Source organism: Paenibacillus endoradicis, assembly GCF_024721975.1.
The window spans coordinates 57,672-115,342 of sequence record NZ_JANQBB010000001.1; the positions used below are offsets into that span (position 1 = coordinate 57,672).

At 37.8% G+C, this 57,671-nt stretch carries 47 protein-coding genes, 1 pseudogene and 1 other annotated feature (2 of these 49 cut by a window edge); of the genes and pseudogenes, 41 read left to right on the forward strand and 7 right to left on the reverse strand.

Annotation, left to right across the window (positions count from 1 at the left end; all coding sequences use genetic code 11):
• The 4 genes in view from NV377_RS00250 to yajC are tightly spaced (at most 38 nt apart) and all read left to right on the forward strand, a layout consistent with a single transcriptional unit that may run on beyond the window.
• Positions 1-1,623 carry the 3' portion of a SpoIID/LytB domain-containing protein gene (locus NV377_RS00250; RefSeq protein WP_258199178.1) on the forward strand. 483 nt of this gene lie to the left of the window's left edge, so only the last 1,623 of its 2,106 coding nucleotides appear in the window; the start codon falls outside the window, past its left edge; its stop codon occupies positions 1,621-1,623.
• Between the two features lie 3 nt (positions 1,624-1,626).
• The gene (queA, locus tag NV377_RS00255; RefSeq protein ID WP_258199179.1) at positions 1,627-2,673 is read left to right on the forward strand and encodes a tRNA preQ1(34) S-adenosylmethionine ribosyltransferase-isomerase QueA; all 1,047 of its coding nucleotides are present in this window, start codon (positions 1,627-1,629) and stop codon (positions 2,671-2,673) included.
• Between the two features lie 38 nt (positions 2,674-2,711).
• Positions 2,712-3,848 (forward strand): tRNA guanosine(34) transglycosylase Tgt, encoded by a 1,137-nt coding sequence (gene tgt / locus NV377_RS00260; RefSeq protein ID WP_258199180.1) that lies wholly within the window; start codon positions 2,712-2,714, stop codon positions 3,846-3,848.
• A 14-nt stretch (positions 3,849-3,862) separates the two neighbouring features.
• Complete coding sequence (yajC, locus tag NV377_RS00265) at positions 3,863-4,177, forward strand: preprotein translocase subunit YajC (protein WP_258199181.1); 315 nt, start codon at positions 3,863-3,865, stop codon at positions 4,175-4,177.
• Between the two features lie 52 nt (positions 4,178-4,229).
• On the opposite strand, the gene NV377_RS00270 is transcribed toward yajC, so the two are convergent.
• Positions 4,230-4,610 carry a TIGR04086 family membrane protein gene (locus NV377_RS00270; protein ID WP_258199182.1) on the reverse strand — a complete coding sequence of 127 codons (381 nt, stop codon included), beginning with the start codon at positions 4,608-4,610 and terminating at the stop codon, positions 4,230-4,232.
• A gap of 258 nt (positions 4,611-4,868) precedes the next feature.
• On the opposite strand from NV377_RS00270, the gene NV377_RS00275 reads away from it, so the two are divergent.
• On the forward strand, positions 4,869-5,654 hold the full coding sequence (locus NV377_RS00275) for a YetF domain-containing protein (RefSeq protein WP_258200322.1): 786 nt from the start codon (positions 4,869-4,871) through the stop codon (positions 5,652-5,654).
• 4 nt (positions 5,655-5,658) lie between these two features.
• On the opposite strand, the gene spoVB is transcribed toward NV377_RS00275, so the two are convergent.
• Complete coding sequence (gene spoVB / locus NV377_RS00280; protein WP_258199183.1) at positions 5,659-7,260, reverse strand: stage V sporulation protein B; 1,602 nt, start codon at positions 7,258-7,260, stop codon at positions 5,659-5,661.
• Positions 7,261-7,487: 227 nt separating this feature from the next.
• Between spoVB and NV377_RS00285 the strand changes: the two genes are divergently transcribed.
• From NV377_RS00285 to NV377_RS00355, 15 genes are all read left to right on the forward strand, one after another.
• Positions 7,488-7,730, forward strand: a complete 243-nt coding sequence (locus NV377_RS00285) for a post-transcriptional regulator (protein ID WP_258199184.1) — start codon at positions 7,488-7,490, stop codon at positions 7,728-7,730.
• A gap of 82 nt (positions 7,731-7,812) precedes the next feature.
• Positions 7,813-9,048 carry a protein translocase subunit SecD gene (secD, locus tag NV377_RS00290; protein ID WP_258199185.1) on the forward strand — a complete coding sequence of 412 codons (1,236 nt, stop codon included), beginning with the start codon at positions 7,813-7,815 and terminating at the stop codon, positions 9,046-9,048.
• Positions 9,038-9,973, forward strand: coding sequence for a protein translocase subunit SecF (gene secF / locus NV377_RS00295; RefSeq protein WP_258199186.1), 936 nt, complete (start codon positions 9,038-9,040; stop codon positions 9,971-9,973). Before secD ends, secF begins: the two co-directional genes overlap by 11 nt.
• A gap of 228 nt (positions 9,974-10,201) precedes the next feature.
• A complete protein-coding gene (locus NV377_RS00300; protein WP_258199187.1) occupies positions 10,202-10,594 on the forward strand; it encodes a cation transporter dimerization domain-containing protein in 393 nt (130 codons plus the stop codon).
• Between the two features lie 215 nt (positions 10,595-10,809).
• Entirely contained in the window at positions 10,810-12,813 is a 2,004-nt protein-coding gene (gene recJ / locus NV377_RS00305; protein WP_258199188.1) for a single-stranded-DNA-specific exonuclease RecJ, read from the forward strand.
• A 39-nt stretch (positions 12,814-12,852) separates the two neighbouring features.
• Entirely contained in the window at positions 12,853-13,380 is a 528-nt protein-coding gene (locus tag NV377_RS00310) for an adenine phosphoribosyltransferase (RefSeq protein WP_258199189.1), read from the forward strand.
• 189 nt (positions 13,381-13,569) lie between these two features.
• On the forward strand, positions 13,570-15,756 hold the full coding sequence (locus NV377_RS00315; protein WP_308860041.1) for a RelA/SpoT family protein: 2,187 nt from the start codon (positions 13,570-13,572) through the stop codon (positions 15,754-15,756).
• 238 nt (positions 15,757-15,994) lie between these two features.
• On the forward strand, positions 15,995-16,441 hold the full coding sequence (gene dtd / locus NV377_RS00320) for a D-aminoacyl-tRNA deacylase (protein WP_258199191.1): 447 nt from the start codon (positions 15,995-15,997) through the stop codon (positions 16,439-16,441).
• A gap of 603 nt (positions 16,442-17,044) precedes the next feature.
• Positions 17,045-17,322 (forward strand) — a binding site (T-box leader).
• Positions 17,323-17,785: 463 nt separating this feature from the next.
• The gene (gene hisS, locus NV377_RS00325; RefSeq protein ID WP_258199192.1) at positions 17,786-19,048 is read left to right on the forward strand and encodes a histidine--tRNA ligase; all 1,263 of its coding nucleotides are present in this window, start codon (positions 17,786-17,788) and stop codon (positions 19,046-19,048) included.
• 438 nt (positions 19,049-19,486) lie between these two features.
• Positions 19,487-21,292, forward strand: coding sequence for an aspartate--tRNA ligase (aspS, locus tag NV377_RS00330; RefSeq protein WP_258200323.1), 1,806 nt, complete (start codon positions 19,487-19,489; stop codon positions 21,290-21,292).
• A gap of 29 nt (positions 21,293-21,321) precedes the next feature.
• Positions 21,322-22,059 (forward strand): tRNA threonylcarbamoyladenosine dehydratase, encoded by a 738-nt coding sequence (locus tag NV377_RS00335; RefSeq protein WP_258199193.1) that lies wholly within the window; start codon positions 21,322-21,324, stop codon positions 22,057-22,059.
• A 279-nt stretch (positions 22,060-22,338) separates the two neighbouring features.
• Entirely contained in the window at positions 22,339-23,121 is a 783-nt protein-coding gene (locus NV377_RS00340) for a class I SAM-dependent methyltransferase (RefSeq protein WP_258199194.1), read from the forward strand.
• Between the two features lie 35 nt (positions 23,122-23,156).
• Positions 23,157-24,470: a replication-associated recombination protein A gene (locus NV377_RS00345; protein ID WP_258199195.1), complete on the forward strand. Its 1,314-nt coding sequence runs from the start codon at positions 23,157-23,159 to the stop codon at positions 24,468-24,470.
• A 54-nt stretch (positions 24,471-24,524) separates the two neighbouring features.
• Entirely contained in the window at positions 24,525-25,193 is a 669-nt protein-coding gene (locus NV377_RS00350) for a VTT domain-containing protein (protein ID WP_258199196.1), read from the forward strand.
• Positions 25,174-25,809, forward strand: coding sequence for a phosphatase PAP2 family protein (locus NV377_RS00355; RefSeq protein ID WP_258199197.1), 636 nt, complete (start codon positions 25,174-25,176; stop codon positions 25,807-25,809). The genes NV377_RS00350 and NV377_RS00355 overlap by 20 nt, the downstream gene beginning before the upstream one ends.
• Before the next feature lie 76 nt (positions 25,810-25,885).
• Here the strand turns inward: NV377_RS00355 and NV377_RS00360 are convergent, their stop codons facing one another.
• A complete protein-coding gene (locus tag NV377_RS00360; protein ID WP_258199198.1) occupies positions 25,886-26,911 on the reverse strand; it encodes a CopD family protein in 1,026 nt (341 codons plus the stop codon).
• A gap of 64 nt (positions 26,912-26,975) precedes the next feature.
• Entirely contained in the window at positions 26,976-27,536 is a 561-nt protein-coding gene (locus NV377_RS00365; protein WP_258199199.1) for a copper resistance CopC family protein, read from the reverse strand.
• Positions 27,537-28,005: 469 nt separating this feature from the next.
• On the opposite strand from NV377_RS00365, the gene NV377_RS00370 reads away from it, so the two are divergent.
• Positions 28,006-29,157 (forward strand): hemolysin family protein, encoded by a 1,152-nt coding sequence (locus NV377_RS00370; protein ID WP_258199200.1) that lies wholly within the window; start codon positions 28,006-28,008, stop codon positions 29,155-29,157.
• A gap of 116 nt (positions 29,158-29,273) precedes the next feature.
• Here the strand turns inward: NV377_RS00370 and mnmA are convergent, their stop codons facing one another.
• Complete coding sequence (gene mnmA / locus NV377_RS00375) at positions 29,274-30,377, reverse strand: tRNA 2-thiouridine(34) synthase MnmA (RefSeq protein WP_258199201.1); 1,104 nt, start codon at positions 30,375-30,377, stop codon at positions 29,274-29,276.
• A gap of 157 nt (positions 30,378-30,534) precedes the next feature.
• On the opposite strand from mnmA, the gene cymR reads away from it, so the two are divergent.
• The 17 genes and pseudogenes from cymR (at position 30,535) to NV377_RS00460 (ending at position 51,109) form a co-directional block, all read left to right on the forward strand.
• On the forward strand, positions 30,535-30,963 hold the full coding sequence (gene cymR, locus NV377_RS00380) for a cysteine metabolism transcriptional regulator CymR (RefSeq protein WP_258199202.1): 429 nt from the start codon (positions 30,535-30,537) through the stop codon (positions 30,961-30,963).
• A 20-nt stretch (positions 30,964-30,983) separates the two neighbouring features.
• Positions 30,984-32,135: a cysteine desulfurase family protein gene (locus tag NV377_RS00385; RefSeq protein WP_258199203.1), complete on the forward strand. Its 1,152-nt coding sequence runs from the start codon at positions 30,984-30,986 to the stop codon at positions 32,133-32,135.
• Positions 32,136-32,287: 152 nt separating this feature from the next.
• Positions 32,288-32,824, forward strand: coding sequence for a PRC-barrel domain-containing protein (locus tag NV377_RS00390; RefSeq protein WP_258199204.1), 537 nt, complete (start codon positions 32,288-32,290; stop codon positions 32,822-32,824).
• A gap of 12 nt (positions 32,825-32,836) precedes the next feature.
• Positions 32,837-33,040, forward strand: a complete 204-nt coding sequence (locus tag NV377_RS00395; protein ID WP_258199205.1) for a YrzR-like zinc ribbon domain — start codon at positions 32,837-32,839, stop codon at positions 33,038-33,040.
• Between the two features lie 735 nt (positions 33,041-33,775).
• A pseudogene (locus NV377_RS00400) lies at positions 33,776-34,468 on the forward strand (2-oxo acid dehydrogenase subunit E2); the annotation flags it as partial.
• 559 nt (positions 34,469-35,027) lie between these two features.
• Complete coding sequence (locus NV377_RS00405; RefSeq protein WP_258199206.1) at positions 35,028-36,098, forward strand: AI-2E family transporter; 1,071 nt, start codon at positions 35,028-35,030, stop codon at positions 36,096-36,098.
• Between the two features lie 696 nt (positions 36,099-36,794).
• Positions 36,795-39,428, forward strand: coding sequence for an alanine--tRNA ligase (alaS, locus tag NV377_RS00410; RefSeq protein ID WP_258199207.1), 2,634 nt, complete (start codon positions 36,795-36,797; stop codon positions 39,426-39,428).
• 47 nt (positions 39,429-39,475) lie between these two features.
• Complete coding sequence (locus NV377_RS00415) at positions 39,476-39,736, forward strand: IreB family regulatory phosphoprotein (RefSeq protein WP_258199208.1); 261 nt, start codon at positions 39,476-39,478, stop codon at positions 39,734-39,736.
• Positions 39,737-39,754: 18 nt separating this feature from the next.
• Positions 39,755-40,162 (forward strand): Holliday junction resolvase RuvX, encoded by a 408-nt coding sequence (gene ruvX / locus NV377_RS00420; RefSeq protein WP_258199209.1) that lies wholly within the window; start codon positions 39,755-39,757, stop codon positions 40,160-40,162.
• A 16-nt stretch (positions 40,163-40,178) separates the two neighbouring features.
• Complete coding sequence (locus NV377_RS00425) at positions 40,179-40,469, forward strand: DUF1292 domain-containing protein (RefSeq protein WP_258199210.1); 291 nt, start codon at positions 40,179-40,181, stop codon at positions 40,467-40,469.
• A 5-nt stretch (positions 40,470-40,474) separates the two neighbouring features.
• The gene (locus NV377_RS00430; RefSeq protein ID WP_258199211.1) at positions 40,475-40,789 is read left to right on the forward strand and encodes a DUF1292 domain-containing protein; all 315 of its coding nucleotides are present in this window, start codon (positions 40,475-40,477) and stop codon (positions 40,787-40,789) included.
• A 177-nt stretch (positions 40,790-40,966) separates the two neighbouring features.
• The gene (mltG, locus tag NV377_RS00435) at positions 40,967-42,094 is read left to right on the forward strand and encodes an endolytic transglycosylase MltG (RefSeq protein ID WP_258199212.1); all 1,128 of its coding nucleotides are present in this window, start codon (positions 40,967-40,969) and stop codon (positions 42,092-42,094) included.
• A gap of 31 nt (positions 42,095-42,125) precedes the next feature.
• Positions 42,126-43,058 (forward strand): peptidase U32 family protein, encoded by a 933-nt coding sequence (locus tag NV377_RS00440; RefSeq protein WP_258199213.1) that lies wholly within the window; start codon positions 42,126-42,128, stop codon positions 43,056-43,058.
• A gap of 109 nt (positions 43,059-43,167) precedes the next feature.
• Positions 43,168-44,424 (forward strand): peptidase U32 family protein, encoded by a 1,257-nt coding sequence (locus tag NV377_RS00445; protein ID WP_258199214.1) that lies wholly within the window; start codon positions 43,168-43,170, stop codon positions 44,422-44,424.
• Positions 44,425-44,605: 181 nt separating this feature from the next.
• A complete protein-coding gene (locus NV377_RS00450) occupies positions 44,606-46,708 on the forward strand; it encodes a methyl-accepting chemotaxis protein (RefSeq protein WP_258199215.1) in 2,103 nt (700 codons plus the stop codon).
• A gap of 248 nt (positions 46,709-46,956) precedes the next feature.
• Positions 46,957-49,167, forward strand: coding sequence for a methyl-accepting chemotaxis protein (locus NV377_RS00455; RefSeq protein WP_258199216.1), 2,211 nt, complete (start codon positions 46,957-46,959; stop codon positions 49,165-49,167).
• A gap of 136 nt (positions 49,168-49,303) precedes the next feature.
• Positions 49,304-51,109 carry a peptidoglycan D,D-transpeptidase FtsI family protein gene (locus tag NV377_RS00460; protein ID WP_258199217.1) on the forward strand — a complete coding sequence of 602 codons (1,806 nt, stop codon included), beginning with the start codon at positions 49,304-49,306 and terminating at the stop codon, positions 51,107-51,109.
• Between the two features lie 104 nt (positions 51,110-51,213).
• On the opposite strand, the gene ytvI is transcribed toward NV377_RS00460, so the two are convergent.
• Positions 51,214-52,338, reverse strand: coding sequence for a sporulation integral membrane protein YtvI (ytvI, locus tag NV377_RS00465; RefSeq protein WP_258199218.1), 1,125 nt, complete (start codon positions 52,336-52,338; stop codon positions 51,214-51,216).
• Positions 52,339-52,517: 179 nt separating this feature from the next.
• Here ytvI and NV377_RS00470 point away from each other — a divergent pair, with 179 nt between their 5' ends.
• Entirely contained in the window at positions 52,518-53,885 is a 1,368-nt protein-coding gene (locus NV377_RS00470) for a polysaccharide deacetylase family protein (protein ID WP_258199219.1), read from the forward strand.
• Positions 53,886-54,039: 154 nt separating this feature from the next.
• Here the strand turns inward: NV377_RS00470 and ilvD are convergent, their stop codons facing one another.
• Positions 54,040-55,725, reverse strand: coding sequence for a dihydroxy-acid dehydratase (ilvD, locus tag NV377_RS00475; RefSeq protein ID WP_258199220.1), 1,686 nt, complete (start codon positions 55,723-55,725; stop codon positions 54,040-54,042).
• A gap of 249 nt (positions 55,726-55,974) precedes the next feature.
• On the opposite strand from ilvD, the gene NV377_RS00480 reads away from it, so the two are divergent.
• Both NV377_RS00480 and NV377_RS00485 read left to right on the forward strand, forming a co-directional pair.
• Positions 55,975-56,439, forward strand: a complete 465-nt coding sequence (locus NV377_RS00480; protein ID WP_258199221.1) for a MarR family winged helix-turn-helix transcriptional regulator — start codon at positions 55,975-55,977, stop codon at positions 56,437-56,439.
• A 204-nt stretch (positions 56,440-56,643) separates the two neighbouring features.
• Positions 56,644-57,671, forward strand: the 5' portion of a protein-coding gene (locus tag NV377_RS00485; protein WP_258199222.1) for a BMP family lipoprotein. It continues 10 nt past the right edge of the window; 1,028 of the gene's 1,038 nt are visible here — the first part of the coding sequence; the start codon lies at positions 56,644-56,646; its stop codon lies off the right edge, out of view.

Consider the following 57,671-nt stretch of genomic DNA (forward strand, 5'->3'; position numbering starts at 1 on the left):
CTTTTGAAGTCGCCAGCTACTGTATATGGTCCGTTTGCACTTGAAAGTGGTAGCTATGCTACGAAAGCAGATGCACAGGTTGCTGCGACGAAATTTGGCGCGCAAGGTTTGAATACTACGATTGGTATGAAATTAAATAGTACTGGTAAACTAGAATATTCCGTAGTTGTTGGAATGGTTGGTACAACTGCTGAGCTTGGGTTAGTGAAGACTGCCGCTAGTAAAGTGAGTAGCACGTTGAAAGATTTGAAAGGTAGCGAAAATATGCTACTTATGAGAATTGATCATTCTGCAACAGATCGTGCAACTTCATCTAATGAATTATATCTATACAATCCACATTTGATTGTATCGTTAAAGGCAGATAAGGAAGGTTTAGTTAAAATAACTGAGCGTAGCGAACGATCTTATCGAGGTACGATGGAGTTAGGATCGCTAAATAATTCCATGTATGTTGTGAATGAATTACCATTTGAGCAATATTTATATTCAGTAGTTGCGATTGAAATGTATCCATCATGGCCACTAGAAGCTCTGAAATCTCAAGCAGTTGCTGCACGTACATATGCCCTTTATTCAGGTTCGGGATTTGTCGTGGCGAATGTTGTTGACACTACAACGAGTCAAGCATATTATGGTGCTAACTCTGAATCTGCCAACACAACTAAAGCAGTTGATGAGACTAAAGGCGAGGTTATTACTTATAACGGAAAATTAATCGAAACGTTATACTCTGCGAATGCAGGCGGAATAACGGCCGATGCGAAGGAAATTTGGAATAATGAAGTTGCTTATTTGAAAAGTGTGTCTAGTCCCGATGCAATTTCAGAAAAGGGATTGTATTATTGGTATCGCGTCGTTCTCCCTAATGGAAAAGTAGGATATATTCGCGAAGATTTGGCTAAAGATACTGGTAAGACAAACGAAGCAGGAAAACCAATTCTATTGTCTAATACAGATGCAACCAATATTCGTCGTAACCCACTTATTCAATCAAATGTTCCGGCAGTTGATCTAATTAATAGCGGAGTGCAATTAATTGCACTAGAGAAGGTCATTCAATCCAATTCTATGAATTGGCGGAGAGGACCTTATAGCAGCGATGAAATAGCAAAAACTATTAACGCTAAATTACCCAATACGATATCTGGCAATATTACTTCATTTACAGTTAGTAAAGTAGGAGTATCGGGTCGGGCATTGGAAGTGTCGGCGAATGGTAAAGTATTACCTATACCTAAACCATTTGATTTCCGTGCAATTCTTGGGGTAGATGGTTCTTTGCAAAGCACATTATTCAGCATTGAGGAAACGGGTAAAATTGTTATTCTCGGTGCCAATAAATTAGATCGCACGAAAACAGATGGTGCGAAAGCATTGCAAGTTGTCGGTGCGAATGGCAACACGGCAACGGTTAGCGGAGAATATATGTATGTACTTGATGGTAGTGGTAATGTTCGAGCTGCGACTACTGATGCAGGCTATCAATACAACGGTACAGGTAATGGGCATGGTGTTGGGATGTCTCAATACGGTGCTTATGCTCTTGCTGAACAAGGGTATGACTATCAATATATTTTGAAATACTATTATACAGGAACAACTGTTACTAAGGATGAATAGACAATGAATGTAGACTTATTTGATTTTCATTTACCAGAAGAGCTTATTGCACAGACCCCGTTATTAGAACGCACGTCATCTCGTCTTCTAATGCTCAGCAAAGAAAGTGGTCAAGTGGAGCATGGTGTTTTTACGGACTTGGCTGACAAATTAGAAGCAGGAGATGTTCTTGTACTTAATGACACAAGAGTATTACCCGCAAGATTACTTGGCAAAAAGCAAGAGACAGGTGCAAAAGTTGAGTTATTATTACTTACTCAACTTGAGAATGATCGTTGGGAAGTACTTGCTAAGCCTGCCAAACGTATTAAGGTAGGCACAGTACTTTGTTTTGGTGAGAATGAACACGGAGAGCCTATATTAACAGCTACAGTTGAAGCAGAAGCTGATATGGGTGGTCGAACTGTAAAATTCAACTATAATGGGATTTTCAACGAGTTGCTCGATCAACTAGGCGAAATGCCTTTGCCTCCTTACATTAAAGAAAAATTAGATGAGAAGGAACGCTACCAGACTGTATATTCTAAGCATGATGGTTCTGCAGCAGCTCCAACAGCAGGCCTGCATTTCACAACACAATTTCTCGAACAACTTCAAACGAAAGGTGTACAATTAGCCTATATTACGTTACATGTAGGACTTGGAACGTTTAGACCTATGTCTAGTGATACGATTGAAGAACATGAGATGCATGCGGAATATTATGAATTAAGTGAAGAAACTGCACAAATTCTGCAACGCGCGAGGGATGAGAACCGTAGAATAGTAGCAGTGGGTACGACTTCAGCACGGACGCTTGAAACATTAGGACAACGTTTCAAGGAGGACAAGCTACAAGCTTGTAACGGCTGGACATCTATTTTTATTTTCCCAGGCTATGAATTTCAACTCGTAAGTGCATTATTAACGAATTTCCATTTACCGAAATCAACTTTGGTTATGCTAGTCAGTGCGCTAGCTAGTCGAGATCATATTATGCATGCTTATAATGTAGCTGTGCAGGAACAATATCGATTCTTCAGCTTCGGAGATGCAATGTTTATATATTAAGAGGTAATATTATTGAGAGAATAGGACGCGTGAACAACTTGGCGATTAGATATGAATTTATTAAGCAGTGCAAACAATCAGGAGCAAGATTAGGTCGTGTGCATACGCCACATGGTATTATCGAAACTCCTACATTTATGCCTGTAGGTACACAAGCAACAGTGAAAACAATGAGTCCAGAAGAATTGAAAGCAATGGATGCTCAGATTATATTGAGCAACACATACCATCTGTTTTTAAGACCTGGACATGACATCGTGAAAAAAGCAGGTGGACTTCATAAGTTTATGAATTGGGATCGTCCAATTCTTACAGATAGCGGTGGCTTCCAAGTATTTAGTCTAAGTGAGCGCCGTAAAATCTCAGAAGAAGGTGTAGAGTTCCGTTCACATCTAAGCGGTGAGAAACTATTCCTTAGTCCGGAAAAAGCTATGGAAATTCAAAATGCACTAGGTCCAGATATTATGATGGCATTTGATGAATGTCCCCCATATCCAGCTACTTATGAATATGTGAAGCAATCAACAGAACGTACATCAAGATGGGCAGAACGTTGTTTAGCAGCACACGAGCGCAAGCATGATCAAGCATTGTTTGCGATAGTACAAGGCGGGATGCATGAAGATCTGCGTGTACAAAGCGCTAAGGATTTGACTTCCATGGATTTCCCGGGTTATGCTATAGGTGGACTAAGTGTAGGCGAATCTAAGGATTTAATGTATGAGGTTCTAGACTATACCGTTCCTCATTTACCGTTCGACAAACCTCGCTATCTTATGGGCGTTGGTTCACCTGATGCTCTTATCGAGGGATCAATTCGAGGTATTGATATGTTTGATTGTGTCTTACCAACTCGTATTGCACGTAACGGTACATTAATGACTAGTCAAGGACGTCTTGTTGTTCGTAATGCCAAGTTTGCTGAAGATTTTGGACCTATCGATCCGAATTGTGACTGCTATACTTGTAAAAACTATTCTAGAGCATATATTAGACATTTGTTGAAAGCAGATGAAACATTTGGAATTCGATTAACAACGAATCATAATCTGCATTTCCTTGTTAACTTAATGAAAAATGTTAGAGAAGCAATAATGAATGATTCTCTACTTGACTTTAGAGATAAATTCTTTGAGCAATATGGTCTTAACAATGAAAATACTAGAGGATTTTGAAAGGGGTGAAAACTATGTCAATTTCTTTAGCAGCTGCAGCAGGAGCTGGAGGTGGTAATATTTGGACAATAATCGGTCCATTTATTCTAATGTTTGTGGTATTCTATTTCTTATTAATTCGTCCACAACAGAAGAAACAAAAAACTCGTAACTTGATGCTTAATCAAGTTAAAAAAGGTGATAAAATCGTAACGATTGGTGGCCTTCATGGTACGATCGCTGAAATCACTGACGATGTTGTAGTATTACGCGTTAATGATACGACTAAACTTACGTTTGATCGCAGTGCAATTAGCACAGTATCACAATCTGCACCTTCTGCAGACTAGGTACATAATGAATAAGGGTGATCGTATCGTTACTGATACGATCACCCTTATTTTATTTGCGTAAATTAACGCCAACCATTCCGCCAAAAGCTCCTGTACCAATAACAGTAAGTAAAAGCAGGAAACTATGTAAACTTAACGCAATATCGGAAGCTAAGAAACTTACAATGATAATAATAATTCCATATAGAATACCGAGAGCACTACCGTAATACCATCCTCTTGATTCCGCACGTTTACCTGAACTTAACCCTCCAATCAAGGCAGCTGCACCATGAATGACATAAGCCATTGTTCCTAAGCTACTTTCTTTCATCTCTGTAAAATGTAAGAAGAGGGAAGCTATCAAAGCTCCAGCGGCTAGCCATAATAAAGCGTATGTTATGCCTGCTAGCAGTGGCATTGCGAATAGTTTTTTTGTTCCAGTATTCATAAAATACCTCCTTTAAATTTTCATTTCTTCTTGAGATATGTCTTATGAAAATGTAAAAACATATCAAGCGTGTTGGCTTCATAACTTGGCTCATTTAACCATATGGGAAAACAAACAATTTTAGTACAAGTTCTATGTCTTTATATTTGATAGGAGCTATTCCCATTATCTATACGAAACATAGGTGCATGATCTAATGGCTAAGCGACCACAATAGTACATACATTGAACCTTGATTGATTGGAGGAGCTATTGATGATGGAATGGTATTCGTTAGCATTACGTACAGTCGGTATGTATATAATCATTTTTATTGTGTTACGCGTTATGGGAAAACGTGAAATTGGTAAACTCTCCGTATTGGACCTTGTTATATCAGTTATGATTGCCGAGATTGCCGTCATTGAGATTGAACAAGTTGACGATAATTTGATGCATGGAATTTTACCGATTATCATTCTGCTTATTATTCAAATTATATCTGCTTTCCTTTCCATGAAAAGTCGTAAAGTAAGGTTGCTTCTTGATGGAAAGCCTACAGTAGTTGTTGCTAATGGTGAAATATATCGTGATGAGCTCAAAAAACAACGGTACAATTTAGATGATCTAATGCTTCAGCTAAGAGAAAATGGCGTTACTTCGATATCAGAAATTGACTTTGCTATACTTGAAACAAGTGGGAAGTTATCCGTCATCCCGAAAAGTAATGATGATGTAAAAGTAGGAGGTTCTCTAGCTTCAGAAAATTTTGATAAAAATGAAAGCTCAGTCGGAGAAACTAATGAATTAGAACCTAATCAAGTAATGAATAATAAATCTTCAGAAAGAATCATTCCACCTGGTTTTCGGTATGAGATGTTACCAATTCCATTAATTATGGATGGAAAAGTGCAAGATGAAAATTTAGCGAAAATCAATAAGACTCGATTTTGGCTCAAAAATATTATTCAAGAAAAAGAAATTAATCATTTCAAAGATGTTTTACTATGCACTATTGATCATAAAGATCGAATATATATCGATGGTGGTAACCGGAAAAAGTAATGTACTATTGATCTGATCCGAACCATTTTCCGATATAAGGAATTCTAATGAGGTCAGCTTTATCGATAATTTTTGTTAAGAACATTAGGAAGATGTAGACAATCATCGCCGCCATACAAGCGGTGGGTAAGCTAATACCAAGAGGTTGATTGGCAAGTAGTGACATCACATATTGGGCAAATCCACCTGTAATGATAATAGATGCACCTACTTTAACGAAGTCCATCATATGCATTTTGAATCCAACATAACGCTTCACGCTATAGCTATGTAATAAGGTGACTAATACAGTATTAATAGCAATGGCGATCAATACTCCTTTAATTCCTAGTTGAGGATTCGAACCTAATATTATAATGAGTGCGATCTTAATGATGGCTCCAATAAACGTGTTCATTAACGCTACTCCAGGTTTTTCTAAAGCTTGTAATGTTGCTTGTAATGGAGCTTGTAAATAAATGAAAATGCCTATCGGTGCAATGAGTTGCAATAACGGTGCATATTCTCCATGAGCATATAGTAGTTCACAAATTGGAGCTGCAAATATAAACATAATAATTGTAAATGGTGCTCCTGCGACGAGTGAGATACGCATCGATTGATGTAAACGTTTATGAATGAGATGGTATTGTTTCTGAGCAACAGCTTCTGAAAGTGATGGAACAAGCGATACGGCTAATGAATAAGTTAATGCTGTTGGTAGTAAAATAAGAGGCATAATCATTCCTTGTAGCGCACCATATTGTGCTGTAGCGATACCGGTAATAATACCAGCAGCGGCAAGGCTTCGAGCTGTAAATATAGATTCTAATAAGTAGCTTAATGAGCCGACCAATTTGCTGCCGGTAACCGGTATAGACAGTGTAAGCAGCTTTGCAAGTATTGATTTGGATGCAATTTCTTTACTTACAACAGCATTATTAAATTCGTTCTCGGATGTAAGAGGTAGTTCAGCAGCGATAGTTATCGGCTTTTTCTTATCACGAACATGACTCAGCAGCATAACCGCTAGTCCACCAATTTCCCCCATAACAACGCCTAGCATTGCTCCAGCTGCACCCCATGCTAATCCATATGGTAGTAACCAATAAGCTAACACTAATGAAAATACAATTCTAATTAATGTTTCAACCGTTTGTGATACAGCGCTTGGAATCATATTCTGTTTTCCTTGGAAATAACCACGATATACAGCCGAAATCCCTACGATAAGCAGTAAAGGTGACATCATTAAAAACGATTGATACACCCTTGGATCTGGAATAACATACTTAATAAAGACTGGTGCAAATAGAAGCATAATGCTAGTTAGAAACAAAGCGATAGATACACTTAGAAACATTGCCGTTCTGAAGATTTGCTTTACTCTTCGTTCATCACCTACCGATTGGGCTTCGGCGATCCATTTAGCGATGGCTAGCGGGATGCCGCCAGTTATAAATGTTAGCAACACAATGAGAAAAGGATAACTCAGTTGGTAGATACCAACACCCTCTGCTCCGATGATACGTGGTAATGTAATACGAGGAATAAATCCAAGAATACGATTCAATACACCTGCAATAAGCAGAATCATAGCTCCCTTAATAAAGCTCTGCTTTGTCATCTAATACACCTCACTTCATTGACCCTACATTACAGACTATGCTTGACCTATACATTTACATGTCTGAAAATAATTGATACAAGCAGGAAAAAAGTTAGTGGGCAGCGAAATGTACTAAGTACACTACAGATATGGAGATCTTAGGTGCAGCTTATGCTTCCGAAGTACTTTTCATTTACGGGAAGTAATACTGTGAAGCTTTTGAAAAGTTGTAGGAGGTGTAGCAATTGTCTAGTATAGAGTGGAACGATGATATTAAGGAGCTTTGCATAAGCAAAGCGGAGGAGCTACAACTTCTTGGATATGAGCATGTTAAGGCTAAGGAAGTCTGGGCGTGTGTAAGTTCTCGTTATGTGAAAAGTGGACAACCCCAGCTTCATCAGCTTGTAAATGATATTTTATCTTTAAGAGCAACTCAATTTATGAACTACTTATTGTTAAGTGCATACAAGGGAGACTCTTTCGAATAGGGAAGAGTTTTCTTTTTTTTTGACGTCGTATTTCGACATCTGTATAATGGGAATATTGAGATCTAAGGGGGATTATTGACGTATGGTTAAGAAAAGATTGCTTGCCTTTGTCGTAGTGGTTGTTGTCCTATTTGGTGTAATTGCTTGGACAAGCCCTTCTATACTAAAAGAGGTAAAGCTAGGACTTGATCTTAAGGGTGGATTTGAAGTGCTTTATGAGGCAACACCATTTGAAGAAGGTGGTCAAGTAACTCCAGAAGCATTGAAACAAACTGCCAAAAGTTTAGAAAAGCGGATTAATGCTTCAGGTGTATCAGAACCAGAGGTTTTGCCAGAAGGGACAAACCGTATTCGTGTTCGTCTAGCTGGAGTAACGAATGATGAAGAAATAAGAGAATTGTTAGCTAAGCCGATTAATCTAACGTTCCGAGCACCAGACGGTACGATTATGTTAAATGGTACTGATTTCAAAGAAAATAGTGCTGGCGTAGTTTATGATGAATTGAATCGTCCTGTTGTAACGATCGAATTAAAGGATGCACAGAAATTTACTAAAGTAACAACTGATCTCGTAGGTTCATATCTAGCTATTTATTTGGATGACGAAGAACTTTCTCGTCCGAGTGTTAACTTCCCGATAACAGGTGGTTCTGCGCAGATTTCACTTGGTAATGCAGAACGTGCTGAAGCAGAAGAACTTCGTGATCTTATTAATATGGGATCATTACCTGTGAAACTTACTGAGAAGTATACGCAAAGTGTGGGTGCCAAATTAGGACTAGATTCCTTGAGGGATACCGTAACTGCTGGTGTCATTGGATCTCTAATCGTATTAGTATTTATGGTTATCGTGTTCCGTGTTCCAGGCTTTGTTGCTGGAATTTCAATTATTACGTACGCTTGGTTATTGATATTAGTCCATAACTGGATGGGGGCAACATTGACACTCCCAGGTATTGCGGCGTTTGTACTCGGTGTCGGGATAGCCGTCGATGCCAATATTATCACTGCCGAACGGATTAAAGAAGAAATCCGTACAGGTAAAAGTATGTTCTCAAGTTTGAAAGCAGGTTCTAAGAGCTCATTCCGGACGATTATGGATGCGAATGTTACATCTATTATCGCGAGTGTAGCACTATATGTAATCGGAGACGGTGCGATTAAAGGTTTCGCCTTAACGATGATCTTCAGTATTATCGTAAGTGTACTTACGAATATTTATCTGTCAAGATTCTTGCTTACGATGTTAGTAAGTAGTAATGCATTTATGAAACCCAAATACTATGGTGTAAAGGAGGAAGATATCCGTGCACTTTGATTACAAAATTCATTATGATTTCATAAAAAATCGCAAGAAATTTTACACGGGTTCAATACTGCTAGTAGTAATAGGAATTGTATCGCTACTTATTTTCCAAATGAATCTAGGCATTGACTTTAAGTCTGGAACAACAATGGACGCGGTAGCTGATCATGGGGTAACGCAAGCTGAAGTTATCGAAGTTCTGACAGGTTTAGGCTATGATGAAACGCCAACGGTCGGTGGAGAAAATAATGAACGTATTTCAATCCGTTTTGGTGATGAGTTGGCAGCAGATTCTGTGAAAGCCATTCAAACGGCATTAATGACTAACTTTGGCGATCAGATGGAATTTGAAGTTAACGTTGTTTCAGCAGATTTAGCAAGAGAGCTTGCCGTTAAGACAATCTGGGCAATTCTTGCTGCTTCTGTATTGATTATGTTGTACGTTATGATTCGTTTTGAATGGAGATTCGCTTTATCAGCTAACATTGCAATTCTGTATGACTGTTTTGTAGTAGTTGCAATGTTCTCGTTATTCCGACTAGAAGTCGATCTTCCATTTATAGCGGCAGTTCTTACTGTACTTGGTTATTCTATTAACGATAAAATCGTTATATTTGACCGTATCCGTGAGAACTTGCGTTTTAAACCTCATAAAAATGCAGAACAACTACAAGAAATTGTTAACGCGAGTATTTGGCAAACAATGGCTCGTAACTTGTATACTGTGTTGACTGTGTTTATTGTTACATTACTAATATTCTTATTCGGTAGCGAATCAATTCGTCTATTCTCACTTGCTATTCTAATTGGACTTGTAAGTGGAGCTTATTCAACAATATGTTTGGCGAGCCCACTTTGGTTTGAATTTAAGAAAAGAGAAAAGAATAAGAAGCCAAAAGCAGCTTCACCTTCTCCGAAGAAAGAACCTGTAATCTAGTTAAAGAAGTAGTCCTGCACTTCATGTATCCTCCAATTGTTAGTAAAGACTAACAATTGGAGGTTGTTTTTTGTGCAGAATTTTTGTGAAGTTATGGTATAATGAATTGTTGAGTGACTAGGAAACGAAGTTAATGCTACGAAGTACTTTTCATGAAAAGTACGTGAATAGTTTTAATGCTTACGAAGTACGTTTCATAAAAACCATGAAACGTTTTAGGAGGATCAGATGTCTGCAGATGTTGAAAAACAAAAGAGCTTAATAAATAAGCTAATGATGCTCTTCTCTAAGTCTCACCTTTCTCATGAATGTTCCAACGACTCAGATAGTACGGAGCGTATTTTACAGGTTGTACAACGCATTAATGGTGTTGTCGCAATTGAGAGTTGTGATGCCAAGGAACAAGGACATTATGTTGTTGCTTCATTAACGATTAATGTTAATCCCAAAATTACGGTGCAAGAAGGTCAAGATATTGCAAAACGAGTACGCTGGCTATTAATGCATCGATTTACACATCTAACTGATGTTGTTGTTCATGTAAAGCCGTTTGCGCCTGATTATCCATACAAATCAAACCATTCTACTGCGCATGATGAAGTGCCGACGATATTGCAGTAGTTGTGAGTAGTTCAAAATCGTGGACTGTGATTACGCGGTAATGCGTTGCAGCATAGTCGGCGGTGAAGATGCCCTCCATCGAAAGTCTGTGTGTGCTCACGTACACAATACGTACGCTGTGCTACGCGATCTCGATAAAGGTCATCTTCTTGGTACTGACAGCCCAAGATTTTGAACTTTTATTATATGTGATGAAATTGAAAGGAGTTGGCGAGATGATTCAACGAAGAAATCGTTGGAAGTTAGCTACTTGGTCACAAGAACAAGAAATGCTTGCGACTCAATTAAGTAAGCAACTTACCATTCCCACTCTTGTAACAAAATTACTAATACAGCGCGGATATGATAACGCTGACACAATAGAATCTTTCTTATATGGTACACCTGCCAATATGCATGATCCATACTTACTTGCTGGGATGAATGAAGCGGTAGAACGAATATTGCTCGCAAAACAACAAGGTGAAAAGGTTCGAATTTATGGTGACTACGATGCAGATGGTGTATCTAGTACATCATTGCTTTATTTCACATTTGCCGAACTTGGATTGAACTTTGACTATTATATTCCCCATCGTATGTTAGAAGGCTATGGCTTGAATAAAGGGGCAATAGATAAGGCGAAGCAAGAAGGTATTACACTAATGGTGACCGTTGATACTGGTATTAGTGCATATGAAGAAGTAGAATATGCCAAGCTACTTGGTATTGATGTTGTCATCACAGACCATCATGAACCTCCGGAACAGTTGCCACAAGCAGTGGCAGTCGTTAATCCGAAGCAGCTCCACTGTCCTTATCCATTTAAAGGATTAGCAGGAGTGGGAGTGGCATTTAAGCTTGCTACAGCCTTATTAGATGGTGCTCCAATGCAGTGGTCTGGTATTGTAGCACTTGGTACTATTGCCGATCTAATGCCTTTACAAGACGAAAATCGTATTATTGTAAGTTATGGACTTGCAGAACTGCGCAAAGGCCAGCAGATCGGTTTCAATGCTCTCGCTGAAGCTTGCGGTATTAATATGGCTGAACTAAGCGCGATGAATATTGGTTTTGGTATTGCCCCAAGAATTAATGCAGCTGGAAGGCTGAAACATGCGAAGCAGGCTGTTGAATTGATCACTTGTTCTAGTGAACAAGGAGCGATTCAACTTGCAACCGAGCTGGATCATTTGAATAAAGAACGTCAATTGATTGTTGAGACGATGATACAAGAAGCTGAAACCCAGTGGCAAAGTAAGCTACAAGCAGTTAAAGCAGCAAAACAGCCTGAGCCTAATGTTATAGTATTGGCTCAGGAGGGATGGAATGTTGGTGTTATAGGAATCGTTGCTTCCAAAATGCTAGAACGTTACTATAAGCCTGTTATCGTTTTCGGGATTGATGTTGAAAAAGGAACTGCAAAAGGTTCAGCTAGATCAATTGAAGGCTTTGATCTACATGCGGCTTTAACAGAATGCGATTCATTGCTTGAGCATTATGGAGGTCATCAGGCAGCAGCAGGTATGACTGTGCTTATTGAGAATTTGCCGAAATTAGAGGAGGGGTTAGATAATTTAGCCCTGCAATGGTTAACCGAAGAGGATTGGATTCCTAAGCTAAAGATTGATCTGGCTTGCGATTTACAAGATATTACACTCGATACCATTAAACAATTATCATTATTAGAACCGTTTGGCATGACTAATCCGTCCCCGCGCGTACTTGTAAAGAATACTAATCTCGCTGAACGAAGAGCGATAGGTAAAGAAGGTAAACATCTTAAGTTGCTACTGAAAGATCAACAAATGACTTTAGATGTTATAGGATTTGGAATGGGCGACTATGCGAAGCAACTATCCACTTCAGAGCCAATCGAGGTCGTTGGCGAACTTTCTATTAATGAATGGAATTCGATCAGAAAGCCTCAACTTCAATTACAAGATTTACATGTACAAAAAGAACAGTTAAAAGTATTCCCTTCCAGAGAACAATTTGGTATCATTTATCAGTATGTTCGTAAGCAGGGAGTCGTACCCAAACGTGGAGTATACGAAAAACTTAGCAAGCTTAGTGGATTAGCAAACGTCGAGATTGATTTGATATTAGAAGTATTTGAGGAACTCGGATTTATTCTTATTAATTCGTATCAAATTCAAGCGGTGCCTTCTCCACAGAAAAAAGATTTAGCGAGCTCAGCTCGTTATAATAGTGCTAAGCTTCAATTCGAAGCGAAATGAATGTAGTAATTAAGCGGTCACAGAAAGGGTTGACGATTTGTGTCAAATTCATCTACTAACTTTAAAGATTATATTCGTGTAATCGAGGATTTCCCGACGCCAGGGATTCGTTTCAAAGATATTACAACACTATTGAAAGATGGACCAACTTATAAAGCGGCTATCGTTGAGCTTCGTAAATTAGTTGAGCATCTTCAAATTGACGTTATTGCTGGCCCTGAAGCACGTGGTTTTGTTATTGGAGCTCCACTAGCACTTGAGCTAGGAGTCGGTTTCATTCCTATTCGCAAAAGTGGTAAATTACCAGGTGAAACGATTAGTGCTAGTTATTCGCTAGAGTATGGTACTGATCAACTTGCTATGCACAAAGATGCTATTGAACCAGGTCAACGTGTACTTATTGCTGATGATTTATTAGCAACAGGTGGTACAATTGCAACTGTTATCGATCTTATTAATCAAGTTGGTGGCGAAGTAGTAGGAACAGCGTTTTTAATTGAGCTTTCATATCTTGAGGGCAGAAATAAAATAGAAGGCGTTGAGGTTCAATCCTTAATGACTTATTAGTAATAATACTTAGTATTTGGCGATAGGCCGACTACCCTTGCAGAGCAATCGAATTGATCTTGCATGAGGTAGCGGTCTGTTTTTTATAACGGTACATTGACGTAATAGGTATGTAACAGGCATAATAATTAGAAATAGAAGAAAAGTAGCTCGGACTTTAGATAGACTAGCTTGGGAAGGGATCTTATCATGGGCATAGAGCAATTAATTGAAAAAGCATCAATCTATATGAAAGAACAAGATCTCAAGCTGATTAGAGAAGCCTATGATTTTGCGGATCAAGCTCATTCAGGGCAAGTACGTAAATCAGGTGAGGCTTATATATTACATCCTCTAACAGTTGCAGATATCGTCTTAGATATGGGTATGGACGTGTTGTCGATCGTGACGGCTCTACTTCATGATGTCGTGGAAGACACAACTGTCGATCTTGAGACCGTTCGTGAGAAATTCGGCGAAACTTGTGCGATGCTTGTAGATGGATTGACGAAACTAGAAAAAATTAGGTTCCAATCGCGTGAAGAACAGCAAAATGAAAATTATCGAAAAATGTTTGTTGCTATGGCACAAGACATTCGAGTTATTCTAATTAAATTAGCTGATCGACTTCACAATATGCGTACGTTGAAATATCAATCTGAGGAATCTCAGCGTAGAATTGCCTATGAAACACTTGAAATATTCTGTCCTATTGCTCACCGCCTTGGTATTTCTGCTATCAAATGGGAAATGGAAGATATTGCATTACGTTACTTGAACCCTCAGCAATACTATCGTATTGCTAATTTAATGAAGAAAAAACGTGTTGAACGTGAAGCGTTTATTGAAGATGTTGTTAACCGTATTCGTGAAAAGCTAGCGGAAATGGGTATCGAGGGTGATATTTCAGGACGTCCGAAGCATTTGTACAGCATTTATCAAAAAATGACAACACGCAATAAGCAGTTTAGCGAAATTTATGATTTATTTGCTATTCGCGTAATTGTTGAAAATATAAAAGATTGTTACGCTACGTTAGGTATCATTCATACGCTTTGGAAACCGATGCCAGGTCGCTTCAAGGACTATATTGCAATGCCTAAAGCGAATATGTATCAGTCCCTCCATACGACGGTTATTGGTCCGAATGGTGAACCGACAGAAGTGCAAATTCGTACTTGGGATATGCATCTTACATCCGAGTATGGTATAGCTGCTCACTGGGCTTATAAAGAAGGTAATGTTGTTCCAGATGGTAGCTTTGGCGATAAAATGACATGGTTCCGTGAAATTCTGGAATTACAGAATGAGACACAAGATGCGGCAGAGTTTATGGAATCCTTGAAAATGGACTTTTTCTCTGATCTAGTATTTGTGTTTACGCCTAATGGTGAAGTTATTGAGCTACCGGCTGGTTCTGTACCTTTAGATTTTGCATTCCGCATTCACACTGAAGTTGGTAATCGTACGATTGGTGCTAAAGTGAATGGCAGAATAGTCCCGCTTGATCATAAATTAAAAACTGGTGATATTGTTGAAATATTGACGAGCAAACATTCCTATGGCCCTAGCTCCGATTGGCTAAAAATTGCTCAATCTTCTCATGCACGGAGTAAGATTAAGCAATGGTTCAAGAAAGAGAAGCGTGAGGAAAATGTCGCTAAGGGTCGCGATTTAATTGAACGTGAATTGAAACGTCTTGGACTTGAGCCGCATCTCTGGATGACAGATGACAAGCTACAGGAAGTTGCTACGAAATTCACATTTAATGATATTGAAGATATGATGGCTGCGATTGGTTTCAGTGGTATAACAGCCGCACAAATCGTAACTAAGCTTACTGAGAAACTTCGCCGTGAGCAAGAAGAAGCGAATCAGATCGAGCTAACGAAAGAAATTACTGAAATAAAAGGCAGCGCAGTAAACAAAAAAGTTAGAAATAACAATAATGGTGTTAAAGTTAAAGGAGTAGACAATTTACTTGTCCGCTTTGCCAGATGTTGTAATCCTGTTCCAGGTGACCTCATTATCGGTTATATTACACGCGGTAGAGGTGTTTCTGTGCATCGTATGGATTGTTTAAACATTCCATTTGGCACGGATAATGAAGAGGCAGATCGTGTAATTGAAGTTGAATGGGTCGATTCTATTAATGCTAACTATAGTGTTGATATTGAAATTACAGGTAGTGATCGCCGTGGATTATTGAATGAGGTACTTCAAGCTGTATCTGAAGCGAAAACTAACATTAGTGCAGTATCTGGACGAACAGGTAAAAATAAGATGGCTATTATGCATATGACTGTTCTTATTAGTCATACTGAGCATCTTACTAATGTTGTTGAGAAGATTAAAAAAATTAAAGATATATATTCCGTGCAACGGATTATGCAATAAAGGAAAGTTCAAAAAGATTACTTATCACCACTAAGAAGATGGGATGATGCTAAGTTATCGAGAAGCAGAGTGTACGTTATTGGTACACGAGCATCTAAAATGTTTCTGAAAGAAACATACATCGGAAGAGTGTGCTTTGCTTCAGGTGAATGCCATATTCGCCGACGAATAAGCATCGTAGCATCACATCGTGATCATAAGTGGACTTTTTGAACATCTACTAAAGGAGTCGAACATTTTGAGAGTAGTTGTACAACGGAGTAAAGCAGCCAATGTTACGATAGCTGGGGAGCAAGTTGGTGCAATTGATAAAGGACTTGTTCTGCTCGTAGGCATTACTCATGAGGATACTGAGCAAGACCTTAAGTGGATGGCGGACAAGCTCTCTGGACTTCGGATATTTGATGATGAGTCTGGTAAGATGAATCTAGATATTACCGAGGCAGGGGGCAGTATTCTTTCTGTTTCACAATTTACTTTGTATGGTGATTGTAGAAAAGGTCGTCGTCCTAGTTTCATGAAGGCGGCAAGACCAGATCATGCTGAGCCAATGTATCATAACTTCAATGAGTTATTACGTAATAAAGGGATCCACGTTGAAACTGGCCAATTTGGAGCAGAGATGGATGTAAGTCTTGTGAATGATGGTCCGATTACAATAATTATTGATACGGAAGAGAAATAGGAGCGGAATTGAAACGTTTTCTTTTTTGTAATCAACTTGTAACATAATGATAATGTCTCTTTAATATCATTAACCTATAATAAACCTCGACCCCCTTTTTAATAATATATTATTATAGCCTGCGGAGATGCCGCAGGTTTTTTTCTGCCCATTTTCCCTTTTTAGGACGAGGAATATGCTTAGATGCTTATTCGACGGCGAAAATAACGTTCATTTCGGTTGTGATGACGATGAAAATGCTATGTCGCCTGCTCGACGGCGAAAATGACGTTTATCGGTCGCTGCGTGTGCTCGTGTATCAATAACGTACACCCCGCTACTCCCTTCCTAGATTCACGTCATCTTCTTGGTCCTAATAAGCGAAACACTCAACGGAGCAATGATTGCTACGTGGTTTAGACTCTGATGCAGAGTATTCGAAGCTTTGAACGCGGATCAACATCAAGTTGTTTACTTGATGTTGATTATGGCTGGTATCACTTCGAAGTATAATTTGGACGTTTTATTGTTTATTTATAAGGGATTAGGAGAGACTATGTCGTAGTTCTATATTGACTTTCGTCGGTATGACAAGTAAAATATGATATCAGTAACAACTTAATATTTCATTCCTTGACGGGAAGAAGTAACTCAACTCCACTATACCCAGAGATAGGTGTCAATTGGCTGAAAGCACCTTTATATGTATTGAGTGAATAACATCCCTGAGAACATAAGATGAACGGTACTTATATTACATAAGTATGACATTAGTTTTATGCGTGTTACGGACGATAATCGTATGGAGCGAATAGCTACAACTTGAACAAGTAAAATCTTGTAAGTTGTTAGATATTCGAAAAGTGGGTGGTACCACGGGAGATAATACTCTCGTCCCTTTTGGCGGAAAGTCAGAAGGAACGAGAGTTTTTTTGTTGTTTAGAAGTAATTCAAAATGACCACTCGTGATCACAATAGGTATCTTCCTTTTTTGCGCTACAACCGCAAAAATGATATCTATGGTGTCCAACGAGCTGGAAAATCCGGAATAGACCACAAAAATGAGGTCTATAACGCCCAATAAGCTGGATAAACCGAAATAGACCACAAAAATAAGGTCTATGGCGCCCAATGAGCAGGATAAACCGAAATAGACCACAAAAATGAGGTCTATAGCGCCCAATGAGCTGGATAAACCGAAATAGACTGCAAAAATGAGGTTTACTGAGAGTGTTTAATCTTTCGAGGAATGATTTTTACTGGAGCATTTTAGAGGGATATTGATTATTGGCTTATGCTTCTGATGTACTTTTCATTACGAGGAGTATATCGAGATGAATTGAAAAGTTTAAGGAGGTTATCGCTATGTCGTTTAAGAAATCGCCCGGTACGCAAGATATTTTGCCAGGTAGTGTAGAAAAATGGCAGTTTGTAGAGCAGAAAGCTCGAGAAATCTGCAGTCGCTACAATTTTAGGGAAATACGTACTCCGATTTTCGAATCTACTGAACTTTTCCAACGTGGTGTTGGTGAGACAACTGATATCGTTGAGAAAGAGATGTACACGTTCATCGATCGTGGGGAGCGCAGCTTAACGCTTCGTCCAGAAGGTACAGCAGGCGTTGTACGCTCATTTGTAGAGAACAAGCTATTTGGAGAACCAGATCTAACTAAGTTGTATTACATGGGCCCTATGTTCCGCTATGAGCGTCCTCAAGCAGGACGCTACCGTCAATTCCACCAGTTTGGGATTGAGGCTATCGGAGCTGCTGATCCTGCACTTGATGCAGAAGTGATTGCATTAGGTTATACCTTCTATACAGAGGTTGGACTTAGAGGTGTTGGTGTTGAGATTAATTCAGTTGGAACTCCAGCTGTTCGCGGCGCATTCCGTGAAAAGTTACTTACTTATTTAGAACCGAAACGTGAAATTCTTTGTAAAGACTGTCAGTCTCGTATCGATCGTAATCCACTACGTGTATTGGATTGTAAAGTTGATCAAAAACACTTTACAGATGCTCCATCGATTCTTGATAGCTTAGATGAAGAATGTCAGATTCACTTTGATAAAGTGAAGCAACATCTATCCGATATGGAAATTCCATTTGAGATTAATCACCGTCTCGTTCGTGGTCTTGACTACTATACACATACTGCATTTGAATTCAAAGCTGAAGGTATTGGTGCAATTGATACTGTTGGTGGTGGTGGTCGCTATAACGGTCTTGTTGCTGATGTTGGTGGTCCTGATCAACCGGGTGTAGGCTTCGGTCTTGGATTAGAACGTACAGTGTTATTACTTGAGCACCAAGAAACGGCAATTCCAAATCTTAATGAATTAGATGTGTATCTAATCGCTCTAGGTGAAGAAGCAGATCGTCAAGTGACGAAACTTGTGTATCAATTACGTAAAGCAGGAGTAAAAGCTGAACGTGATTACCAAGGTCGCAAGATGAAGGCTCAGATGAAGTCTGCAGATCGCTTACAGGCTCGCTATACTGCAATACTTGGTGATGATGAACTTGCTAATGGTGAGATTACGCTGAAAGAGATGGCTACTGGACTCCAACGCAAAGTCTCCTTCTCCGATCTCTCGCATGTGATCATGGAGAGTAAGCTTCGTAGTTAACTCGACTTCGAATATGCCTTTCATCGGAATTCTGCGTGTGCTCGTGTACCAATAACGTACACTCCGCTCCTCGAGTTCCTAGCTTCAAGGCATCTTCTCGGTGCTGACAAGCGAGAGACTCGAGGATGCATCTTCTTTGGAATTGCTTGCGAAGATGTTGCGGATGTAGCACTTCGGAGGGTACTTCTTCTTGGAAGTTGCTATGAAGTGTTTGAAGGTTATTATTGTGGGGCAACGAGGCGCTTTGCTGTCGTTGCGGCTTTGCATTCTGCAACTTGCAACTTGCAACTTGCATCCTGCTAAGTTTGCTTTCTTGCTTCGTGCAAGCTTACCTCCTTGCTCTGCCTCCTGCAAAGCTGGGAATTAACTGCTGTAACTCCAACAAATTTGTTGTTGAAACATATAATTATAATTATGAAATGAGGATTAGACATGTCTATGCTAAAAACCGTAAACTGCGGTACTTTAACAAAAGCTGATGTTGGCACTGAAGTAACATTGAACGGCTGGGTACAACGCCGTCGTGACCTTGGTGGCGTTCTATTTATTGATTTACGTGATCGTACAGGTATCGTGCAAACGGTATTCAACCCAGATTTCTCTGGTCAAGCACTAGAAATCGCTGATCGTGCTCGTAATGAGTATGTTCTTGCTGTGAAAGGTACTGTTGTTGAACGTGATCCAGAAACTTTCAATGCAAACCTTGCTACAGGTGAGATCGAAGTTCGTGTTACTGAGATCGAAGTAATGAATGCAGCGAAAACTCCTCCATTCCCAATCGAAGATGGTGTTGAGGTTGATGAGTCTATTCGTTTGAAATACCGTTATCTTGACCTTCGTCGTCCGGAAATGCAAAAAACTTTGTTGCTTCGTTCTAAAGCAGCAAAAATTTTCCGTGATTTCCTTGACGGTAATGGCTTCATCGATGTTGAAACACCAATTCTTACAAAGAGTACTCCAGAAGGTGCGCGTGACTATCTAGTACCATCTCGTGTACACGAAGGGGAATTCTTTGCACTACCACAATCTCCACAAATCTTTAAGCAATTGCTTATGGTTGGTGGTATAGAACGTTACTACCAAATCGCTCGTTGTTTCCGTGATGAAGATTTGCGTGCTGATCGTCAACCTGAGTTCACTCAAGTCGACATTGAGACTTCATTCTTGTCTCAAGATCAATTGCTAGGCATGATGGAAGATCTTATGGCGAAATTGCTACTTGAAACTGTTGGTGTTGAACTTCAACTTCCATTCCAACGTATTACGTACAAAGACGCTATGAACAAATACGGTTCAGACAAACCAGATCTTCGTTTCGGTCTTGAAATCGAAGATATTACAGATATCGTTTCTACAAGTGATGTGAAAGTGTTTGCATCAGTTGCTGCTGGCGGTGGCGTTGTTAAAGCACTTAACGCTAAAGGCTGTGCAAGCTGGAGTCGTAAAGAACTTGACGATCTACAACCGTTTGCTGCTCGTTATGGTGGTAAAGGTCTTGCATGGATTCAAATTAAAGACGGCGAGTGGAAAGGTCCAATCGTTAAATTCTTGAAACCTGAAGAAATTGCTGCACTAACTGAACGTTTGAACGTTGAAGAAGGCGATCTACTAACATTCTCTGCTGACAAACCAAAAGTTGTTGCAGACGTACTTGGTAACCTTCGTCTTAAATTAGGTAAAGAATTGAATCTGATCGATGAGAAAGCATTCAAATTTGTATGGGTTGTAGACTTCCCATTACTTGGATACGATGAAGATGCGAAACGTTATGTAGCAGAACATCATCCGTTCACTCGTCCTAATGAAGAGGATGTTCATTACTTCGATACTGATCCAGGACAAATTCGTGCGCAAGCTTACGATATCGTCCTGAACGGTTATGAAGTTGGTGGCGGTTCTATGCGTATCTACAAACGTGATGTACAAGAGAAAATGTTCTCTGCTCTTGGATTCTCTATGGAAGAAGCGCAAGAGAAATTCGGCTTCTTACTAGATGCATTTGAGTATGGTACACCTCCACATGGTGGTATTGCCTTCGGTTTCGACCGTCTTGTAATGTTACTAACTGGTCGTACTAACCTTCGTGAAACAATTGCGTTCCCGAAAACAGCTAGTGCAACAGATCTATTGTGTGATGCACCTTCAGAAGTTGAATTGTCTCAACTTGAGCAACTTCATATTCGTACAGTTGTTAAGCCTAAGCCAGTTGCAGAAGCTGTAGCTAATGCTGGTAAAACTGAATAATCGGTCGCTGGCGAAAGGAGATTAGCATTATGCTTCATCAATTTTCACGTAACGAATTGGCGATTGGTTCTGAGGGATTAGATAAGCTAAAAGGAAGTACAGTTGCTGTTCTTGGTATTGGAGGCGTTGGAGGCATGGCTGCCGAGGCACTTGCAAGATCAGCTGTAGGTAGACTAATTCTCATTGACAAAGATGTTGTAGATATTACGAACATTAATCGTCAAATTCATGCACTAACGACTACGGTTGGACAGCCTAAAGCTGATCTAATGCGTGATCGTATTAAACTAATTAATCCCGAATGTGATGTAATTTCGCTTCGCATGTTCTATACAGAAGAGACATATGAGCTATTATTTGCATATGATCTTGATTATGTTGTTGATGCGTCTGATACGATTATTTACAAGGTGCATCTTATTAAAGAGTGTTTAAAGCGTGACATACCAGTTATTTCAAGTATGGGAGCAGCCAATAAAATGGACCCTACTCGTTTGAAAATTGCTGATATTTCAAAAACGCACACCGATCCGCTTGCACGCGTTGTGAGAACAAAGCTGCGCCAAGATGGTATCAAAAAAGGGGTTAAGGTGGTCTTCTCTGATGAGACGCCAATAAAGCCTCGTGAAGACGTTACACAGCGTATTGTGCCAGACAATGCTCCGGAAATTCGGAAAGCACAACAACCGCCATCTAGTAATGCTTTCGTACCAGCGACAGCAGGACTTATAATGGTAAGTGAAGTTGTGAAGGATTTATTGAAATAGAACCACTAGATGCAGCTGTAACTCAGCTGTAACTAGTAGATAAGCCATCGATAGTGGCTAAACAGAAAAGGGTTATCTTCACAATGTGGAGATAACCCTTTTCCTTGTAGTACTGTAGCTGTAAAGTTTAAAACTCCCTTTCATACTGTGAGAAGTGCACCATGATAATTAACGAAAGTTAAAACTCTCTAACATTCATTCTCTAAGGAAGCTCAAACATAGACTCACGCCAATCACTCCTGTATTATGGAAACTATCACATTAAAAAGGGTGGTCACTATGGATACTACTGAACGTTTCTCTGGACGATCTCAGCAATATGTCAAATATCGTCCAAGCTATTCCCAAGAGGTTATTCAGCATTTAATTCAAGAGATAGGTATTATAAGTTCTAATTTTGTAGCAGATATTGGAGCGGGTACAGGAATATTTACCGAAAAATTGTTAGAGCAGCATATTCAGACGGTAGCAGTAGAACCGAACGATGATATGCGTAGCGCTTTAATCCAGCATTTACAATCTTATTTAACAGATAGTACACAAGATAAGCTCCTTTTAACTGTAAGTAATGGCAGTGCTGAGCAAACTGATCTTGCTAATGAAAGTGTTGATCATATTGTATGTGCACAAGCTTATCATTGGTTCAATGCTGAACTAGCGCAAACAGAGTTTAAGCGGATATTGAAGCAAGGTGGACAAGTTGTTCTTCTGTGGAATCAACGTGATGTTGGTGCATCCGCATTTATGAACGATTATGATGCGCTGTTTCTGAAGTATGGTAAAGAGTATGATGAGGTTAAGCATAAACATATAAGTCAGACTTCCCTAAAATCATTTTATGGTGGGTACGAACCGCAACTTGCTAGTTATCAATATTCTCAACAACTTGACCGAGCAGGATTATTCGGAAGAATTCAATCCTCATCTTTTTCACTGCAAGAGACAGATTCTCGTTATGATGAGTATAGTGCTGATATTGAGCATTTATTTGCAAATCATGAGCAAAATGGTATGGTTAATATGCTTTATCGGACTGATATATACTGGGGACAAATGTTATAATCAAAGTAATAGATTATGAATTTGGAAGTGGAAAAATGGATTTATTTACGATGGATGAAGATCAACCAACTACTCAGCATAAATTATTAGCTGATCGAATGCGTCCTCAACAATTAGATGAATATATTGGGCAAGAACATATTGTTGGTGAAGGCAAATTACTGCGTAGAGCAATTGAAGGCGATCAAGTCAGTTCAATCTTATTTTACGGTCCGCCTGGTTGTGGTAAAACAACGCTTGCACATATTATCTCGCAATCAACACAAGCTCAATTTGTTCGGTTGAATGCGGTTGAAACTTCTGTTAAAGATGTTCGTGAAGTGATAGAGACAGCAAAAACGAATAAAGTATTATATGGTCGGAAGACGATTCTATTTCTAGATGAAGTACATCGTTTCAATACATCACGTCAAGATGCACTTTTACCAGCGGTAGAGCAAGGGATTATTATCTTTATTGGTGCAACGACAGAAAATCCATTCCACCATGTTAATGGCGCATTATTGTCACGTTCAACGCTGTTTCAGCTTGAGCCACTTTCTGCAAAGCATGCAAAAATTGCGATGGAGCGGGCTATCGTCAATGAGCAACGAGGTTTAGGATTTATGAAACTAAACGTTGATGAGGATGCTTTAGAGCATTTAGCAGAGATGGCTGGGGGAGACATTCGTCGTGCACTTAATGCACTTGAACTAGCTGCGTTAACAACAAGCTCTGCACCTGATGGGAGCGTTCATATTACCGTTGAAGTAGCGCAAGAATCGATTAGGAAGCGCACTGTTCGAGCGGATACTTCGACCCAATTTGATGTATTATCGGCGTTCCATAAAAGTATTCGCGGGTCGAGTGACGCTGCGCTTTATTGGTTTTTATATGCGGTAGAGAAATTAGGGATGGACCCAATGACATTTTTACGTCGACTCATTGTGGCATGTAGTGAGGATATTGGTCTTGCTAATCCACAAGCGATGGTTCAAGCGGTTACGGCGATGGATGCGTATCATAAAATTGGGTTTCCAGAGGCAAAGTATAATATCGCTCAAGCGATATTGTTTGCCGTTGAAAGTCCGAAGTCCAATGCAACAGCTGTAGCGATCGGCAAAGCGACCTCAATGATCGATCAAGTAGGAATAACTGAAGTGCCCATGCATTTGCGTGATACACATTACAAAGGTGCGGACAAGCTTGGACATAAAGGATATCAATATCCACATGATTATCCTAATCACTATGTGAAGCAGCAATATTTGCCTGATCAAATTGCCAATGCAACGATTTATGAAGCAAGTGATCAAGGAATGGAAGATAAGATTCGTCAGAACCAAGAGCGTAGAAGTCGGAGTAAGTAGTGATGTGATAAGTTCGGGAGAAGGTTTTTTATAAACGAGCATGGGAGTTTTTTAATGTCTATTATTGGAGATTTAATTAATTTTATTTTGCATATTGATGTACATTTAACTACTTTAGTTAACGACTATGGATTACTTATTTATCTGATTTTATTTGCGATTATATTTATTGAAACGGGGATAGTTATTTTTCCATTCCTTCCAGGTGATTCATTACTTTTTGCTGCAGGTGCACTTAGTGCATTATCAGGTTCTACATTAAATTGGTTTTTACTAATAATAATTATGGGCGTAGCTGCGGTGCTTGGTGATAGTTTGAACTATTATTTAGGCAAGAAGCTAGGCAATAACATGTTAAAACATCAATGGCTAAAGAAATTCATCGATGGTAAAAGAATGCGTCAAGCAGAACTTTTTTTTGAAAAAAACGGCGGTAAAGCAATTATGATCGGTCGCTTTATTCCATTCATTCGAACATTTATTCCGTTTATTGCGGGAATGAGTAAAATGAACTACTCACATTTCATTTTCTACAATATTGTAGGTGGTTTTATCTGGGTATTTATCGGAGTAGGTAGCGGGTATTTATTCGGAAATATACCTGTAATTAGAGATAATTTTTCGCTAGTCGTTCTACTTATAGTCGCTATTTCTGTTGTTCCAATTATAATTAGTTATTTTAAAGGCAGAAAGAGTGATCTAGGTGGAAAAACTACCAAATAAATTTCTTTTACCTATGAGTTTATTTTTTGCCATATGTTTTGTTGTGATGTTAATAGGGCTACAAATGAATACATTATGGCTTAACCGTTTAGATACTTATTTTATAAGTTTGATTCAATTAAATATAAATCCATTTAAAACAGAATTATTTAATATCATCACTTTTTTTGGCAGTGTAACAATGATTGGAGCAGTGAGTTTAGGGGTCTTGCTATTTATATATATTAAGAAAAAGTATAGATTACTGTTGTTCATCGCATGTTCTATTATGGTAGGGGTAGGTATTTTACCACAATTATTGAAGAGGCTTATACAAAGAGATCGTCCAAGTGATGCATTAATTCAAGAAACAGGATTTAGTTTTCCGAGTGGACATGCAACAAGTGTGACTTTTTTATATAGCCTTCTTGCGACTGTGTTATGCTTTTATCTAATTCAATATCTTCGCTATAAATATATCATTCTATTAGCAGCCTTTCTGTTAATCATTCTGATTATGATTTCACGAGTATACCTTGGTGTACACTATCCATCGGATGTTCTTGCTGGTTTCTTCCTAGGTTTATGCGAAAGTATCTTTTGTATTTATATTTTGAACAAAAAGAAATACTTATGAAATTAATTATAAGACGAAACAAGGGGCATCCCGAAGTCATTGTTTAATGACTTCGGGATGCCCCTTCGTATATAAGCTACTTAGCAACAAGTCCGAACATATATCCTAAATATGCGAGCAAGATAAACAACAAACAGACGATAACCATAATCCATAGCTTACGTTGTCTAAACGCTATATACGACACGTAAATCATTAGTAATGCTGCAATCCATAACATTGCACTGTTGAGATTGAACTGCCACATAAGCTGAATATCAGGGCTGAATGAGCCATGGTATAGTGATGAGAACAGTCTTGAAGGCGATTCTGTTTGAAGTGTCTCAAGTACATTATGCGGTGGCGCTTGTTGTCCCATAATAGCGGTAATAATAAGAACAACTAATGCCAGTATACTTTCAACTCTTAAAAACCCTTTTGGCGACAGTTGTTTTTCTTTCATTCTTCTTGGATAAAGATAGCCATTACTGAAAGCAAGCCACAATAGCGGCAATATAGCAATATGTTTGATTAACATGTACTGACCATAATTAAGCATTAAGCCATTATTATATTGCTCTGTTGTGAATGTCATCAAGGTTAGTCCAGCAATTAAAGACATGAGTACACAGACAATAGCAAGGGGTGAAAACCATTTAAGAAACTTTGCCCACTGACTATAATCGGTAGCAAACCAACTAACTATGAATAAAATACCGAGCCATATCGTAACAGATGTAAAATGACCAGTATGTACGACTAGCCCTTTGAATGAGCTTAATGAGGATGCATGACTTGCAAATCCGAACCAGACTGAAAGTAATAAAATAAGTAATAGACCGACTTTAGGCATATGTCTATCTTTGGCGAAGGCTGGAATTCCGACCATGATCGCCAGTCCACTAGAACCTAATAGTGTCCATAACCATGCCTCACCAACTGGTAGGTCCAGTAAAATACTACGGATCATAGGGATATAACCTAATTGAAATGCATCCGCATATTCAACCACGATAAGATGTAAAGGCACATATGACATAACTGGAATGCAGATAACGCACAATAATACCAACCATTGAGGAAATACAATGGTTGGCTTAGATGCAGCAGGAACCAGCTGCAAAATGAAATATCCTATTACTAACGAGAAGCAAATATATAATATACTCTCGGAAATATAGGCCATATTATTTGCGTTTTTTCATTGCGAACGCAACCGCTGCAACGATAATTAAGCCAATAATAATGAACGGCCATACTTGGTTTTTGTCTGACTTTGTATCTGTTGTTGAGTCAGTATCAACAATCGGCGTCGATGTTGGCTCTACTGTAGGTTCAATAGTTACTTCAGGCGTAGTAGTCGTAGTAACTTCTTCGGTTGGAGTAGGCGTTGCTTCAGTAGCTGCTATCGTAAACGAGTAGCTTCCATCAATCGCATGACCGTCTGCACCAATAATATTGTATTGTACCGTGTATACTCCATTAGCTAATGGTGAACTTACATCACCAGTTAGCTCATGTTCAGCAACACTAATATTATCAACAACTTGTTCTTCGTTGTTTTCGTTGAATAATTTAAATGTGCTCATACTTGCAATCGTTGAATTGAATGCAATAGTAATTTTCTCTGGAGATGAATCAACTGTTGCATCTGCAGCTGGAGATGATTCAGTAACTTTAGAGTGAGCAAATACTTGCGTTGGAACCAATAGTAGCAATAAACACAGTAACCAAATAGTCTTTTTCAAAATAAAATCCTCCTAAAACTTTTTATATACTTCTCGAAATGCTACCTCGTAATAAAAAGTAGCATCGAAAGCCCTTAGATATTACACTCCATATGCATTATAACAAATGAAATGGTGAAAAGTTAGGCATTAACGATTAAGAGTAAGAACAAGTTATGAACAATAGAAAATAAAGTAACTATGAAAATATGCGATCTACAAAAAGTCTACTTGTAAAAACGTGGTGTATTTCGAGTTGCTCTCCGTTTCTATATAAGTAGCATTACTTTTTAGATATACTAACTGGTAAACTTTATAATTTTTCAGTTGGGAGTAATAAAAACTTGCTATACACGAATATATATGCAATATCTATCAAGAAAGTTAGCTTCTAGAAAATAATGAAGGGAGGTGTATGTCATCTGATTTTTGCCAGATGGCATAAACTTACTTGGAGGATCCCGCGTCAATAGGATGGACGATTTTTCTAATGAGTATACTTTTCATTGTTTATAGTAGTTGCTTATTCATTAATAACACTTGGATTACAGAATGGAAAGAAAAGAAAAAGAATGAAGATATAGCGGAAGGTGTATTTTCACGATTTATTCCCGTATTTAGTTTTTGGTCCGTAAAATACTTGCCAATTTTTTGTCTTATCTGGCTTGGTATGCTACTTCTACAGTTACAACTGTTGATAGTAAGAGAGTTAGAAGCAACTGGGACTTTACTACAACGTAGTTCAGCACTATGGATAGGAACCATAGTTGGCAGTGTATTTGTCGTATTACTGCTGTACATGCTGCATAGGAAGTGGATTCCAAAACGGAAACTCAATGTAGAAGATAGCGCAAGTATAGTAACATTTATTGACGCAAACTTTGAGGAAAATGCTAATATCGCGAATGTTTCGAATATGGAAGGGAACTCAAAATACGACTTTGGTGAAAAGACAGCTAGAGAGGTGATGACCCCGAGACTAGATATGATTTGCTTAGAGTGGAATAAATCATTATCAGTCAATATAGAAACAGCGATTACTCATATGAGAACGAGATATCCTGTTGTGAATCATGATAAAGATGATATTATCGGGTTTGTGCATATTAAGGACTTGCTTGCAAAGTATGATCATAAAACGACGGAATCTCAATGGCAGCAATGGATTAGACCCATCATCACAGTTTCCGATACAATCGCTATTTCTACATTATTAGCAATGATGCAAAAGAAGAAGACACAAATTGCTTTGCTTATTGATGAATATGGTGGAACCTCTGGCATGGCAACACTTGAAGATATATTAGAAGAAATCGTTGGGGATATTCAAGATGAATTTGATGAAGATGAGCATGATATTGTAAAACTACAACCTGACCATTATATGTTGAGTGCAATGTTACTAGTTGAAGAAGTTAACAGTTATTTCAATATTGGACTTGAAGTAGACGATATGGATTCAATCGGTGGTTACATGTACGCAAACATTCAATTTCCCCCGCATATCGGTCAATCTGTAGCTTACAAAAAAGAAGAGGAAAAATACATTTTTACAATTGAACAAATGGATCAGCTGAGAATCACATCAATTAGTGTGAAGAGAATTCAAGCAACAACTAATTGTGATCAGAGATTACGTTAATTGTTCAGTTTTAATAACTAATATGTGAAATATGACAATACGTCGTGTTCAAGAAAAAAACAAGACCTTGTGAAGTGAGAACACTCTCAGCTTCATAAGGTCTTGTTTTTTCTTTATTAAATTTTATGAACCTTATCGATTGTGCCGCCACCAAGACATACATCGCCGTCATATAATACAACAGCTTGTCCAGGGGTAATCGCTTTTTGGTGCTTAGCGAAAGTAATCTTAGCTTCACCGTTAGGCAACTTTTGCACTGTTACTTGCTGATCGGGTTGACGATAGCGGAATTTAGCAGTACATTCGAACGTTTCTGGCTGTTCATCTGCAACAATCCAGTTCATATTGGTAGCTAACAAGCTTTCGGAATATAAACTTTGATGAGTATCACCTTGAACGACATACAATATATTTTTTTCTAAGTCTTTCTCTGCAACGAACCATGGTTCGCCATTACCGTTACCACCAATACCAAGTCCTTGACGTTGACCTAATGTGTAGTACATTAAACCGTCATGACGACCTTTTTTCTCGCCAGTCAAGATATCAATCATGTCACCTGGCTTGGCAGGCAAGTACTGACTTAAAAATTGTTTGAAATTACGTTCACCGATGAAGCAAACACCTGTGCTGTCTTTTTTCTTTGCAGTGTAAAGACCAGCAGCTTCAGCAATTTTACGAACTTCTGGCTTCGGCAGATGACCAATAGGAAACATTGCTTTTGCAAGTTGTTGTTGATTAAGAGCATTCAAGAAGTAGGTTTGATCCTTATTCGAATCAACACCACGTAGTAACTTCGTTACACCATCGGCATCACGTTCAACTTGGGCATAATGACCTGTAGCAAGGAAATCTGCATTCAGCTCTTCAGCCTTTTTCAAGAAATCACCAAATTTGATTTCGCGATTACACATCACATCAGGATTCGGTGTTCTTCCACGTTTGTACTCATCTAAGAAATATGAGAAAACTTTGTCGAAATATTGCTTTTCAAAATTTACTGTATAATATGGAATGCCAATCTGATCACAGACGCGACGAACATCTTCAGCATCTTCTTCGGCTGTACAATGTCCAAATTCATCTGTATCATCCCAGTTTTTCATGAATATACCGATTACTTCATAGCCTTGCTCTTTCAATAATAATGCAGCAACAGAAGAGTCAACGCCACCTGACATACCGATAACGACTCTAGTGTTTTGATTAGGATTTGACATAATTACACCACCTTGTTCATTCAAGCATTTCATATTGTAACATATTCAATAAAGTTTTTCATGAATAACTATTGTGAAAATGGAGACGATTGTAGATAGTTATGATACCATATAAGAATAATTGGAATACAATGAATTAAATGAGGTGTATAGAAATATGAAAATTTCTACTAAAGGTCGTTATGGATTAACGATAATGATGGAATTGGCTATGAAGTTTGGAGAAGGCCCAATCTCTTTGAAAAGTATTGCCGAGAAAAATAGTTTATCAGAGCATTATTTGGAGCAACTAATTGCACCTTTACGTAATGCAGGTTACGTAAAAAGTATTCGTGGCGCATATGGCGGCTATGTGCTGTCTAAGGAACCTGCAGAAATAACGACAGGTGACATCATTCGAGTGCTCGAAGGTCCAATATCTCCAGTCGACTTCACAGAAGAAGATGATCCTGCGAAACGCAATCTGTGGTTACGTATTCGCGATAGTATCGCTAATGTTATGGATTCTACAACATTGGAACATCTAATTAATTATTCAGAAGAGCAGGACAAAGATAATAGCGATAGCTATATGTTCTACATTTAATAATGGAGTGAAGTAAGCATATGAAGTCATATTACTTTGATCATGCAGCAACAACTCCGATACATCCAGACGTTATTGCTGCAATGATTGCAACAATGCAACAAGGTCCGGGAAATGCTTCAAGTATTCATCGCTTTGGAAGAAACGCCAAACATAGCCTTAATCAGTCCCGCGACAAAATCAGTTCTATGCTTGGATGTAAGCCGAATGAATTTACTTTCACATCTGGTGGAACTGAAAGTGATAACTTGGCAATCATTGGTGCTGCGAGAGCACAAGCATTGAAGGGTAGAAAGCATCTTATAACATCTGCTATTGAACATCATGCAGTAATACATTCTATGGAATGGCTTGCTAACAATGAAGGATTCGATTTAACAATAATATCTGTTGACCAGCAAGGTTATGTAAATATGGCTGAGCTACAAGATGCATTAAGTGAACAAACCGCATTAGTAAGTATTATACATGGCAATAATGAAGTAGGTACTATTCAACCTATTGAGCAAATAGGTGAACTTGTTCATCAAGTAGGTGCGTTATTTCATGTTGATGCTGTTCAAACACTCGGATGTGTCACATACTCTCTTCAACAATTACCGGTTGATCTCATGAGTTTCTCCTCTCATAAAATAAATGGTCCTCAAGGCATTGGTGGTTTATATATAGCGACAGGTACTCCTATTGAAGCATTACAACAAGGTGGCACACAAGAAAGAAAACGTAGAGCTGGAACAGAAAATCTTGCGGGGATAGTTGGTTTTGCAACAGCTCTTGACATTTGTGTGAACAAGCGCGAAAAATGGCAACCTTTTGTGACAAATCTTCGTAATAGATGGGTAGAGCTGTTACAACAAGAATTAGAAAAGTATCCGATCATCGTGAATAGTGATCTTGATCATGGGTTATCTCATATCGTAAACATAAGCTTTGTTGGTGTTGATACAGAAAGCATGTTAATGAATTTGGATATGGCAGGAATTGCAGTTTCAAGCGGTTCGGCTTGTACTTCTGGATCGTTAGAACGTTCACATGTGTTGAAAGCAATGGGGCTAAGTACTGATCGATTAAATAGTGCTGTAAGATTTAGCTTTGGAATGGGCAATACTATAGAGGAAATCGAAGAGGCTGCAACAATAGTTGCTAGTATCGTAAAACGAATCCACTCTTAAGAATATGTTTCCGAGGCAGCTTTTCATATTGTTAAGAGTAATATCTGTGCAAATATATGAAAAGTCTGAGTAGTATGCTTACGGAGTAACTTTTCTTACTAAGAAAAGTTACTCACGAAGTCTATGAAAGGTTTTAGGAGGCAGCATTTAACATGATCAGGCTTCAGCAATTAATCGGACTACCTGTCTTAACGATCAACAATGGTAAAAAAATTGGTGTCGTCAAGGATGCATGGTTTGATGAGCATTGGAAACTGAAAGGTTTAGTGCTTGAATATGCAAAATGGTTTGCTGTGAAGGTGCGTACAGTACAATGGAGCGCGGTGTTAACTTGTGGAGATGATGCAGTTTTTATCGCAGATGAGTCACAAGTTGTAACAGGTAAGAAACAGCTACTACAGCGTGCTTATTGTATGGGAGTCGTCCAATTGAAGGACATGCCTGTCATAACTGTGACCGGTTCGCAACTTGGTAGAGTGTCCGATGTATATTTTTACCCATTTCAGGATACACAGATAGTAGGTTATGAGCTTACAGATGGTTTTGTTTCGGATCTAATTGAAGGACGAAAATGGCTCAGAACACCGAGTGATCTTAATGAAGTATTGCTTGGTCAAGATGCGATAATCGTTCCAGCTGTTAGTGAATCAGAATTGGAGCCAGTCGCAGCTTCCAATGTCAGAGGATAGGGAGTAGTGTTTATGAGATGTCCGAACTGTAACTCGAAAGATATAGGTAAAATCGGATCACACCAATTCTATTGCTGGGGCTGCTATATTGAATTAGCTGTCAACGGTGATAAAATGTCAGTGTATCAAGTTGAAGAAGATGGTACATTAAGTTCTTTGGATGATTTGTTTTTTGAAGATCAGTCAGCAGAACAACCTGAAATACACTTAAATTAACATGCAATGGATTTCACCTAGCATGTATCAACTATAGAAGGTCTGTAGCTTAGAATGATGCCCAATGAAACGGTCATTTACTTATTCGCTGCATGACCTTCTTTTTTGTGCGGATTTATTTAGGTGCAACTTTACAAAGTAAAGAAAGTCTAATATTATTATGGTAAAAAATGTATGTACGAACTTACAATCAGGACTTATGGAGTACGTGAGTATAAATGGTAATTATTAGAATCTATACTTATATAAACCGTCGAGTAGGTCATGCTGGATGATCTGGCCAATAGCTAGCCATATGACATTCAAAACGGTACGCTCCTATGTCAAAATAAAAGTAGGTTCACTCGATCCCTTTTTGGTCATTGACGCTTATATTGCCTCAATTCATCATCAGAGATATACCCGTCGGAAAAGGTATTATTCGTAATTATTGTGAAGAAGTAAAAACGAGTGATGAGAGCTACACCCACGGCGAGATGCTCGCTGACTCTCCAAAACTCGTTGCCAGGTTGTGCATTTACCATTAAGCGGTGTGAACTGACATGTTACGAGATCAAATATCAATATTCCTTTCGTGAATTATTTTGTATTTATTATCGTTAAGAATATAATAAGTGATTTTTATTTATTGAAATAGACCTTTTAAAATATAATTTCTTTAAGGTGGGATGTATAATGAGCATGGATAATGAGAATTTAAATCGTGAAATAAAAGAAAACGAAGATATAAATAGTTATATTCAAGTAACTCCTACACGAAAAATAATAGCAATGCGTACACTTCAAAGCGCAAGAGAAATCCCTCACTCCCTCAATACAATAGAGACAGATGTAACAAATCTTGTATTGCTCCGAGCAAAACTTAAATATGATTTTATGAATAAAAATAAAGTGAACTTAACATATCTTCCATTTCTCATAAAAGCTGTTTCCACTGCTATAACTGAATACCCGGTGATTAACTCAGTGTGGGCAGTAGACAAAATTATTGTTAAACGTGATGTGAATGTGTCTCTGCTAATAGGTACCGAGGATGCTGTTCTCGCTCCAGTCATCAAACATGCAGATAAGAAGAGTATTACAGAAATCGCAATTGAAATCGATAGCTTAACGCGACTGGCTCGTTCAGGTAAGCTTAAACTTGATCAAATACAAGAAGGCACGATTACAATTAATAATACTGGAGCATTTGGTTCCATACTTTCTTATCCTACTATCAATTATCCTCAAGCAGCCATATTGACATTTGAATCTATCGTAAGTAGACCTCGAGTCATCCATGAGATGATTGCTATCCGCTCTGTTGTTAACCTGTGTCTTTCTAGCGATAGTCGAGTATTGGATGCCAATATCGTTGGGCAATTTTTGAAAAAAACAAAAGAATACATGGAAGCTTATCATTTAGATACAGTTATTACTAAATTATAGAAATTTGATTGTAACTATTCATTTAAGCCGATAGCAGGCAGTTCATCTGAATTGGAGTGAGATGTCTGATTCAGTTTGAAGACAAGCCACACGATTCTTGCCAAATGTCTACCAATCAATTGTTTTTGTAAAGTAAACGAGTGTATGTATCAGATGATCGAGGATATATTACCCATACAAATGAAAGGAATTATTGGTACTTATCAAAGCTACATTGATCACCAGATGGCAGCTTAGTAGCCTTTCAAGCCGAATCTAATGGGTTTATGATCTTGAGTTAAGGTCATTTTTATAGCAGTAGGGATATTATTGGGATGGATGTCAGATGGCATGCTCGTTTATATGAACACACAAGATCAGATGTCGTATTTTGAAAAAATAACAGAGGGTTTCGAGATTCGATCGTTCTTTAATAGTCTATACTCGATTAACGATAGGTTATTATTAGTTTTACAAAAAGCAGCAACTCTTTATCTTAAGAGTTGCTGCTTTTTGTGCTGAATAGGAATACTTGTACATATAATGGCAAAGAATAGTTAGAATGAAGGTGGTGTGACGATTGGAGCGATTTACGAAAAATAGATTTTTTGTCGTCTTAATTTATGCAATATTACTATTAGTAGTTATTTATTTTATGCTTTTGTTAAAGCCGATTCTTGCAACCATTTTTTCATTCTTAAAGGCTGTTCTCGGACCTTTTATCGTTGCTATGATTATTTCTTACATTCTGAATCCTATCGTTACTATGTTACATGAACGGAAAGTCCCACGAACGATGGCTGTATTATTAATCTATGCTGTTTTTTGTACGATTTTAACCGTGATTATTATTAACTTTATTCCTATGTTCCTCGAACAGATGCAAGAGTTGAATAAACACTTACCTGAACTTTCCATGCGAGCCCAAGGACTAGTTACAGATTTTAATAATAACGCACTTCTACCAGAAAGTTTACGCGAAGGTGTCAATAAATCATTAGTATTAATGGAACGTCGCATCTCAGAAACATTACTTACTTTTGTCAACAATATTGGTGAGATGGTTGGTGCTTTATTCGTAGTTTTTGTTGTACCATTTCTAGCGTTTTACATTTTGAAAGATTTTGATGTGTTTGAACGTGCAGTAATAAGGTATGTTCCTAAGTCTCATCGTAAAAACACGGTTAGATTGTTGAAGGACATAGATGATGCATTGGGCAGTTATATACGGGGACAACTATTAGTATGTGTCATTGTTGGAACGTTAGCGTATGTAGGATATTTATTAGTGGGCATGCCTTATGCATTACTACTAGCGAGCATCGTTGCAGTTACCAATGTCATCCCATATGTCGGACCTTTTATTGGAGCTGCACCAGCTTTATTGATGGCATCAACAGTTTCTGTAAAAATGATGCTGCTTATCGTCATCGTTAATACAATCTGTCAAATTCTTGAAGGTAACATTATTTCTCCACAAGTAGTAGGTCGTACATTACATTTACATCCACTATTGATCATCTTTGCACTCATCGTAGGTGGTCAAGTTGCAGGAATTATTGGAATGATTCTTGCTGTTCCGATATTTGCTACAGGAAAAGTGATTGTACAGCATATGTTTGCTTACTATGTTCGAAGAAAGATTATTTGACAGCTATATAGTCACTAGCTATAATTTGTACAGAAGTAATATAAGTTGTAGTTCATAAAGCAGTCTTTGATAACGATGATTAACTTCATAGTTTATTCGACATCGAATATGAAGCGAACTTGGAAAGTCAGGGCCGCGTGTACCAATTACGTACACTTGAGTTTCCTCCTTCCTCAAGTGCGCTCCATCTTCTCGATTCTGAAAGCATGCTTTATTAACCTTCATTGGAAGAGGTAGTTCAAAAAGTTAGACAATCAATAACAACAAAACGTCGACGAAATCAATTATGTTATAGCCCATTAGCCAGAGATAGCGTTCCTTTTCATAATGAATTGGTTGGAAGAGCGCTTCTAATGAAGGATAACAGAAAGCTATTTTCTGAGTGTGAGTGAAACTCATCGGGTGGACCCGTTATTGTCCTTGAAGGCGATTGTGATGCTATGCTCACAATAACCAGGGTGGTACCGCGAAATAACATTCGTCCCTGTTTTAACAGGGGCTTTTTTTGTTTTCATTTACTAAACAAATTAGCAATAACTTACAGTCATCTACGAAAAGGTTAAGCTTTCGATGTAACTTTTCATTACAGAGAAGTATATCGAATATTATATGAAAAGTTAGATTATGCTTACGTTGCAATTTTTCGTTGCATAGTCGTATAACAGTCATCTACGAAAAATTTTAGGAGGTCATAAAATGAAAGCAAGTGAAATTCGCGCGAAATGGTTAGCTTTTTTTGAAAGTAAAGGACATGCTGTTGAACCTAGTGCTTCTCTAGTTCCACATAATGATCCATCTCTACTATGGATTAATGCAGGTATGGCTCCATTAAAATCATACTTTGATGGTCGTGAAATCCCAGCAAATCCACGTATTACGAACTCACAAAAATGTATACGTACAAATGATATTGAGAATGTTGGTAAAACTCGTCGTCATCATACATTTTTCGAAATGCTTGGTAACTTCTCTATTGGTGATTATTTCAAGGAAGAAGTTATAACTTGGGCGTGGGAATTCTTAACGGATAAGAAGTGGATTGGATTCGATCCAGAGCGACTTTCTGTTACTGTTTATCCTGAGGATGAGGAAGCTTATCGTTACTGGAATGAGAAGATTGGCTTGCCAGCAGAACGCATTTATAAATTAGAAGAAAATTTCTGGGATATTGGTGAAGGTCCTTGCGGTCCATGTACAGAGATATTCTATGATCGTGGCGATAAATATGGTGATCTTAATGATCCAGAATGTTGGCCAGGTGGGGAGAATGAGCGTTTCCTAGAAGTATGGAACCTTGTATTCTCACAATTCAACCATAATAAAGATGGTAGCTATACTCCGCTTCCGAATAAAAACATCGATACAGGTGCTGGTTTAGAACGTATCACATCGATCCTGCAAGATGCAGAATCAAACTTTGATACAGACCTATTTATGCCGATTATTAATTGCACATGTGAAATCGCAGGCGTGTCATATAAAGTATCAGAAGATCAAGACGTAGCGTTGAAAGTTATCGCGGACCATGTTCGTACTGTTGTATTTGCAGTAGGTGATGGCGTTATGCCTTCTAATGAAGGCCGTGGTTATATCATCCGTCGTTTGCTTCGTCGTGCAGTACGTTACGGTAAAGCACTAGGTGTAGACAAGCCATTCCTATATGGACTTACAGGCATCGTTGGTGATGTAATGGGTGTCTACTATCCAGAAGTAGTGGAAAAACGTGAATTTATTGAAAAAGTGATTAGAACAGAGGAAGAACGCTTCCACGAAACATTATCTGATGGTCTTGTATTACTATCTAATCTAGTTGATCATGCAAAAGCAAATAAAATCACTGTAATTAATGGTGATGATGCTTTCAAATTGTACGATACTTATGGATTCCCATTTGATTTAACTGAAGATTTTGCTATGGAGCAAGGAATGACTGTAGATCGTGAAGGTTTCGATGCTGCAATGGAAGCACAACGTGAACGTGCTCGTTCTGCACGTCAAGATGCAGGATCTATGAAGGTTCAAGGTGGTCCTCTTGCTGATCTTACGATTAAAAGTCAATTTGTTGGCTATACTGAATTGGTAGTAAAATCCACAATTACAGCACTTGTAACAGAAGATCAACTTCTTGAAGAAGCGGGTGCAGGTACGCAAGTATTACTATTGCTTGATACGACACCATTCTATGCAGAAAGTGGAGGTCAAATCGGTGATAGAGGTACAATTACTGGTGAAGGTTTCGTAATTGAAGTAGAAAACGTTACGAAAGCACCTCATGGACAAACCCTTCATCACGCAGTAGTCGTAGAAGGTATAGCGAAAGTGAATGCGGAAGTAACAGCACAAGTGAACAAATCTGTTCGTGAAGATGTTGTGAAAAATCATACAGCGACACATTTACTACACAAAGCTTTGAAAGAAGTACTGGGTGATCATGTTAATCAAGCAGGTTCTTTAGTAGAAGGTGAACGTCTGCGCTTTGACTTCTCGCATTTCGGTTCTATTACTGCTGAGGAACTCGTAGATATTGAAAGAAGAGTAAATGAGCAAATTTGGCTTGGTACTCCAGTAGTTATCCAGCAAAAGAAAATTGACGAAGCGAAAGCAATGGGCGCTATGGCGTTGTTCGGTGAGAAATATGGTGATGTTGTACGTGTCGTACAAGTCGGCCAATACTCAATTGAACTTTGCGGTGGTTGTCATGTTAACAACACTTCTGAAATCGGACTGTTCAAATTACTAAGTGAAAGTGGTATCGGTTCTGGTGTGCGTCGTATTGAAGCAGTAACTGGAAAACAAGCGTATCTTTATTATGAATCTCAACTTGAAGTATTGAAACAAGCAGCATCACAATTGAAAACTAACGTAGCGGATGTACCAAAACGTATTGATGCACTAAACGGCCAAGTGAAAGAATTAATGCGCGACAATGAATCTCTACAAAACAAACTAAGTCATATAGAAGCAGGTTCATTACTAGATGCCGTTGTTAAAGTAGGAGAAGTTTCAATTCTAACTGCAAAAGTAAATGCATCCAATATGGAAGCTTTACGTAGTATTGTAGATGAGTTGAAAACAAAACTTCCTACAAGCGTTATCGTACTAGGTGCAACAGCAGAAGATAAAGTTAATCTGGCAGCAGCAGTTTCTCAAGATCTTGTGAAAAAAGGCTTCCATGCAGGTAAAATTATTAAAGAAGCAGCTCAGCTATGTGGTGGTAATGGCGGTGGTCGTCCTGATATGGCGCAAGCTGGCGGTAAAGATGTAGAAAAAATTGATCAAGCATTGAAACTTGCACAGGAACTAGTTGTTAGCCAAGCAAATGTGATATAGTAGAACTAAGCCATATGGTATGGCATACGTATTAGGGGGTGTTGCTGATGAGTTCAATGGATCAGACGATGAAGTTTAACGTGAAAATTGAGGGTGATGATTCCTCAGAAGATGTTCTGCTTAAGGTATATGATGCCTTACTTGAGAAAGACTATAATCCGATTAACCAGATCGTCGGCTATTTGTTGTCAGGAGACCCCGCTTACATCCCGCGTCATAACAATGCTAGAAGTATGATCGGCAAGAAAGAGCGTGATGAGCTTATTGAAGAGTTAGTTCGCTTTTATCTCTTGCATAAGAAAGAGTAATTGAGGGGCCGAACAAATATGAGAGTCATGGGTTTGGATTATGGTGATCGTCGCATTGGTGTTGCAATAAGCGATGCATTTCGATGGACGGCACAAGGACTAACCGTAGTTGAGACAAGAAGAGACGGTGGAGAGCTCGACAGACTTGTGGAAATTGCACTTGAAAATGAGGTTTCTGAGGTCGTGGTTGGCCTTCCAAAGAACATGAACGGTACGATCGGTCCACGCGGTGAGATTTGTAAGGCATTTGCCCAGCAAATTGGGGAAAAGCTTGGATTACCTGTTCACCTTTGGGATGAAAGATTGACCACAGTAGCTGCGGAACGAACATTAAAAGAAGCTGAGATCAGTCTAAAGAAGCGCAAACAAGTGATAGATAAGATGGCAGCTACACTTATTTTGCAAAATTATCTTGATTCTAAATGAAAAGGTGAGGGTAAAAATGGCTAATAACGAGCAAAACTATGAAGAACCAGAAATTATCTACATTCCAGACGAAGATGGCAACGAGGAAGAATTTGAAGTCATTATGAAATTTGAAGTGGATGATTCCGATAAAAAATATATGATGGTTGTTCCTCTTATTTCTGAAAATGAGGAAGAAGACGAAGTCTACGCTTTCCGTTATGAAGAAGAAGGCGATGATCTTCAATTGTTCACGATTGATGATGAAGAAGAGTGGGCAATTGTTGAAGAAACATTTAACACATTGCTTGGCGAGTTGGAGGAATAATTGTAATGGCTTTTCAACAACCAAATACTGCTCCAATCATTCAAGACACACTAAAAGAACACTTTGGTCAAGAAATCGAACTTGTTACTGATGATGGAAGTGTTGAAGCTTTCTTCATTACACAAGAATTTGTATGGGGAGACATTACATATGTTGTCCTACAAACAGAGACGATGAAGGCTGAAGACGAAGTTGAATTTCTTCGAGTGTACAAACAAAATGACGAAGTTGAACTAGAGAGCATCGTAGATGAAGAAGAATGGGAAGCTATTTCTGAAGCATATGATGATCTGCAATTTGTCAGTGATGAAAGACCTTAATTGAAAATACTTATACAAAAAGAGCGGCATATCACCGCTCTTTTTGACGAGTACATTCAAAAAGGCTACTTGTGATTTCATGGTATAGTTCAGAATTATAATTTAAAAAGAATTTTTAACTGATTCAAAGTTAATCATAATGTCCGAAGAACGGATAGATATTGAGGTGTTAGATTCTTGGAGAATGTAGAAAAATCTATAGAAGAAAATAAAAAGAAGCCAAAGAGGAAACGTAATAAACCTAAGAAATGGGTTGTTTCTTTTTGGGTGTGTTTCTCATTGCTTTTCTTTATGTTGCTTGTTGCTGCTAGCGGCCTATTCTATTTGTGGAATCAACTTGAACCAACAAAATCGGGATCTCCTATTGAAGTAACTATAGCAAAAGGCAGCTCTGCTAATAGTGTAGCAAAGGTTCTTGAAGATAATGGAATAATAAAAAATGGATTTATTTTTGGCTATTATTTGGTATTGAAAGACGAGGGTGACAACTTCAAAGCTGGAAAGTATGAATTAACACCTGGCATGGACAAAGCAGAAGTTATTGCAAAATTAAATGCAGGTGATGTGATCGCTCAAGAAACGATTACATTTACGATTCCAGAAGGCTTCACAATTGCTCAAATGGCGGACAAGCTATCGACTGAGGGACTTGTAGATAAAGAAAAGTTCATTTCTTTAACGAAAGAGTCTCGTAGTTGGTCAGGTGCAGAAAATGTGCTTAACATCCCACAGGAAGCTACGGAGTTAATTAATCGCTTGGAAGGTTATCTTTTCCCTGATACGTATGAAGTTGTCAAAGGTAGTACGGAAGAGGAGATTATAATACGTATGTTGAAGGAGCAAGATCGTAAGCTTGCTACTTTACCAGAGAATTGGCCTGATGAGTTAGAGAAGTTAGGAATATCGATGCATGAATTGTTAACGATCGCTTCATTAATTGAGCGTGAAGTGGTTGTTGATAGTGAACGTGCTACTGTTGCTGGTGTTATCTATAACCGTTTGAAGGAACCAATGCGATTACAAATTGATGCGACGATTCAATACGCATTAGGGGAACAAAAGGAATTATTGTCAATAGAAGATACGAAGCTCGATAGCCCTTATAACACTTATGTTATTGATGGAATACCTCCTGGACCGATAGCTACGCCAAGTTTAGAATCTATTAAGGCAGCGCTATATCCAGAAGAACATAAATTCTATTATTATGTAACGAAGAAAGATGGAACTCAGTCACATCTATTTGCTGAGACTTATAATCAACATCTAAGAAATATTGAAAAAAGTAAGGAGACGGCTCAGTAATGAGCCGTTTACTTTGGTGAGGTGAGCGTCAATGTCATATAATCCAGAATTGTTGTGTACTGCTGCTAACTTAGATGAATGTATACAATTGTTAGATGCAGGAGCTAATGCAATATTAGTAGGGGAAGCTAAATTTGGTAGTAGATTAGCAGGTCAATTTGATCTTGATATGATTAAAGAGGCTGTTACTATAGCACACGCCAGAAATGGTAAGCTTTACGTTTCCATGAATAATCTTATTGATAATGCAACGGTAGAATTACTTCCAGCTTATTTGACTGCCTTGGCAGAGTATGAAGTAGATGCAATCGTTTATGGAGACCCAGCAGTGCTTGTAGCTGCTAAGGAATACGCACCTAATGTAAGTCTTCATTGGAATGCTGAAATGACTTCTACGAACTACGCGACAGCTGAGTATTGGGCTCGTCGCGGTACATCACGTTATGTATTAGCACGCGAATTGAATATGGAACAAGTAGTAGATACTAAAGAAAAAAGTGTGTTACCAATTCAAGTGCAAGTTCATGGTATGACGGCAATGTATCATTCCAAAAGATCTCTTATTCAAAGTTATACAGACTATCATGGTGAACAAGAGAGACATGCAAATATTCAAAAAGCTGCTGGATTATATCTAATGGAAAATGATCGACCAGATGAACGATATCCTATCTTTGAAGATGAATATGGAACACATATTATGAGCTCTGATGATATTTGTATGATAGAAAATTTGCATGAATTACTAGATTGTAAAGTAGATAGTTTGAAAATTGAAGGTATCTTGAAATCTACGGAGTATAACGTTGAAATTGTTAAAGCATATCGAAAGGCAATTGACGAGTATTTAGTTGATCCTGAACACTATGAATTTGATGAGCAATTGATGGACTCGATAAGAGAGATTCAAGATCCAACTCGCGAATTAAGCTACGGTTTCTTCTTCAAAGAACAAGTATATTAATCGTTGGAGTATTGGGCCATGATAGTTTTGAACTACTTTTTATATAATAAAGGTTATAAAAGTCCGCTTTTTGAACTACCTTTTTGAAAAGTTTTAGGAGGTGCATCACATGGGTACAACTTTGAAACATCAACGACGCTATTATGGCACTCGTAATCGATTAGAGCGTCCAGAGCTATTAGCACCAGCTGGAAACTTAGAAAAGCTAAGATTCGCTGTTCATTATGGAGCAGATGCAGTCTACATCGGCGGTCAGTCTTATGGACTACGATCTAACGCAGATAACTTTAGTTTCGAAGAGATGAAGGAAGGCGTAGAATTTGCTGCACGATATGGAGCAAAAGTATTCGTTGCAACGAACATTTACGCTCATAACGAAGACGTAGAAGGTATTGAACAATATTTGCGTAATCTAGAAGAAGCAGGAATTGCAGCTATTATTGCTGCTGATCCTATTATTGTAGAAACAGCTCAACGTGTTGCTCCTAAAATGGAAGTTCACTTGAGCACACAACAGTCCGTACTTAACTGGAAAACTGTTCAATTCTGGAAAGATGAAGGTCTACCTCGAGTTGTGTTAGCTAGGGAGACAAGCTTTGAAGAAATTGAACAAATCAAGAAAAATGTTGATGTTGAGCTTGAAGCTTTCATCCACGGGGCGATGTGCTCTTCATTCTCAGGTCGTTGTGTGCTTTCTAATCACTTTACTGACCGAGATTCTAATCGTGGCGGTTGCTGTCAATCATGCCGCTGGAAATATGATTTATTTCTAGAAGGGGCACCGGTTAATGAGGGGGAAGAAGATCCCTTCACGATGGGCTCGAAAGATTTGGGTATGTTAGAACATATACCTGATCTTATTGATGTGGGAATTGATAGCTTTAAAATTGAAGGCAGAATGAAAAGCATTCATTATGTTGCTACAGTAGTTAATGCTTATCGTCAAGCAATTGATGCTTATATGGCTGATCCAGAGCAGTATGAGGTTAAGCAAGAATGGATTGATGAAATTCATAAAGCGGCTAATCGCCCTCTTAATACAGGTTTCTTCCTTGATGTTCCAGGAGCTGAGGATCATATTTATACTGCAGAAGATAAAGTGGCGCCTTATGACTTTGCTGGTGTAGTACATGAATATGATGCTGCTACTCAGTTCGCAATCATTGAACAACGTAACCATTTCAAAGTAGGTCAAGAAGTAGAATTTGTTGGTCCCAATGGTCGTTTTTTCAAGCAAACCGTAACGGAAATTACTGATCTTGATGGAAACACACTAGATGTCGCTCGTCATCCGCTACAAAAAATTCGTATTCGTACGTTAAAACCAGTAGAGCCGATGGACATGATGCGTAAAAAGATACGCTAATAAAATAGAAAATATGACAAGACTCCCTTTATTTCGTATAAATGGAGTCTTTTTCATTTTAAAGATTGACAATCAAACGCAGATAGAAAATAATAGGAACTAGTATACATAAAATTAATAGAAGCTAAATCGCTATTTGTGAAAGCGCTTTTACAATGAGGTTGAAGGGCGGGGCAATCAGATGAAGAATGATAAAAAAGTCGAACTCAAAAAAGATGTAGTGAAATCTAATGTTGTAGCCAAGTATAAAACGAATCCGCTTCAATCTGTTGGTATCAAGTTGTTCCTTTACATTATGGGAGGGATTCTTGCCTGCGTTATTACGATGGGAACACTAGCGTATAATCAATCGAAAGGAATTATTGAAGGAAAGGCGTCTGAGTCTAGTCAACAAATCGTTAATCAGCTTGGTGCTAACCTCGATAATATATTAAAGACTTACGAAGAAATAACATTACAATTGATGGTTGATAATGAATTTCATAAAAGTGTAGATGTTGTTGTAGCTAACGAAGATGAGTTTTCAAAATTCGAATCGATCAAAGCTTTAACGACAAAACTGCAAAGCTTTATATTTGGTAATGCTAGTATTACAGGTATAGCTCTTATTCCCCTTGATAGTAATCTTAATATTATTACTGCTGGAAGTTCTCAACTTACTAAAGTAGAACGCTTAGCGAAGGAAGAATGGATTCAAGAAGCGATTGATGCAGCAGGCCGGGCGGTGTGGTTACCTTCAAGTCCAGAAGCGATAACGCATGCGGGAACGACACCTAGCTTTGGTATTGCTAGAGTAATTAAAAATCCAACTTCAAGTAAAGCGTATTATGTTTTACTATTGGATGTTTCGACAAAAGGCATACAAGAACAAATTGATAATGTGAATCTGGGTTCTGATAGTGGAATATCGATCGTTAATAGTAACAATGAATATATGACCAATGCAGATCCTAAACTTGTACAAAGCGTGGCTCCATTCCAAATAAATGTTGATGAAGAAGAGAAAAGTACTCGCGAAACTCTTAGTGGTATAGGAGAGGTATTATTAATTCATAAAAAATTAGGTTATTCAGATTGGTACTTAACAGGACAAATTCCTGTAAATGAACTAGTCAAAGATACTGTAGTTATTCGTCAATTAACGGTTTCCGTAGCAATCGCAGCTGCAGTAATTGCAATCATTATCTCCGCAATTGTTATGCTAACGATAAGCAGACCTCTTGTTCAGTTAAGAAATCTTATGAATGAAGGTGCGAAGGGAGATCTAACGGTTCGTTCCAAAAATAACAAACGTAAAGATGAAATAGGTCAATTAAGTAACAGTTTTGATTCTATGATGATACAAATAACTTCGTTAGCAACACAAACCAAAATTTCTGCAGACGCAGTAATGGTAACAGCAAAGACATTGACGAATGCATCGAACAAAACAGCAGTCTCTGCTAAAGAGATTGCTATCGCTACAGAAGAGATAGCCAACGGTTCAACAAGTCTGGCTGTAGAAGCAGAACGAGGTAATGATCTGACAGTAATGATTAACGATCAGATGAGGCAAGTGCTTAGTGCCAATCAAGAAATGGTACAATCCGCATATGAAGTAGAAAGTGCGAGTGGCAAAGGTACTGCCTATATGGCAGAATTAATTGAAAAGACTGGAATGACCGAAGAAATGACTCGTGAAATGGTCGAGAAGGTCGACTCCTTGAAAGATAGTACACGTTCAATTGTGCAAATATTAGATGTACTTAATGCAGTAACCAAACAAACGAATATACTATCATTGAATGCAACGATTGAGGCGGCGAGAGCTGGTACAGCAGGCCGCGGATTTATGGTAGTAGCGAATGAAATTCGTGGACTTGCAGACCAATCTACGCAATCTATCGATGTAGTAGCACAAATTACTGATCGAATTCAGTCAGAAATCGTTGAGACAGTTGAAGTGTTGTCTAAAGCATATCCAATGTTCCAAGAACAGATTAATTCGGTGAAAGAAGCAAATAGTATTTTTGTAAGTGTTCAAGGTCAGATGAATCATCTTATAAGTCGACTAGAAGATGTAACGCAATCTGTTAATAAGCTTGAAGCATCACAAACTGTCTTGAATGAAGCGATGACAAATGTAAGCGCAGTGGCTCAGCAATCTTCAGCAACCTCAGAGGAAGTTGCAAGTCTAAGTAATGAGCAATTGAGTATTAGTGATAATCTAGTAACATTATCAACTGAGCTTAATGAAGTTTCTACTAAATTAAAAGATTCATTAGCTCAATTTAAAGTTGAATAAAGATAACGTGAAAACTGTAAAAGATAACGAATCACTTGTTATCTTTTACAGTTTTTTGTTGTTTTTAAAATATTAGTTCGATAATACTATATTTGTTGATAACTAGAATATTTATTGCTACTTTTTACCTGCTTTAGCAAAATTCAAATATATGTATAGAATTAGTAGATTCTAAATGGTAAAATAGTAGTTATGTATTCTGAATTAATGATATTGCTTTATAAAAAAATAAGGTGGTGCTAGTCAGCATGAAGAAGTTTCTTGAAAAAGACAGTACTGTTAATGGACAGGATTCTCAAGAAAAAACTAATTCTTTGAAAAAAAATCTAGAAATTTTAGGTAAGTCCGCTAAAAGTAAAATGCAAGAAATAAAGAGTAAAGAGAAAATCAGTATATTGAATAGTATTGGAATACAATTATTTGTAATTATTTTTATTAGTATAGTTCTATGTGTTGTAACAGTAGGAACAATTTCTTATCAAAAATCTAAAGGATTAATTGAGAGCAATGTGTCCAATGCAAGTATTCAGACGATCAAGCAAGTTAGTAATAGTTTAGATACAGTATTTAAGAGTTATATTGATACTTCGTTCCAGATTATGTTCGATAGTGTATTTGTTGAGAACATGAATACATTACAAACAACAGATAATACATATGAGAAAATTAAAACGACTAAATTAATTACGGATAAATTATCTACATACATGGTAACGAATAAAGTAATAACTAACATTACAATTATTCCAGCAAGTGATATTATAGAGCCTATTGCTACTGGACAAACTGTAGATTCTGATAGCACCAAGAAAGATGCACAAACGTATCGTAATACGGAATGGTATAAGGAAAGTGTAATTAAAAATGGTATGGAACATTGGATTGAGCCACAAGCAGAAGGTATAAGTCAGTCGCCAGCTTATAAATCCGTTGGACTTTCTCGTATGGTTCGAAATATGAACAATCCTGACTTATCATTTATATTAGTTTTGGAATTCGACATTAATAGTTTCTTTGAAGCTGCAACGAAGGTAGATTTGGGTGATGGCAGTGAGATTGTTATTGTAAACAGTAACAATGAATATGTTATGGCACCAGATGATACTAAGTATGGTCAAACGCCTAATATTGCAATTCCAAAAGCTGAAGCCGATGCTGAGGCTGAAGAAGTAACATCAGGTAGTTTGAAACTTACTGGAGCTAATAATCAACAATATTTAGCGATTTTTGAGAGCTTACTAAGTAATGAAAATTGGAAAGTGGTTGCATCAATACCAACCGATAATCTTATTGAGCAAGCTGCACCAATACGTAATTTGACAATTATTACTTCAATTATTGCTGCATTACTTGCAATAGGAATCGGTATTATTGTTATTCTATTTATTGGAAGACCGTTGAACTATGTAACAGAATTGATGCAAAAAGGTGCACAAGGAGATCTAACAGTACGATCAACTCTTAAGAGGCGTAACGATGAGATAGGATTACTATCCAATAACTTTAATGAGATGATGGAGCAAATCGCAATTCTAGCTACACAAACAACGGTATCTGCTGCAGCCGTATTAAAGACAGCTGCGGAATTAACAGATGCTTCTGAAAAAACTTCAATAGCAGCGAAAGAAATTGCAATTGCTACTGACGAGATAGCCGGAGGCGCTTCAAGTCTTGCTATGGAAGCAGAAAAAGGTACAGATCATACGAATACGCTTAATGATCAAATGAAGCAAGTGAATGAATATAATGTACAAATGTCGATTTCCGCAAATGAAGTTGAACATGCAAGTCTTCAAGGTATTACTTATATGGGCGTGTTAATTGATAAAACAGGTACTACGGAACAAATGACACGTGCAATGGTTGATAAAGTTAATGCATTAAAAGTAAGTACTTCATCGATTGTGAAAATTCTTGATGTATTGAATAATGTAACGAAGCAAACAAACATTTTGTCATTAAACGCAACGATTGAAGCTGCTCGCGCAGGTGCTGCTGGTAAAGGCTTTATGGTAGTGGCAGATGAAATTAGACAGCTTGCCGATCAATCCAAAAATTCAATTGAGGTTGTAGCGCAAATAACGCGTACAATTACTAGTGAAATTGAAGAAACGGTTACAGTATTATTAGAAGCATATCCATTGTTCCAAGAGCAAATTGGTTCTGTTAAAGAGGCTAATCAATTATTCTTAACCGTTCAAGCTCAGATGGAAACATTTAAGCAAAGTATGAAACAAGTAACGGATGCCTTTGTTGAATTAAACAAATCACAAGAGATTTTAAGTGATTCTATGAATAATGTTAGTGCAGTAGCGCAACAATCTTCTGCAACTTCTGAGGAAGTAGCTTCTCTAAGTACAGAACAATTAAGTATTAGTCAAAATCTAGTTGATTTGTCAGGTAAACTTCAGACGGTTTCTACTGGATTGAAGGATTCCCTTTCCAAGTTCAAAATTTAATCAATTTGAAGAGCTATCGATGTGTTAATTCACACCGATAGCTCTTTTTGTGCTTCATATTAAGTAATGTTTTCGTTTAATCTACTTAGAAAGTAGTCATACTAAAGATATTATGATGATAATGGAGTAGATAACAATGCAGCGAAGAGTAATCTGGATAGCGATCGTATTTACTAGCGTTATGTTTGTTTATACATGTCGACTTATCTACTTACAAATAAGTCCAACGACTACTATGTTTCAACAGCATGGAAGTAAATATAAATATTATGATTGGCGCCAAGGGGCGGTTAATCAACGGATGAAGAAATTGATGGTTGATGATGGCAGAGGTCATTTTGTTGATGAACATGGATTATCAATTACAAGTCAAAAATACGATACGGTTGCATTTTTCCCAGTCCACGCATGGAAGGAAATAGATGCTACACGATTTGATCAACTTGCTACTATTTTAGATAAATCTTCAGATCAGTTACAAGAGTTTGTAAGTGTTTTAGAAAGTGCCTCTTTCTTAGAAGATAAGTCAAGAGAACCGATCAGACTAACTGAGCAACAAGTGCATGACATACAAGCGTTGCATTTATATGGCCTAGAAGTCGTCACATATCGTGATCGTTATCCAGAGCAATATGAACAGAAGCATTTTATTGGGGCTGTTGCTGAATATCCGGAGTGGGCTGATAAGGTGTACAGCTCTGAGATAAAAAATTTAACTAATTGGAGTAGGGACAGTAAAGTTGGAATATTAGGTCTAGAATATTCTCTTGATCGATACCTACATGGACTAGGGCCGTCCTACATATCATACACATTAGATGGAAGGTATGATCTATTATCTGGTATTGGCATGAGGAGAATGGAGTCGAGTAATCCTTACTATCCGCTTACCATTGTAACGACAATTGATCTTGATCTTCAAAATAAGATAGAACGATACTTGGACGAGAAACATGTTACTGAAGGGGCCATAGTATTGCTCGATGTTACTAATGGTGATGTAAAAGCAATGGTATCCAGGCCACAATTATTACCTGGGCAATTAAGCATGGGTAATGATAGTGTTCTTAAAAATCACGCTCTAACCGCATATTCACCAGGATCCATATATAAAATTGTAACGGCAGCAGCAGCATTAGAGTATGGGGTTGTAGACGAAGATGAACATTTTTATTGTAATGGTGAATACGGCAGATATGGGCTATCGTGCTGGAAAAAAGGCGGACATGGTGACCAGACATTGGAAGAAGCATTCGCTAACTCGTGCAATGTTGTGTTTGCAACATTATCCGAACGTCTTTCAGCAAATCAATTATATGAAACAGCAAATGCACTGGGTGTAGTTCAAAAAGTAGGATGGCATCAAGATAAAGCGAAAGCACCAATTACGTCTCCTATTCGATTATTAGCAGAGGAAGAGAATGGTCTTGTGTTTCATGATCTGAATACGAAAGATGGTGGAATCATTGCACAATCAAGTATAGGTCAGCGTGATGTTCATCTAACGCCTTTACAAGCAGCCAATATGGTTGTAACTTTACTTAATCATGGGAGACAATACGAGAATAGAATTGTCTCACAAATAAATTATGCTGATGGTCAAGTATTAGCGCAGCTGCCAGTTCATCTAGGACATGAGAATAAATATAATATACATCCAGCTACGGCAGAAAAGATATTAAGATATATGCAATTAGTTGTTCAACAAGGAACAGGGCAGTCAATTAATCAAGGGCAATGGCATATAGCTGGTAAGTCTGGTACAGCACAATTAAGTGGCAAGCAATCAGGGCACAATGATCAATGGTTTGTCGGTTATGGTCCGACTGAGCAGCCCCAATATGCTCTATCCGTACTCGTACAAGATCAATCAAGTGGTACGAGAAATCAAGCTACACAAATATTCCGTGGAATTATGGATATTGTTGCAGCCCATGAATAGTAGCGATAGAGCATAACTATAAGAACAGTTAAAGAAGAGGCAGTATCAAGGTCGCTATTGGTGACTTTTGATACTGCCTCTTTATTTGTTCAATTGCCACATTATTATTCGTCCACTTTTTCAATACTTGTTTCTAACTTATCATATTCACCAATTGGTTTCCTAATCCATTGTTCAAAGTAGCCTTGGTCTAGTAATGCTTTGATGAGTATAAGTAGAATTGGTGATAGAATTAATCCAGCTACACCGAATAATGATAAGGAAATCATCATAAATGCTAACATTGTATATGCTGATACGCCTAAGGAATCACCAGTGATTTTTGGTTCAAGCATTTGTCTAGCTAGAACTACGACAAGCCATAGTACTGTAATCCAAATGGCTATTTCATAATCACCAATTACAAACAAATAAGTAATCCATGGGATGAAAATTGTACTTACGCCAAGTAAAGGTAATACGTCAAATATAGCTGCAACTAATGAAATAACTAAAGCATGATTAACCCCTAGTAATAATAAAGATATAAGTATAACTACAAAGGTAATACTTATTAATTTACTTTGTGCTTTAATGTAGATCCAAATACCTTTCAATACATTATCTCTCAAAAAGAAAAAGGCAGTTTTAAATGTATTAGGCGTTTTATTAGTAGCTAATTTTTTCCAATCTACAATTTCAATACTTAAGAAGTAAGCTAAGATTAGACCAATTGCAGCATTTACAACGAATGAAGTAAATGAAGTTATCGAGCCGATAACAAAAGTTAAACCATTTATTAACCAACCTTGTATAGTTGTAGAAGCCTGAGCCAATATATCTGTTAGTTTGTCTGTTAAGCTGATGTCGATAGGTAATTGATTCATCTGCTCTTGGAAATAGTGTAGCCATTTGTTAAGCTCTGCGGAGAACTGTTCCTGATATTGAGGGAGTAAGTTAACTAATTCAATCCCTTGAATGGTTGCAATAATAATAAGTGCTCCAATTAATCCAAGAACAATAAGAACGAATAGGACAGCTGAAATGGCAGAGGCTAAGCTTTTTTTCAATCCCCATTTATTAAGACGTCTTGCGAGAGGCTCAATACACATGAAAATAACAAAGGAGTAGAAAATTGGTTTTGCAATATTGTACACAATACTAAATAGCCACATAATAAGAAGGACTGTAACAACGATAAGCGCAATATCAAAAGCCGTTCTCCAATATTTTTTGTAGAAAGATAACAAGTCGCAATCATCCTTTCAAAACGTAGTATAGTTAGTAATATATCTATGCTTTACAAATATTCTTACTGATCTTGCTAGTGAGAATTCCATGCAATTATGATACAATAAAAGTTAGTGCACTTCGTTCTTATTATGTATTATATATTGACTATATCATTATTATAGTGAGGAAGACAATCATGGAAAACATATTAACTTGGGGATTTTATTTCATGACCTTCTACGCATTTATTCCTGGACTTTTAAGTAGAGTATTTGGATATCAAGTATTTAAGAAGGGGAAAGCGAATCATGAAATTGCGTTAACATTTGATGATGGACCAGACCCTATCTATACTGAACAGTTACTAGACTTATTGCAAAGATATGATGCTAAAGCAACTTTCTTTGTTGTAGGAGTACATGCGAAACAAAATCCTGAATTATTGAAAAGGATGAGAGATGAAGGTCATACAATAGGTGTTCATAATTATGAACATAAGACGAATTGGTTTATGAGACCTAAGACAGTTCGTAAACATATTGCAATGACTAATGATATTATTGAAGAGGTAACTGGACAACGTTCGATCTACTACCGACCGCCGTGGGGAATTGTTAATTTGTTCGACTATGGCAATGTATCACGTCTTAATATTATTTTATGGTCATCGATTTTTGGAGATTGGCATAAAAAATTAGATGCAAAGAAATTAGAAGTTAGATTAATGAGCAAGCTGAACGCTGGAGAAGTATTGCTACTACATGATTGTGGAAGAACGTTTGGTGCAGATGTAGATGCTCCGCGTAATATGCTAATTGCTTTGGAAGTATTTCTCGAAGAAGCAACATTAAGACAAATGAAAATGGTAAACATAGAAAGTATGATTAAAGTGACAGAACATAATAATAAGAAAACTTTATCTATAGGTAAAAAGATGATGGTGTCTTTGTGGTTAACTTGGGAGAAAGTATTTCATCAAGTTATGAGATTGAAAGATATTAAATCAAGCAATGGGTCTATGTTCCATTATCGTTTGATTAAATATAAAGGAAAACCACTACCTTTGAATAACGGTGAAGTGCTCTCACATGGTGATCAGATTGTTGAACTTCATTTTGATAATAAGAAATTATCCCAAATTGCATTTGCATCGAAAAATCCATTGGTCGTTGCTGTGAAGACGATTCGTGAAGTAGAACGAGCATTACCTGCATTAGCTTTACAAATTACGGATGAGGCAAAGAATACTCCAATTAAAGCAATACAAGGAATTACGATGATTAATCGAGGCGCTGATAAATTAGGTTTTTCAATCCATGATATGCCTAATGGAATATTTCTAGCTAGCTCTAAAATTTATTTGAAATGGTTAATGAAAATATTAACGCCAGCTCAAACTGCTACGGCTAACCGTCAAGTTCGAGAGCAAGTTCAAGAAGAACCTAGAATTTTACTTATGACGCTTGAGCGTCTTCAGCAATACATTCCACTTGATAATGTGTACAATGTTGCCAAACAACAAGAAATTATTAGTGCGAAGCAAGATGTACTAACATCGAATTAATGAAATATGAAATAAAAAAGATGTAGCGAGTAATGTTATTACTCGCTACATCTTTTTAGTATTCGCCGAAATTGCCATTGACATTTGCGTACAAAAAAAGCCTGCTGATTATCATCGATCAGCAGGCTTTCGCTTATAGTAAGAAAATCTTATACTACATTTTCATTACTGCACCAGTATTAGCGCTTGTTACCATATGTGCATAACGAGCTAGGTAACCACGTTTGATTTTAAGTTCGAATCCAGGCCATGCGGCTTTACGAGCTTCAAACTCTTCATCACTAATTAGTAGGTTCATCGTACGATTATTCATATCGATTTCGATTTCATCGCCATCATTAACGAATGCGATTGGACCGCCATCAGCAGCTTCTGGAGAAACGTGACCGATAGAAATTCCGCGAGAAGCTCCAGAGAAGCGACCATCCGTAATTAGGGCAACCTTAGCGCCAAGACCCATACCAACAATTGCTGAAGTTGGAGCAAGCATTTCAGGCATACCTGGACCGCCACGAGGTCCTTCGTAACGAATAACTACAACATGGCCTTCTTTAATCTTGCCTTGAGCTAGAGCTTCAAGACATTCATCTTGAGAATTAAAGCAAATAGCAGGACCTTTATGATAGCCACCTACTGATTTGTCAACTGCACCAGTTTTAATAACTGAACCGTTAGGAGCAATGTTACCGAATAGAATAGCTAGTCCACCACGAGCAGTATGTGGGTTGTCGATTGTGTGGATAACATCCGTATCTTGAATTTCACAGCCTTCAACGTTTTCACGAATAGTTTTACCTGATACAGATAAAGTATCACCGTCGAATGCGCCTTCTTTTTTCAATAATTCATGAATTATTGCACTAACACCACCAGCATTGTGTACATCTTCAATATGATAATCAGATGCTGGAGCGATTTTTGCTAAGTGAGGAACACGTTCAGCAATTTCATTGATTTCTTCGATCGAATATTCAATACCTGCTTCATGTGCAATTGCAAGTGTATGAAGTACTGTATTTGTAGAACCACCCATAGCCATATCAAGCGCAAAAGCATTGTCGATTGCTGCTTTTGTAACGATATCGCGAGGTTTGCGGTCCATTTTAATAAGTTCCATTAATTGACGAGCTGCTTGCTTAACAAATTCTTTACGCTCTGGAGCAACAGCAAGAATCGTACCGTTACCAGGAAGAGCAAGTCCAAGACCTTCAGCTAAGCAGTTCATGGAGTTAGCAGTGAACATACCTGAACATGAACCACATGTAGGACAACCATATGCTTCTAGCTCATAAAGTTGCTCATCATTGATAATACCAGATTGGTGAGCACCAACGCCCTCAAATACACTTGTAAGTGAGATTGCACGACCATCTGATGTTCTGCCGGCTTTCATTGGTCCACCACTTACTAGCATTGTAGGGATATTAACGCGAAGTGCACCTAGAATCATACCAGGTGTGATTTTATCACAGTTAGGAATACAGATCATACCATCGAACCAGTGAGCGTTAACAACTGTCTCAACGGAGTCAGCGATAATTTCACGGCTAGCAAGAGAATAACGCATACCGATATGGCCCATTGCGATACCATCATCTACACCAATTGTGTTGAATTCGAAAGGAACACCGCCAGCTTCATAGATAGCTTCCTTAACTAATTTACCAAATTCCTGAAGATGTACATGTCCAGGGACAATATCAATATAAGAGTTACATACCGCGATAAACGGTTTGCCAAAATCCTCTTCTTTAACTCCAGCAGCACGAAGCAAACTACGATGTGGTGCACGGTCAAATCCTTTTTTAATCATATCAGAACGCATTTTTGTTTTTGCCATGTGGAAGTTCCTCCTTGTACGTTTACACTATAATGAAATAGTTACAATGTTATTATCATGCTAGATGCTCATATTTGTAATTTTAGCATACTCAATAGTACTTGGCTACAAAGTAATAACCGTATTATGAACCGAATCACGCGCTTAATACGTATAATTTGGTATACTATGATGTGAAGTAATCCTCATAATAGATTACAAGACTGTAAATCAACATAGTAAAAATAGGATTTCGAAAAGGGGATCGAAATGGATAATCATTTTGAAAATAATAAAGAGCTAATGAATAAGTTGGATGAATCTTTTCGTGAAATCAGAAGCATCATTAATACATACTGGGGAAAATATAGTATATCTGGACTTGGAATAACTCACGCTCGAATGATGACACAACTTTCAGAAAATGGACCTACAAAAGCCTCACATATTGCAGACAAACTATATATTACTTGTGGAGCGGTAACGGGTTTGTCTGATCGGCTAATTGAATTAGGGTTTGTCACTAGAGAGAAAGATGCAAATGATCGACGTGTCGTATTGTTGAAAATATCAGAATTAGGAGAAAAGCATGTAGAAGAGATTAAAGCGGTACGGAAAAATTTGATGATTCATTTATTTGAGGGTCTTACTAGTGATGAAATGGAAAAAGGAATGTATCTGTTTAATAAAATGAAACAAAATATGGTAACTTTTAATGCAACAGAAAAAGAATGAAACTAGACTTTTCGGTACAAATTACTAAGTAAATAGTTGTAATAAGTCGATTTCCATCATAATTTGTAATATTTTAGCAATGTAATCGCTATTTTATTTGTCATTTTTGTGACGTTTATTAATTAATACTTAAATTATCGCTGTTATTGTGTAAGATAAAGTAGTATTTTGTCGGATTTCTAAGGATGAGGAGAGAAACACACAGTGAAAAAGAGACTTACATTACTTTTGTCAATGGTTCTAGTTATCGGATTGTTGGCTGCATGTGGTAACAATGCAAATCAAGGGTCAAACGGTACTAATTCAGAGGGAACAGGGAATGGCAAGAAAGATATTAAAATTGCTCTAGTTCTTCCTGAACAAATTGGTGTTAACCCATTCTTCGAACTAATGGATAAAGGTTTCAAAAAAGCTGGGGAAGACTTTGGTGTTACTATCAAAACCATGGAATCTTCAGATGCTAATGCTTTTGAACAAAACTTCCGCGCTGCAGTTGCTGATGGATATGACATGATTATAACTGCTACTTACCAAGCTGAAGATGCTCTTAGAAAAATCGCGGCTGAAAACCCAAATCTTCCGATTGCAATTATTGACCATGTAATTGAAGATGTACCTAATGTAAGAAGTGCTGCTTTTATTGAAAACCAAGCATCATTCCTTCTAGGTGCTGCTGCTGGTCTTGTAACAGAATCCAACGTTGTTGGTAATGTTGTTGCTGTTGAAGGCGCACAAATGGACAAGTATACAATTGGTTTTGCTAAAGGTCTTGCTTACACAAATCCTGAAGCAAAAGTTCTAACTTCGTATGTAGGTAGCTATGTAGATTCTGCAAAATCAAAAGAACTTGCACTTCAACAAAACGCTCAAGGTGCTGACTTTATCGCAGGTTTAGCTGCAGTTGGTGACTTCGGTATATTTGAAGCTGCAAAAGAAAAAGGTTTCTATGCTTCAGGACAAGACGTTGACCGTACTGTAATCGATCCTGAGCACGTAATCTTATCTCAACTTAAAGAAGTAGATACTGTTACTTACGATACAGTTAAACTTTTCGTTGAAGATAAATTCGACTTTGGAACTACGTTCTATGGTTTGGCTGAAGGTGGCGTAGGTCTTACTTTTGTAACGACTGAAAGTGAATCTCCGCGCAGTGACAAACTAACTGATGAAGATATCGCTCAATTAAAAGAAATTGCTGAAGGTATCAAAGACGGTTCAATCGATACTTCTAT

Coding starts and splice junctions, on each gene's coding strand:
- queA (WP_258199179.1), top strand. CDS start 1,627: ATGAATGTAGACTTATTTGATTTTCATTTACCAGAAGAGCTTATTGCA.
- yajC (WP_258199181.1), top strand. CDS start 3,863: ATGTCAATTTCTTTAGCAGCTGCAGCAGGAGCTGGAGGTGGTAATATT.
- NV377_RS00270 (WP_258199182.1), bottom strand. CDS start 4,610: ATGAATACTGGAACAAAAAAACTATTCGCAATGCCACTGCTAGCAGGC.
- NV377_RS00275 (WP_258200322.1), top strand. CDS start 4,869: ATGGAATGGTATTCGTTAGCATTACGTACAGTCGGTATGTATATAATC.
- spoVB (WP_258199183.1), bottom strand. CDS start 7,260: ATGACAAAGCAGAGCTTTATTAAGGGAGCTATGATTCTGCTTATTGCA.
- secD (WP_258199185.1), top strand. CDS start 7,813: ATGGTTAAGAAAAGATTGCTTGCCTTTGTCGTAGTGGTTGTTGTCCTA.
- NV377_RS00300 (WP_258199187.1), top strand. CDS start 10,202: ATGTCTGCAGATGTTGAAAAACAAAAGAGCTTAATAAATAAGCTAATG.
- recJ (WP_258199188.1), top strand. CDS start 10,810: ATGATTCAACGAAGAAATCGTTGGAAGTTAGCTACTTGGTCACAAGAA.
- NV377_RS00315 (WP_308860041.1), top strand. CDS start 13,570: ATGGGCATAGAGCAATTAATTGAAAAAGCATCAATCTATATGAAAGAA.
- hisS (WP_258199192.1), top strand. CDS start 17,786: ATGTCGTTTAAGAAATCGCCCGGTACGCAAGATATTTTGCCAGGTAGT.
- aspS (WP_258200323.1), top strand. CDS start 19,487: ATGCTAAAAACCGTAAACTGCGGTACTTTAACAAAAGCTGATGTTGGC.
- NV377_RS00335 (WP_258199193.1), top strand. CDS start 21,322: ATGCTTCATCAATTTTCACGTAACGAATTGGCGATTGGTTCTGAGGGA.
- NV377_RS00340 (WP_258199194.1), top strand. CDS start 22,339: ATGGATACTACTGAACGTTTCTCTGGACGATCTCAGCAATATGTCAAA.
- NV377_RS00345 (WP_258199195.1), top strand. CDS start 23,157: ATGGATTTATTTACGATGGATGAAGATCAACCAACTACTCAGCATAAA.
- NV377_RS00350 (WP_258199196.1), top strand. CDS start 24,525: ATGTCTATTATTGGAGATTTAATTAATTTTATTTTGCATATTGATGTA.
- NV377_RS00370 (WP_258199200.1), top strand. CDS start 28,006: ATGAGTATACTTTTCATTGTTTATAGTAGTTGCTTATTCATTAATAAC.
- mnmA (WP_258199201.1), bottom strand. CDS start 30,377: ATGTCAAATCCTAATCAAAACACTAGAGTCGTTATCGGTATGTCAGGT.
- cymR (WP_258199202.1), top strand. CDS start 30,535: ATGAAAATTTCTACTAAAGGTCGTTATGGATTAACGATAATGATGGAA.
- NV377_RS00385 (WP_258199203.1), top strand. CDS start 30,984: ATGAAGTCATATTACTTTGATCATGCAGCAACAACTCCGATACATCCA.
- NV377_RS00390 (WP_258199204.1), top strand. CDS start 32,288: ATGATCAGGCTTCAGCAATTAATCGGACTACCTGTCTTAACGATCAAC.
- NV377_RS00395 (WP_258199205.1), top strand. CDS start 32,837: ATGAGATGTCCGAACTGTAACTCGAAAGATATAGGTAAAATCGGATCA.
- alaS (WP_258199207.1), top strand. CDS start 36,795: ATGAAAGCAAGTGAAATTCGCGCGAAATGGTTAGCTTTTTTTGAAAGT.
- NV377_RS00415 (WP_258199208.1), top strand. CDS start 39,476: ATGAGTTCAATGGATCAGACGATGAAGTTTAACGTGAAAATTGAGGGT.
- ruvX (WP_258199209.1), top strand. CDS start 39,755: ATGAGAGTCATGGGTTTGGATTATGGTGATCGTCGCATTGGTGTTGCA.
- NV377_RS00425 (WP_258199210.1), top strand. CDS start 40,179: ATGGCTAATAACGAGCAAAACTATGAAGAACCAGAAATTATCTACATT.
- NV377_RS00430 (WP_258199211.1), top strand. CDS start 40,475: ATGGCTTTTCAACAACCAAATACTGCTCCAATCATTCAAGACACACTA.
- NV377_RS00440 (WP_258199213.1), top strand. CDS start 42,126: ATGTCATATAATCCAGAATTGTTGTGTACTGCTGCTAACTTAGATGAA.
- NV377_RS00445 (WP_258199214.1), top strand. CDS start 43,168: ATGGGTACAACTTTGAAACATCAACGACGCTATTATGGCACTCGTAAT.
- NV377_RS00450 (WP_258199215.1), top strand. CDS start 44,606: ATGAAGAATGATAAAAAAGTCGAACTCAAAAAAGATGTAGTGAAATCT.
- NV377_RS00455 (WP_258199216.1), top strand. CDS start 46,957: ATGAAGAAGTTTCTTGAAAAAGACAGTACTGTTAATGGACAGGATTCT.
- NV377_RS00460 (WP_258199217.1), top strand. CDS start 49,304: ATGCAGCGAAGAGTAATCTGGATAGCGATCGTATTTACTAGCGTTATG.
- NV377_RS00470 (WP_258199219.1), top strand. CDS start 52,518: ATGGAAAACATATTAACTTGGGGATTTTATTTCATGACCTTCTACGCA.
- ilvD (WP_258199220.1), bottom strand. CDS start 55,725: ATGGCAAAAACAAAAATGCGTTCTGATATGATTAAAAAAGGATTTGAC.
- NV377_RS00480 (WP_258199221.1), top strand. CDS start 55,975: ATGGATAATCATTTTGAAAATAATAAAGAGCTAATGAATAAGTTGGAT.